This is a genomic window from Actinomyces sp. 432, from assembly GCF_009930875.1.
Lineage (GTDB): Bacteria > Actinomycetota > Actinomycetes > Actinomycetales > Actinomycetaceae > Actinomyces.
Window position 1 is genome coordinate 57,672 of sequence record NZ_CP025249.1, and the last position, 57,671, is coordinate 115,342.

At 68.0% G+C, this 57,671-nt stretch carries 45 protein-coding genes and 3 pseudogenes (1 of these 48 only partly in view); 18 read left to right on the plus strand and 30 right to left on the minus strand.

Going from position 1 to position 57,671, the window contains the following annotated elements; translation table 11 throughout:
- Both CWT12_RS00260 and CWT12_RS00265 read left to right on the plus strand, forming a co-directional pair.
- Positions 1-1,494: the 3' portion of a type IV secretory system conjugative DNA transfer family protein gene (locus CWT12_RS00260; RefSeq protein WP_161923235.1), read on the plus strand. Its footprint begins 306 nt before the window's first position; the window shows 1,494 of its 1,800 coding nt (coding positions 307-1,800); its start codon lies off the left edge, out of view; its stop codon occupies positions 1,492-1,494.
- Positions 1,491-1,910 carry a DUF4913 domain-containing protein gene (locus CWT12_RS00265; RefSeq protein ID WP_161923236.1) on the plus strand — a complete coding sequence of 140 codons (420 nt, stop codon included), beginning with the start codon at positions 1,491-1,493 and terminating at the stop codon, positions 1,908-1,910. Before CWT12_RS00260 ends, CWT12_RS00265 begins: the two co-directional genes overlap by 4 nt.
- A gap of 54 nt (positions 1,911-1,964) precedes the next feature.
- Here the strand turns inward: CWT12_RS00265 and CWT12_RS00270 are convergent, their stop codons facing one another.
- The 11 genes and pseudogenes from CWT12_RS00270 to CWT12_RS00320 form a co-directional block, all read right to left on the minus strand.
- Positions 1,965-2,699 carry a polymorphic toxin type 15 domain-containing protein gene (locus CWT12_RS00270; RefSeq protein ID WP_161923237.1) on the minus strand — a complete coding sequence of 245 codons (735 nt, stop codon included), beginning with the start codon at positions 2,697-2,699 and terminating at the stop codon, positions 1,965-1,967.
- Entirely contained in the window at positions 2,696-2,968 is a 273-nt protein-coding gene (locus tag CWT12_RS13580; protein ID WP_161923238.1) for a T6SS immunity protein Tdi1 domain-containing protein, read from the minus strand. The genes CWT12_RS00270 and CWT12_RS13580 overlap by 4 nt, the downstream gene beginning before the upstream one ends.
- 140 nt (positions 2,969-3,108) lie before the next feature.
- Positions 3,109-3,552: pseudogene (locus CWT12_RS14590) on the minus strand (GAD-like domain-containing protein); the annotation flags it as partial.
- Complete coding sequence (locus CWT12_RS00285) at positions 3,549-4,382, minus strand: GAD-like domain-containing protein (protein WP_161923240.1); 834 nt, start codon at positions 4,380-4,382, stop codon at positions 3,549-3,551. The gene CWT12_RS00285 and the pseudogene CWT12_RS14590, both read right to left, overlap by 4 nt.
- Before the next feature lie 52 nt (positions 4,383-4,434).
- The gene (locus CWT12_RS00290; protein ID WP_161923241.1) at positions 4,435-5,580 is read right to left on the minus strand and encodes a hypothetical protein; all 1,146 of its coding nucleotides are present in this window, start codon (positions 5,578-5,580) and stop codon (positions 4,435-4,437) included.
- A complete protein-coding gene (locus CWT12_RS00295) occupies positions 5,577-6,122 on the minus strand; it encodes a hypothetical protein (RefSeq protein WP_161923242.1) in 546 nt (181 codons plus the stop codon). Before CWT12_RS00295 ends, CWT12_RS00290 begins: the two co-directional genes overlap by 4 nt.
- 244 nt (positions 6,123-6,366) lie before the next feature.
- The gene (locus CWT12_RS00300; protein ID WP_237564217.1) at positions 6,367-7,335 is read right to left on the minus strand and encodes a siderophore-interacting protein; all 969 of its coding nucleotides are present in this window, start codon (positions 7,333-7,335) and stop codon (positions 6,367-6,369) included.
- Positions 7,332-8,153, minus strand: a complete 822-nt coding sequence (locus tag CWT12_RS00305; RefSeq protein WP_337247895.1) for an ABC transporter ATP-binding protein — start codon at positions 8,151-8,153, stop codon at positions 7,332-7,334. The genes CWT12_RS00300 and CWT12_RS00305 overlap by 4 nt, the downstream gene beginning before the upstream one ends.
- 143 nt (positions 8,154-8,296) lie before the next feature.
- Positions 8,297-9,424: a FecCD family ABC transporter permease gene (locus tag CWT12_RS00310; RefSeq protein WP_237564218.1), complete on the minus strand. Its 1,128-nt coding sequence runs from the start codon at positions 9,422-9,424 to the stop codon at positions 8,297-8,299.
- On the minus strand, positions 9,421-10,518 hold the full coding sequence (locus CWT12_RS00315) for a FecCD family ABC transporter permease (RefSeq protein ID WP_237564219.1): 1,098 nt from the start codon (positions 10,516-10,518) through the stop codon (positions 9,421-9,423). Before CWT12_RS00315 ends, CWT12_RS00310 begins: the two co-directional genes overlap by 4 nt.
- 10 nt (positions 10,519-10,528) lie before the next feature.
- Positions 10,529-11,602: an iron-siderophore ABC transporter substrate-binding protein gene (locus CWT12_RS00320; RefSeq protein WP_161923244.1), complete on the minus strand. Its 1,074-nt coding sequence runs from the start codon at positions 11,600-11,602 to the stop codon at positions 10,529-10,531.
- 314 nt (positions 11,603-11,916) lie between these two features.
- Between CWT12_RS00320 and CWT12_RS00325 the strand changes: the two genes are divergently transcribed.
- Entirely contained in the window at positions 11,917-12,615 is a 699-nt protein-coding gene (locus CWT12_RS00325) for a sugar O-acetyltransferase (RefSeq protein ID WP_161923245.1), read from the plus strand.
- A gap of 136 nt (positions 12,616-12,751) precedes the next feature.
- Here CWT12_RS00325 and CWT12_RS00330 read toward each other — a convergent pair whose 3' ends face one another.
- The 12 genes and pseudogenes from CWT12_RS00330 to CWT12_RS00380 form a co-directional block, all read right to left on the minus strand.
- Positions 12,752-13,696, minus strand: a complete 945-nt coding sequence (locus CWT12_RS00330) for an ROK family glucokinase (protein ID WP_161923246.1) — start codon at positions 13,694-13,696, stop codon at positions 12,752-12,754.
- A gap of 181 nt (positions 13,697-13,877) precedes the next feature.
- Positions 13,878-14,672, minus strand: coding sequence for a DsbA family protein (locus CWT12_RS00335; protein ID WP_161923247.1), 795 nt, complete (start codon positions 14,670-14,672; stop codon positions 13,878-13,880).
- Between the two features lie 170 nt (positions 14,673-14,842).
- A complete protein-coding gene (locus CWT12_RS00340; RefSeq protein ID WP_161923248.1) occupies positions 14,843-16,237 on the minus strand; it encodes a flotillin family protein in 1,395 nt (464 codons plus the stop codon).
- 102 nt (positions 16,238-16,339) lie between these two features.
- A complete protein-coding gene (locus tag CWT12_RS00345; RefSeq protein WP_237564220.1) occupies positions 16,340-16,894 on the minus strand; it encodes a nodulation protein NfeD in 555 nt (184 codons plus the stop codon).
- 147 nt (positions 16,895-17,041) lie between these two features.
- Entirely contained in the window at positions 17,042-17,905 is an 864-nt protein-coding gene (locus CWT12_RS14445; RefSeq protein ID WP_337247896.1) for a DUF2079 domain-containing protein, read from the minus strand.
- 23 nt (positions 17,906-17,928) lie between these two features.
- The gene (locus tag CWT12_RS14450; RefSeq protein WP_337247897.1) at positions 17,929-18,600 is read right to left on the minus strand and encodes a DUF2079 domain-containing protein; all 672 of its coding nucleotides are present in this window, start codon (positions 18,598-18,600) and stop codon (positions 17,929-17,931) included.
- A 93-nt stretch (positions 18,601-18,693) separates the two neighbouring features.
- Positions 18,694-19,437 (minus strand): SAM-dependent methyltransferase, encoded by a 744-nt coding sequence (locus CWT12_RS00355; protein ID WP_161923249.1) that lies wholly within the window; start codon positions 19,435-19,437, stop codon positions 18,694-18,696.
- A 572-nt stretch (positions 19,438-20,009) separates the two neighbouring features.
- Positions 20,010-20,707: pseudogene (locus CWT12_RS00360) on the minus strand (response regulator).
- Positions 20,704-21,942 (minus strand): sensor histidine kinase, encoded by a 1,239-nt coding sequence (locus CWT12_RS00365; protein WP_237564221.1) that lies wholly within the window; start codon positions 21,940-21,942, stop codon positions 20,704-20,706. The pseudogene CWT12_RS00360 and the gene CWT12_RS00365 overlap by 4 nt, the downstream one beginning before the upstream one ends.
- A gap of 297 nt (positions 21,943-22,239) precedes the next feature.
- Positions 22,240-22,674 (minus strand): hypothetical protein, encoded by a 435-nt coding sequence (locus CWT12_RS00370; protein WP_161923250.1) that lies wholly within the window; start codon positions 22,672-22,674, stop codon positions 22,240-22,242.
- Between the two features lie 838 nt (positions 22,675-23,512).
- Positions 23,513-26,281: a lysylphosphatidylglycerol synthase domain-containing protein gene (locus CWT12_RS00375; RefSeq protein ID WP_161923251.1), complete on the minus strand. Its 2,769-nt coding sequence runs from the start codon at positions 26,279-26,281 to the stop codon at positions 23,513-23,515.
- Between the two features lie 443 nt (positions 26,282-26,724).
- Positions 26,725-27,753, minus strand: a complete 1,029-nt coding sequence (locus tag CWT12_RS00380) for a hypothetical protein (protein WP_161923252.1) — start codon at positions 27,751-27,753, stop codon at positions 26,725-26,727.
- Between the two features lie 857 nt (positions 27,754-28,610).
- Between CWT12_RS00380 and CWT12_RS00385 the strand changes: the two genes are divergently transcribed.
- The 8 genes from CWT12_RS00385 (at position 28,611) to CWT12_RS00420 (ending at position 40,494) form a co-directional block, all read left to right on the plus strand.
- Complete coding sequence (locus CWT12_RS00385; protein WP_161923253.1) at positions 28,611-28,784, plus strand: plantaricin C family lantibiotic; 174 nt, start codon at positions 28,611-28,613, stop codon at positions 28,782-28,784.
- Positions 28,785-28,839: 55 nt separating this feature from the next.
- On the plus strand, positions 28,840-29,001 hold the full coding sequence (locus CWT12_RS00390) for a class II lanthipeptide, LchA2/BrtA2 family (RefSeq protein ID WP_161923254.1): 162 nt from the start codon (positions 28,840-28,842) through the stop codon (positions 28,999-29,001).
- 94 nt (positions 29,002-29,095) lie between these two features.
- Positions 29,096-32,011 (plus strand): type 2 lanthipeptide synthetase LanM, encoded by a 2,916-nt coding sequence (gene lanM / locus CWT12_RS00395; protein WP_161923255.1) that lies wholly within the window; start codon positions 29,096-29,098, stop codon positions 32,009-32,011.
- Positions 32,008-34,137 carry a peptidase domain-containing ABC transporter gene (locus CWT12_RS00400; RefSeq protein WP_161923256.1) on the plus strand — a complete coding sequence of 710 codons (2,130 nt, stop codon included), beginning with the start codon at positions 32,008-32,010 and terminating at the stop codon, positions 34,135-34,137. The genes lanM and CWT12_RS00400 overlap by 4 nt, the downstream gene beginning before the upstream one ends.
- A complete protein-coding gene (locus CWT12_RS00405) occupies positions 34,134-36,908 on the plus strand; it encodes a DUF4135 domain-containing protein (RefSeq protein WP_161923257.1) in 2,775 nt (924 codons plus the stop codon). The genes CWT12_RS00400 and CWT12_RS00405 overlap by 4 nt, the downstream gene beginning before the upstream one ends.
- Positions 36,909-36,980: 72 nt before the next feature.
- Positions 36,981-37,682 carry an ABC transporter ATP-binding protein gene (locus tag CWT12_RS00410; protein ID WP_161923258.1) on the plus strand — a complete coding sequence of 234 codons (702 nt, stop codon included), beginning with the start codon at positions 36,981-36,983 and terminating at the stop codon, positions 37,680-37,682.
- Positions 37,683-37,687: 5 nt separating this feature from the next.
- Positions 37,688-39,409, plus strand: a complete 1,722-nt coding sequence (locus CWT12_RS00415) for a hypothetical protein (RefSeq protein ID WP_161923259.1) — start codon at positions 37,688-37,690, stop codon at positions 39,407-39,409.
- 869 nt (positions 39,410-40,278) lie between these two features.
- The gene (locus tag CWT12_RS00420; protein ID WP_161923260.1) at positions 40,279-40,494 is read left to right on the plus strand and encodes a hypothetical protein; all 216 of its coding nucleotides are present in this window, start codon (positions 40,279-40,281) and stop codon (positions 40,492-40,494) included.
- Between the two features lie 532 nt (positions 40,495-41,026).
- Here CWT12_RS00420 and CWT12_RS00425 read toward each other — a convergent pair.
- Positions 41,027-41,695 (minus strand): response regulator transcription factor, encoded by a 669-nt coding sequence (locus tag CWT12_RS00425; protein ID WP_161923261.1) that lies wholly within the window; start codon positions 41,693-41,695, stop codon positions 41,027-41,029.
- Positions 41,692-44,010, minus strand: coding sequence for a sensor histidine kinase (locus CWT12_RS14220; RefSeq protein ID WP_161923262.1), 2,319 nt, complete (start codon positions 44,008-44,010; stop codon positions 41,692-41,694). Before CWT12_RS14220 ends, CWT12_RS00425 begins: the two co-directional genes overlap by 4 nt.
- Before the next feature lie 150 nt (positions 44,011-44,160).
- Between CWT12_RS14220 and CWT12_RS00435 the strand changes: the two genes are divergently transcribed.
- Together CWT12_RS00435 and CWT12_RS00440 are read left to right on the plus strand one after the other, a co-directional pair.
- Positions 44,161-45,063, plus strand: coding sequence for an ABC transporter ATP-binding protein (locus tag CWT12_RS00435; protein WP_161923263.1), 903 nt, complete (start codon positions 44,161-44,163; stop codon positions 45,061-45,063).
- Positions 45,060-45,803 (plus strand): ABC transporter permease, encoded by a 744-nt coding sequence (locus CWT12_RS00440; protein ID WP_161923264.1) that lies wholly within the window; start codon positions 45,060-45,062, stop codon positions 45,801-45,803. The genes CWT12_RS00435 and CWT12_RS00440 overlap by 4 nt, the downstream gene beginning before the upstream one ends.
- A gap of 53 nt (positions 45,804-45,856) precedes the next feature.
- On the opposite strand, the pseudogene CWT12_RS14465 reads toward CWT12_RS00440, so the two are convergent.
- From CWT12_RS14465 to CWT12_RS00460, 3 genes and pseudogenes are all read right to left on the minus strand, one after another.
- A pseudogene (locus CWT12_RS14465) lies at positions 45,857-48,572 on the minus strand (heavy metal translocating P-type ATPase).
- 25 nt (positions 48,573-48,597) lie between these two features.
- The gene (locus tag CWT12_RS00455; protein ID WP_161923266.1) at positions 48,598-48,861 is read right to left on the minus strand and encodes a heavy-metal-associated domain-containing protein; all 264 of its coding nucleotides are present in this window, start codon (positions 48,859-48,861) and stop codon (positions 48,598-48,600) included.
- An 87-nt stretch (positions 48,862-48,948) separates the two neighbouring features.
- Positions 48,949-49,230 (minus strand): metal-sensitive transcriptional regulator, encoded by a 282-nt coding sequence (locus CWT12_RS00460; protein WP_108965358.1) that lies wholly within the window; start codon positions 49,228-49,230, stop codon positions 48,949-48,951.
- A 585-nt stretch (positions 49,231-49,815) separates the two neighbouring features.
- Here CWT12_RS00460 and CWT12_RS00465 point away from each other — a divergent pair.
- A complete protein-coding gene (locus tag CWT12_RS00465) occupies positions 49,816-50,619 on the plus strand; it encodes a hypothetical protein (RefSeq protein WP_161923267.1) in 804 nt (267 codons plus the stop codon).
- A gap of 47 nt (positions 50,620-50,666) precedes the next feature.
- Here CWT12_RS00465 and purB read toward each other — a convergent pair whose 3' ends face one another.
- Entirely contained in the window at positions 50,667-52,091 is a 1,425-nt protein-coding gene (gene purB, locus CWT12_RS00470; RefSeq protein ID WP_161923268.1) for an adenylosuccinate lyase, read from the minus strand.
- A 425-nt stretch (positions 52,092-52,516) separates the two neighbouring features.
- Between purB and CWT12_RS00475 the strand changes: the two genes are divergently transcribed.
- The 3 genes from CWT12_RS00475 (at position 52,517) to CWT12_RS00485 (ending at position 55,971) form a co-directional block, all read left to right on the plus strand.
- Entirely contained in the window at positions 52,517-53,515 is a 999-nt protein-coding gene (locus CWT12_RS00475) for a hypothetical protein (RefSeq protein ID WP_161923269.1), read from the plus strand.
- A gap of 168 nt (positions 53,516-53,683) precedes the next feature.
- Positions 53,684-53,902 (plus strand): hypothetical protein, encoded by a 219-nt coding sequence (locus CWT12_RS00480; protein WP_203233960.1) that lies wholly within the window; start codon positions 53,684-53,686, stop codon positions 53,900-53,902.
- Between the two features lie 2 nt (positions 53,903-53,904).
- A complete protein-coding gene (locus tag CWT12_RS00485; protein ID WP_161923270.1) occupies positions 53,905-55,971 on the plus strand; it encodes a hypothetical protein in 2,067 nt (688 codons plus the stop codon).
- Between the two features lie 65 nt (positions 55,972-56,036).
- Here the strand turns inward: CWT12_RS00485 and CWT12_RS00490 are convergent, their stop codons facing one another.
- Positions 56,037-56,456, minus strand: a complete 420-nt coding sequence (locus CWT12_RS00490; protein WP_161923271.1) for a phage holin family protein — start codon at positions 56,454-56,456, stop codon at positions 56,037-56,039.
- A gap of 81 nt (positions 56,457-56,537) precedes the next feature.
- On the opposite strand from CWT12_RS00490, the gene hisC reads away from it, so the two are divergent.
- A complete protein-coding gene (gene hisC / locus CWT12_RS00495; protein ID WP_202616228.1) occupies positions 56,538-57,608 on the plus strand; it encodes a histidinol-phosphate transaminase in 1,071 nt (356 codons plus the stop codon).
- Positions 57,609-57,671 lie beyond the last annotated feature (63 nt).

Below are 57,671 nucleotides of genomic sequence, written 5' to 3' on the forward strand. Positions count from 1 at the left end.
CGTCACTCACGCGTGGACCGTGCCGCCAACTATATGGGGCGGGGGCGTGACGTCGACTCCCTGACTCGGAAGAGCGCTCAGGCGACGGCAAGGCGCCTGGGCGTCGCGGCTACCCCGGGCGTGCCGATCGGCCGTGCCCTCAACGGCGGCGACGTGCTCTACGGCTCATGGGAGGACATGCACATCGACATCTGGGGACCGCGCACCGGCAAGACCACCTCGCGGGCCGTCCCCGCGATCCTGGATGCGCCGGGAGCCGCGCTGGTTACCTCCAACAAGCGTGACATCGTCGACGCGACTCGGGACGTGCGTGAGGGCTCTGGCCAAGTTTGGGTGTTTGATCCCCAAGGCATCGCCCTGGAGGAACCCACTTGGTGGTGGAACCCGCTGAGCTACGTCACCGACGAGGTGCGCGCGGCGAAACTGGCTGAGCACTTCGCCTCCGGCTCACGCGACCCGGGCGCCCGTACCGACGCCTACTTCGACCCGGCCGGACAGGACCTCCTCGCAGGGCTGTTGCTGGCTGCTGCACTCGACCACCGCGCAATCACGGATGTCTACACCTGGCTCACCCGTCCCACGGATGAGACGGCCGTGGACATCCTGCGTGATCACGGATTCAATCTGACCGCTGACCAGGTGGCCGGGGTGGTCACCGCCCCCGACAAGCAGCGTGGGGGTGTGTTCGGCACCGCTCAGCAGATGGCCTCATGCCTGACCAACCGTCAGGTCGCGCGCTGGGTCACCCCACAGGGCGCGGTAGACCCCCGCCCGCAGTTCATTCCTGAGGACTTCGTGCGGGATGGCGACGGCACGCTCTACTCGTTATCGAAAGAAGGGCGAGGCACCGCCGGCCCCCTGGTGACGGCCCTGACCGTCGCCGTCGTCGAAGCGGCCGAAGAGATGGCGGCCAGGTCCCCCGGAGGACGCCTGACCACGCCACTGCTCGGTGTACTCGACGAGGCTGCGAACGTGTGCCGCTGGCGCGAACTCCCGAACCTGTACAGCCATTACGGCTCACGCGGAATCGTCTTGATGACGATCCTGCAGTCCTGGTCTCAGGGCGTGGAAGTGTGGGGCGAGGCAGGAATGAAGAAACTGTGGAGCGCGTCGAACATCAAGGTGTACGGAGGGGGTGTCGCCGAGGCGGCATTCCTGGAAGACCTCTCCCGGATGGTCGGCGACTACGACCGCGTATCGTCCTCAACCTCCTACTCTCGAGGAACGCAACGCACCGTCTCCCGCCAGCTGCAGCGAGAGCGCATCCTCGACGTCGCCGACCTTGCCGCCCTGCCGAAGGGACGTGCGGTCGTGTTCGCATCCGGTGCGCGACCCACGTTGATCCGCACCACCCCCTGGATGTCCGGTCCCCATGCAGACGCAGTGAGGGCATCAATCGCCGCTCATGACCCGCGGGCCGAGCGAACCATCCTGGAAGCGGACAGCGAATTGGCTGTTGTCGAAGCCAATGTCGAGGAGAAGGAGACGTCATGAGCGAAGGTGAATTGCTAACGGGCCAGGCGGCACTCGCTGAAACCGGTGGACCGGGCGGAGGCGCCGAGGAGTTTCAGCCCTACTTCGGTAATGTCGACGAGTTCGTGCGCGACTTCCTACGCAACATGTACCGGCGGCGGATCGACGGCAGACACCGCTGCTGGGCCGCAAGATGGTGGCAGTATGAAGAGGCCGTAGCCCGGCTGGAGGCGCTGTGGCGGGCCTGGGAGTACCTGCGACTCGATCCGACGACGGGCATGAGTACTTGGTGGCGCGATCACGCCGACTACCACATGGCCGTGCTGATGGATCCGGATGGGCCGTTCTCAACCGCTGCTTTGGGGGAGGAGAATCTGTCCAAGAAGGGCGATCCGCTTCCGTACGTGGCTCCGCCGCCCGGCATGTTCGACGACTGAATTAGCATGGTGGACTGGCTTGGGGCGGCTCGCTGAAGCGGTCTGCTAGTGGTGTCAGCGCTCCGGTCCGTTTGTGTTGGTGGTGTTGGGGTGGTTTCGGTGCGGGGGCGTGTATCTGGGAGTGTTAATACCCAGGGTTTGGCGGATGCGGGCGGCGGTGGTCGGGTTGGTGGCGGAAGGTCGCCCTTCCCGGCGGCTGCCTGGCGCTCGGCGGCGGCGTCTATTAGTGCCGCGTTGCTGAGGTTCTGCGCTCCTAGGGACTAGGGAGGAGTTCACGCCTCTGTCCCCGGGGATTGGCGTGCCGCCCGCGTCCCGGGAGGGCTTCAGGTTGCCTCCCAGGACCTGGTCGGGGTTGTGCAGGATCGCTACCTGCCGCATAGCCTCACGCGCCCAGCGTTCCGCATCATTAGGAGACATCCGAGCGAACCGCTGACCGTAATCAACGAGTCGCTTGTAGAGGTCTCTTCGTGCTTGTCGTGTGGCTTCGTTGCCTTGTCTGCCTTGTTGTTTGAATAGGTCGCGGGCGGCCAGGTAGTCTTTGGCGGGCATTTGCGCCAGGACCTGGTATTGGCCGTCGAGCTGGAACTCGAACTCGGCGCCCTTGGTCTGTAGGTCGCGGCTGCGGCCGTTGTGGTAGACGGTGCGCACCATGGTGCGGTTGTCGCGTGCTGGTGGGGGCTGGTACTGCTTGGCGACCGCTCCGGGGTCCTCGGCGCCCAGGGCGTGGCGGAAGCCGTGCTCGTCGGGCAGGGCCATAGGGCCGGGGGCCGTGTTGCCGCTGGCCGTCATGACTCGCTCGCCTGGCTGAGTGTGGAGGTGGCGGGGTCGGCGCGGATAATCGGGGCGATCTGGTCCCAGTTGGCGCCTACGGGGTCGCTGATGGTGATGTCGCTCTGCTGTGCTTGCAGGGTCAGGTAGGTGTGGGCGTCGGTGATGCGCAGGTTGTCCACACTGATCGGTCCACCCAGGACCGGAGGAAGCACAAACCCATACACCTGGTCGGCACGGACGGGGCCCAGGCGCGTAAGCGCCTGGGGCGGCAACGCCCGCTCAGACACATCCTCAGGCTCATGGGCGTAGTTGAAGGCCTTTCCCCGAACATGACGCGTCCAGCCCGCTCACGGGCCTCTGTCTGTCCCCTTGTGTGACGGGTTAGCCGGTTGAACTCGATCTTGTTGTAAATGGGGTCAATCTGGAGACAGTCCCCGGAATATTCCCCCCACAGGAACATGTATCCCATGGCGTTGCGGGCTAGGCAGTGGAAGGTGTCGGTGAAGGGGAGTTGGTCTTGTACTGGGTTTAGCCATTCGTGTACTACTGGTGCCCAGGCGATGGGGTCGGTGATCCAGAACAGGCCGTTGCCAAAGCCCTCGAAACCCAGGCGCCGCCAGGTATACAGAATCGAGCGTGGCAAGACATCCGCGAACCGCTCGAAGTACTCCTCCGGCACGGGTGCAGCAACACCCATCGGCGCCAGGTCCATATCCTCCGGAGCGATCAGGTCCTGCTGAATACGCGCTTCGGTCAGCGCGTCCTGCTCGGCCGGGTCGGTCGGCTCGGGCACCGGCGTGAAATCCCAAAAGTCCGCGGGACCGGTCCCGCCCTGCCCGGGAGCAGTGTGCGGAGTGTCGTCGTCCATCATGAGTTTCCTTTCCGCGCTATCGGAGTCGGGTCCGGGTCGGCGCGGATAATCGGGGCGATCTGGCCCCAGTTGGTGCCTACGGGGTCGCTGATGGTGATGTCGCTCTGCTGTGCTTGCAGGGTCAGGTAGGTGTGGGCGTCGGTGATGCGCAGGTTGTCCACACTGATCGGTCCACCCAGGACCGGAGGAAGCACAAACCCATACACCTGGTCTGAGCTGACCGGACCTAGGCGCGTAAGCGCCTGGGGCGGCAATGCCCGCTCGGAGGCATCCTCAGGACCCTCAACGCTACGATCCGCGGCACCAGTGAAAGCTGTTCGTCCTTGTCGCTGGCGCGCCGCTGGGTCGTTGAAAGACTGTATGGCGAGTTGGTCGATGATCACTTCACTGTAGGTGGGGTCGATCTCGATGCTGTGGCCGGTTTGTTCGCCCCACAGGAACAGGTTGCCCATGGCGGAGCGGGCTAGGCAGTGGAAGGTGTCGGTGAAGGGGAGTTGGTCTTGTACTGGGTTTAGCCATTCGTGTACTACTGGTGCCCAGGCGATGGGGTCGGTGATCCAGAACAGGCCGTTGCCGAAGCCCTCGAACCCGAACCTCCGCCAGATGTGCAGGACCGAGCGGGGCAGGATGCCCGTGAACCGGTCGAAGTACTCCTCCGGCACGGGTGTGGCTACGCCCATGGGTGCCAGGCCGGCTCCTGTGTCCGGATCGATCAGGTCCCGGTCGATGACCTTATCGGTCAGCGCGTCCTGCTCGGCCGGGTCGGTCGGCTCGGGCACCGGCGTGAAATCCCAAAGGTCCGCTGATAGCCCTTCGCCATTGTCATTCATGCCGACTCTCCTCCCGAGTGACTAGCAAACCGTGACCTTGGTGAGACTACCATCAGCGTTCGAGGCCGCGCCCTGGCCGGGGTGATTTTGGTGTGTAGGGGCGTGGGGTGTTGACGTTGCGTAGTACGCCCTCACGGGTGGGCGACTGTCTTGACACGGCGGAGGCGGTGGAGCTCTTAGCGGTGGCTGCTTGGAGTGTGTGTGGTGGTCTGATGGCGGCGAGTACGGGGTGTGGTGCGGAGTAGGTGTGGGTGTTTCCGTCGCGGTCGGTGTGGTCGATGACGGTGGGGCCGTATTCGGTGCGGTGGGTGACTAGTAGGTCGGTGTTGGTCAGGGTGGTGCTGGTGGTGGCGAGCCGGTGGGTCGCTTGGGCGTTCTCGATGCACCGGCAGGTGCGGTTGTGGCCGGGGCCTGTGGTGAAGGTGGCGGTGACGGCTGTGGGTGGGGTGTAGCGAGCGGTGGGGTCGCCCTGGGAGCGGGGCCCGGCCCACCGGTCCCGGGCGCCCTTGAGGCACATGTGCTCGGGGGTGTCTACCGCCACGATGGTCACCTGCGTGTAGTCGGCGGCTTCCAGTTCGCGGATCAGGCGGGAGCCCTTGTTCCTTCCGATCAGGGTGCCTTCGATCTTGACGTCGAATCTCCTGCTCAGCAGGTCGTTGCGGGCGAGGTCGGCGGTGTCGGTGGACAGGGGGTGGACGAGGGTGGCCAGCTCGCCGCGGGTTATGGGGTGGCCGTCGGCCAGGGGCTCGGCGGCGTGGGTGGCGATGAGGTTGTCCCAGTGGGTGCGGGCCTGGGCCAGCAGCGCGGGGCTCACGTCCAGGCCGGGCACGGGGTTGCCCAGGAGGAGCTGCTTGATGTCGTCGGCGTCGATGGTGGTGTAGCCGTCCTCCTCCACCCCTACCTGCTTGGAGCGGGCCGGTCCTAGGACTTTGCGGGTGGTGGCGACGGCCTGGGACTTGCCGGCCCCCGGGGAGCCGGCCATGATGATCGCCCGGCCCCCGCGCGAGCCGTGGTCCCTGGCCAGGGCCAGGTAGGCGTCGGAGATAGAGTCCTGCAGCTGGTGCCAGAACGTACCCTCGGCAGGTTCTTCGGGCAGGGTATGGTCGGGTTTCAGGCGGTCGATGATGGCCTGGACCTGGGTGGCTGTGGTATCCAGAACCTCCTGGGTGTTCCCGGTGTACCGGGTTGGGGGTGTCACTGTGGCTTCCAGCCCTCATCCCAGGGCATGGGGTCGTCGGGCGGCTTGGGCATCGGATCGGTGATCGCCTTAAGCTCGGCGTACTCCTGATCGGACAGCAGACCGTCTCGGCGCAGGTTTCGTATCTCGTCCCAGGAGCCGCGCTCGTAGTCGTCGTAGTCGCGGATGCGGCCGAAGGTGTAGGGCCAGGTGCGCAGCCGGTCCATCATCTCCCGGCTGCTGATCTGCCCCAGGAAGCGCCGGAAGCCCAGCTCCTCCGGGGTCTCGGGACGCACCGGCTCCCCCCGCTCCATCTGCTGGCCCACGTGGGCCACGAACCTGGGTTCGGAGCCGGTGCGTTCAATCACCTGTTGGGGGGTCAGTCCCTGCCGCAGCAGCCGCTGAATCTCCCGATCACGATCAAACCGTGCCAGAACCTCGGCAGCGGTCTCCCGCATGTCGATACGCAGAGGACGGCTCCAGGTGTGCTGCGGCTGCCCCGGTTGCGGAGCCGGTGGCCACTGCGGCATACCAGGCTGCTCCGGTGAGACCCGGCCGCTCATAAACAATCCTCCTGACCCGGACGCTAAGGAAATCGTTACTGTGACCTTATCGACACCACCCAGGCCAGTCAACCGGGCAAGCGGTCGATGATGGCCTGGACCTGGGCGGCGGTGGCGTCTACAACCTCAGGCGCCGGGGTGTTCCCGGCGGTGGTCTGGGGTGTCACTGGGGCTTCCAGCCCTCCTCCCACGGCAGGGGATCCCGCGGCGGCTAGTCGCGGACGGGACGGAAGGCTGCTCGACCTCAGCCCTCGGCCCGGCCTTGGCGCCAGTAGCCCATGAAGGCTACCGCCCGCCGGTTCAGGCCCCGCTCGGAGACCAGGTGGCGGCGCAGGGCGCACACGGCACTTGCTTCTCCGGCCAGCCATGCGTACACGTCCGCCCGCATGAGGGCGGCCCCGCCGCGCGCGGTGCGCGGAACCTCCCACAGCAGTTCCCGGTCGACGTCGATCGTCTTGACCTCCTGTGGCTGTCCCTCCGGGATGAGCTCGGCCGCCGCCCGTCTCACACCCGCTACGAGCCTTTCTCCATGCGGGCCCCCGTCACGGGCAAGCGCGCGCACCTCGATACCCGGATGCGTCGGCAGGTAGGCGACATCGGCCGCCGCAGGCAGCTCGACTACGGTGATGCCTCGCGCGGACGCGGGCAGCTGCTCCAGAATCCTGGCGATCGCCGGGGCCGCCGTCTCATCCCCGCCGATCAGGAACCTGCCGGTGACGGCCGGAGGCAAGAAGTCCACCCCGCCGGGAGGCGTGCCGGCCGGCTGCGCGCTCAGCCAGGCCCGCGAGGGCCCCAGCAGCACCGCCGACGCACCCGGGCGGGCGCTCCCCAGCCAGCGGGCCGCCGGGCCCAGCGGCGCGTGCACCACCATGTCGACGTCAACCTCGGCCCCGGTGGATGTACCGGAGAGGCTTGCGTCCCGGTCCCTCGCGAGTCGCACGCTGCGCGTGGTGTAGGTGCGCAGCGCCGGGCGCCGGTTGGTCGGCAGAGCCCGCCAGTGGTCGTACCAGTCCGCCCCCGTCGGCAGGTGCGCGTAACCCCCGTCCGCAGCTGGCAGCACCAGCTTGATCCGCTGGTCCCAGCCGGGATCGCCGAAGTCCTCCAGCTCGTCCCCGGTGAAGGTCACCCGCCGCAGGTGCGGGGTGACATCCATAATCCGCTCCACCCGCACCGGGAAGAACCGGAACGGGACCGGACTCGTCGCGGTGCTCACGACGCCGCCTCCGCGTCCGCTGCGCCGACCACGTGGTGGCGTCCCTTGGGCAGCACCAGCGGCGTGGCCGAGACCGGATCGGTGATCACCTCGGCGTCCAGGCCGAATACCTCCCGCATCAGAGCCGGACTCACAACCTGCTCCGGCGTCCCCGCGGCCACTACCCGTCCTTCCCGCATGGCGATCACGTGATCGGCGTAGCGGGCGGCCAGGTTGATGTCATGCAGCACCATGACGATGGTGGTGCCGCGCTCCCGGTTCAGGTCGGTGAGCAGGTCCAGCACCTCCACCTGGTGGGTCAGGTCCAGGAAGGTGGTGGGCTCGTCCAGCAGCAACACGTCGGTGCGCTGGGCCAGCGCCATGGCGATCCACACCCGCTGCCGCTGCCCGCCCGAGAGCTCATCCACGCTCCGGTCGGCCAGCTGCGCGGTGCGGGTGGCCGCCAGCGCCTCCTCCACGATGAGCCGGTCCGTAGCGGAGGCGGAGCGGAACAGCCCCTGGTGCGGGTGCCGGGCCCGCCCCACCAGGTCGGCGACCACGATCCCCTCCGGCGCGATCGGCTGCTGCGGCAGCAGCCCGAGCCGGGTGGCAAGGCGCTTGGTCGGAATCGTGGTGACATCCCGGCCGTCAAGCAGCACCGAACCGGACATCGGCGCCAGAATCCGCGCCATGGTCTTCAACAGGGTCGACTTGCCGCAGGCATTCGCCCCCACGATCACCGTGATCGCGCCGGTGGGGAGGTTCAGGTCCACGCCGTCGACGACGGTGCGGTGCCCGTACCCGGAGCGCAGCTCCCGCGTGGAAAGGGCGCGCGGCACGGCCCGACTCGGTTCGGCGGCGCCTAGAGGCGCTGTCGCCACCGAGCTGGCTGTTTCCGTGCCGACGACTGCCGCCGAATCGCCTTCAGCGGCTGCGCTCCCGGCGACGGCTGCATGCGCGAGAGCTTGAGCATCCGCTGCACTCATGCGGCTGCCCCCTCCTGATTGAGACGGACTACTTGAAGCAGCAGATACGGTGCCCCAACGATCCCGGTTACCACCCCGACCGGAAGCGCCGTCGGGAAAAAATACTGACCTGCCAGGTCCGCTCCCAGCACGATTGCCGCTCCCATAAGCGCCGACGGCGCCAGCAGTGCCCGATCAGTGCGGCCCACCAGGCGGGCGGTGACCGGTCCGGCCAGGAAAGCCACGAAGGCAATCGGGCCGGTGGCCGCCGTCGCGCAGGCCGCCAGCGCCACCATGGACAGCAGGAGCACCAGCCGGGTGCGGCCAACCGCTACCCCCAAGGCGGTGGCCATCTCCTCGCCCAGTGACAGGGTCGTCAGGTCCCTGCCCATCCACAGCAGCACCCCGCCCAGGATGACGACGGCGCCGGCCAGAAGCGGCACCTGCTCCCAGCTCGCACCGGCCAGCGACCCCGACAGCCAGCGCACGGCGTCGGCGACGTTGTAGATGGAGGCCTTAAGCTGCATGTAGGAAATCAGCGAGGAGAACATGGCCGAGACCCCGATGCCGATCAGGATCAGGCGCCCGCCCTGCGGGCTGCCCGCCCCTGACAGCAGGTAGATGACCAAGGCCGTGCCCAGGCCACAGCCCAGAGACAGCAGGTTCACGCGCATGCCGGACCAGCCCAGCACCAGGATCGCGAACACCGCCGCCGTCGACGCTCCGGAGGTGATGCCGATGATGTCCGGACTGGCCAGCTGATTGCGCAGCATCGTCTGCGAGGTGCGGCCGGCCATCCCGAAGGCCGCGCCCGCCAGCAGCCCCAGCAGGGCGCGCGGCAGCCGCAACTGGCCGACGGCGAAGGAAGCCCCCGGCACCTGGCGGCCCGCGATTACGGCGATCACGTCGGCGGGGGAGTACCAGGTGGGGCCGGACAGCACCGTCAGCCACCACAGTGCCGCCACCAGCAGCGCCAGTGCGGCCGTGACCGCCAGGTAGCGGCGGTGACGACGGCGTCGGCCAGGTGCGGTGAACCCGGGGGCCTGGGCGTCTGGGGGGAAGCCGGGTATGGGGCGGGCGGTAGCCGCTCCCGGAGCATCCCTCGCTGCGGAGGGCGCGGACGCCGTACCGGCGGGGGCACTCACAGCTCACGCACCTTTGCACTGCGGGCAATCGCGATGAGTACCGGGGCACCCACAAAGGCGGTCACCACGCCCACGCTCACCTCGCTCGGACGGGCGATCACCCGCCCCACTACGTCAGCGAAGGTCAGCAGCGCCGCCCCGCCCAGGGCCGACAGCGGCAGCAGCCAGCGGTTATCGGGACCGACGAGCATCCGCACGGTGTGCGGCACCATCAGCCCGACGAAGCTGATCGGGCCGACCAGCGCCGTCGTCGTCGCACAGGCGATCACGCCCGCGGCCGCGGCCAGCAGGCGGGTGCGCCCAACCTTCACCCCTAGGCCCACGGCCATCTCCTCACCCAGCGCCAGGGAGTTAAGCGGCCGGGCGACGACGGCAGCCAGGGCGGCGGCGAGCAGGAGCAGCGGCGCGACTGTTGCCAGCGCCGCCCACGTGCCCCGGCCCAGGGAGCCGACCTGCCAGAAGCGGAAGTCGGTCAGCCCCTCGGCCCGCGGCAGCAGGATCGCACTGATCAGGCAGGACAGGGCCGCGCTCGTGGCCACCCCGGCCAGGGCCAGCTTGACCGGCGTGGCACCGCCGGGGCCGAGCGACCCGATGGCGTAAACGAAGACGGCGGTCGCCCCCGCGCCGGCCATCGCCACCCACAGGTACTCCCACAGGGAGGAGATATGAGCGAAGGCGATGGCGACGACGATCGCCAGTGACGCCCCGGTATTGATGCCGAGGATGCCCGGATCGGCAATCGGGTTGCGGGTGACTGCCTGCATGAGCGCCCCTGAGGTCCCCAGCGCCGCGCCCGCGACCACGGCGGTGGCGGTGCGCGGCACCCGCTCGGCCACCGCCAGCGCACCGAGGGACTCACCGCGCCCGGCCAGACCGCTGAGGATCTCGTCAATGCCCACCACGCGCGCGCCGAAGGCGATCGAGCAGACGACCGCGAGCGCCAGCAGGATGAGGAGGAGGCCGAGGGCCGCGAGCGGCCGACGGGCGTGACCTCGTCGGGACGACCGGGCCTGCGCCGGCCCGGCGGGAGAGTCGGGTGCGGTAATCGGCGGTGGCCCAGGACGGGACGGGGCGAGCTGGCTATGGGCGGTCACTGGTGTTCGCTCAGGCTCGGGCGGCGTCTGCCTTGTCAGCGGCGGCGGCGATCAGAGCGACGTAGTCCTTGATGCCCCACGGGATGGACAGTGGGCCGGGGTTGGTGGATGCCGACAGCGGGGTGCCGTTGCCGACGAACGCGACCGCGCCGTTCTTGATCGCCGGGATGGTGCCCACCAGGGGGTCGGCCTGCAGTGCGGCCAGGTCGGACTCCTCCCCGTACATGATCATCACGTCCACGTCCGCCACCTGGTCCGCGTTCTCGCTGGAGACGTCAGTGTAGAAGATCTCCGGGTCGGCGTCGGAGACGGTTTGCACGGATGCTGGGATGGTCATGCCCAGGTCGGTCATGAAGGCGGTGCGCGGGTCGGCGGTGGTGTAGAAGCCGATCGTGGAGGTGTCGGACTCACTCAAGTAGAAGAAGGCCGCCGACTTGCCGGCGATCTGCGGGTGCTGGCCGACGGCGTCGGCGATTTGCTGCTCCAGGTCGGTGACCAGGGCCTCGCCCTGCTCACTCATGCCCATGGCCTGGGAGTCCAGGCGGATCATCTCCCGCCACTTGGTCCCCCAGGGCACTCCCGGGTAGGCGATGGTGGGGGCGATCTTCGTGAGGGTGTCGTACTCCTCCTGGCTGAGGCCGGAGTAGGCGGCCAGGATGACGTCGGGAGCGGTCTCGGCGATAGCCTCGAAGTCGTAGCCGTCGGTGTCGTCGAACAGGGCCGGCTCAGCGGCGCCCGCGGCCACCAGCTCGTCTACCTTCTGCTTAGTCCACTCCAGCATGCCGGAGCCGTCCGCTACGCCCCATTCCTGGCGCGACAGGCCGGCGGGCATGACGTCCAGGGCCAGGGCGACGTCGTGGTTGCCCCAGGCGATCGCGGTGAAGCGGGAGGCGCCGGCGGGGATGGTGGTGGTGCCGAAGGCGTGCTCGACGGTGATCTCCTGCGTCGTGGCTGTGGCGCCGTCGTTGGATGCAACATCGGCGGGCGCGGACGCGGGGGTTGAGTCGGAGCCGCAGGCGGCCAGGAACGCGGCGGCGGGAACGGCCAGGCCGCCCAGCAGGAAGGACTTACGGTTTATGGTCACAGCGGTTTGCTCTCAGTCGCGGGCAAGTGAACAGCTAGAACACTAGCTGAGGTGAGGCTGACCTCATAGACGGGTTGGCGTGCGATGCCCCACGCCGCTCGTCCAGGCCGGGCGAGACCGGCGGGAGGCAGGTACCAGCGCCGGGGACGACCAGCCCGCAGGCCGGGTAGGACTCGGTTGCCGGGAACGGCGGGACCCGTACCTGCGGTGCTCGCGAACCTGGCCCATCCACCGAGCCGATCGCCTACGTTTACTCGGGAGGATGCCACGCAGCCACGTAGGCCCGCATCCACCCGAGACGCGAAGGAGCGAATATGAGTCCGCAAGGCAACAATGGTCCGGGCGAGGACACCGCAATCGACCCCCGCGAGGCGGAGGTGCGGCGGCGTATGGCCGCCCAGGAGCTGTACCTTGACGAGGGCCCGGGACTGGAGGCGCTGACCGAGCAGCGCATCCACGGCAAGGAGCTGGCCGCCGCCTACAACGCCACCTCCCCGCGCGACGCAGCCGGGCGCCGTCGCCTCTTGGAGGAGATCTTCGGCGAGATCGGTGAATACGTGTGGGTGGAGCCGCCGCTGCACGTCGCCTATGGCATCCATACCCGTGTGGGCTCCCCCGTGTACGCCAACGCGGGCCTGCAGATAATCGACGACTCCCCGGTGACCATCGGCAACCGGGTGATGTTCGGGCCGCGCGTGATGATCGCTACGGCCGGTCATCCCATCCATCCGCAGGCGCGCGATCACGGTCAGCAGTTCTCCGCCCCGGTGGTGATTGAGGACGACGTGTGGATCGGCGGGAACGTGACGATCCTGCCGGGCGTGACCATTGGCAGTGGCTCGGTGGTCGCCGCAGGCGCCGTCGTGAACGCCAATGTGCCGCCCATGGTGGTGGCCGGCGGCGTGCCCGCTCGGGTGCTACGCGAAATCACCGACGCCGACCGTGACTGGTCCTACCGGGCGCCGCGTACGCTGCCGGTGCCCGGCAGGCAGTCAGGGGACGATCGCGCCTGAGGCGCCCGGCGCACGAAGTCCTGTCTCGCGCACCACTTCCGCTCTCACGTACGCGTTTCAGAGCTGGCCGACTGCCAGAACCGGGGCAACCTCCAAAACGCGTACGTGTGGCGGGAACGCGTACGTCAGAGGCGGATCAGTCCTGGCGGGCGAGGTCGGCGGCGCCGATGAGCCCAGCCTCCTGGCCCGAGGAGGAGATGACGATCGGAATCTCGGGGCGGTGGGCGCGCGCCGTCAGGTGCTCGGCGAAGCTCTTGCGGACCGGGTTCAGCAGGATGTCGCCGGCCTCGGTCAGGCCGCCGGCCAGCACAACGACCTCGGGGTCGAGCACGGCGCACAGGTCGGCCAGTCCCAGGCCGAGCGCGCTGCCCAGGTGGGCATAGCACTCCAGGGCGGCCGGGTCGCCCTCGCGGGCGGCGGCCGTGACGGCCTTGCCGGATATCCTGTTCTGGTCGCCGCCGGAGAGCTCAATGATGCGGGCGGCGTAGTCGGGGCGGAACTTGGCCAGCTCCCAGCCGTTGACGCCCAGCGCAGTGCCGGAGGCGTAGCGCTCCAGGCACCCGCGCTGGCCGCAGCCGCAGGGGCGCCCGTCCGGGACGACGTTGATGTGGCCGATCTCCGCGGCGAATCCAGCGGCGCCGCGCACGAGGTGGCCGTCGATGATGACGGCGCCGCCGACGCCCGTTCCCAGCGTCACCACCAGCACGTTCTTGGCGCCCTCGCCGCCACCGAAGCGGGCCTCGGCCCAGCCGGCCGCATTGGCGTCATTCTCAACGACTACCTTCTTGCCTGTGCGGGCGGAGATCTCATCGGCGATGCGAGCGCCGGTCCAGTCCAGGTTGGTGCCGTAGACCATGGTGTTGCGATCGGAGGAGGTGAAGCCCGCGGCTCCCACGCCGATGGCCTCGACGTCGTAGCGTGAGGCGAGCTCGTTGGCTACTTCCGCGATGGTGGTGAAAATGGCTTCGCGGCTGGTGGCGGGGGAGTCGCGCCGTACGGTCGCCAGTACAGTGCCGTCCTCGTCGACGACGCCTGCGGCGATCTTCGTTCCACCGACATCCACACCGATGCTCAGTGCCATGGCTGTTCTCCTTGTTTTTGCTGCGTTTTGGTGCCTAACCGCCGCGCGAGGGCGTCGGTGCCCCCAGTGGTTGCCGACTCGCGCCGACCTCGCGGGGATCTACGGCCCTATTGTTGCAGCTGTGATGGGGCAGGCCAACCTCCGGCGGCGCCGGCATCGGCACGCCCCGGGCGCAAGCCCCTCACTCGGCTGCAGCGGCCTGCTCGAGGATGGTGGCTCGGATATAGTCCGCGGGCACGTAGCCGGAGATAAAGGCGTCGTTGACGATGAAGAAGGGAGTGCCGGTGATGCCCAGGTCGTAGGCGTGCTGCTTGGCGTCGTCGACCGCCTGCACGGTCTGCGCGGCGGTCATGTCGGAGCGGAACTGCCCCAGGTCGGGCACGCCCGCCTGCTTGGCGAAGGCGACCAGGGAGTCCTCGGTGTACTCGGGGTGCTCAGTCGGGTCGGTGGCGGCGTATACGGCGTCGTGGAACTCCCAGAACTTTCCCTGCTTTCCGGCGGCGAGGCCGGCCTGCGCAGCCAGCGGGGACGTCGCAGTGATCTGGGCGAGGTCGCGCCACTCCACGCGCAGGGTACCGTCCTCAACCAGGTCCTCCAGCGCAGGGTCCACCTCTTGCGCGAACTGGGTGCAGTACGGGCAGGCGAAGTCGGAGTAGACCACCATCACCACTGGGGCGTCGACGTCGCCCTTGGCCTGGACGTCACCGGGGTCACGCCTGACTTCCCCGTGCAAGATCGCCAGCAGGTCGGGGTCGGTCTGCGAGGGCGCGGCGGCCTGGGCCGTCGTCGTCTGCGCCGTATCGGCTGCCGAAGCCTCCCCAGTCGCCGACGCGCCTGCGCCGGACCGGTCGGGCCGCATCGCCAGGATGATCGCAATCACTGCGAGCAGGATCGCAATCACGATGAGCAGGGAGACGATGACCGGATTGCTGCGGGTCCGCTGGCCGGATGCGGTACCGCCGGTGAGTGACGTCATGAGGGCAGTCTTTCAGAGCCGACGGCGACGCCGCTTGCCGCCGGGCCCTTCAAGAGCTCGCGTTAGGCGGCATCTCGGTAAAGGGCACGGCTGGCTGAGCGGCGTCGGCCGCCATATCGACCGACCGGCACGTAACGTCTACCGACCTCGGCGCAGGGGGTGGTGAGTGGTCAGGCCCCCGCGGAGTCGTCGCCGTCGGAGGAGGCGAAGCGCTGCATCATGTCGGTCAGGCTGGTGCCCGTCAGCGAGCGCATGACGGCATCGAGCTGCTCGACGTTGCCGGCCACCGCCTTGGGCAGCGCGGAGGCGCCCTCGGTGGAGATGATCGACATGTCCTTGACGCTGCCCAGCGGCTCGGCCAGGGCGCGGGCGATCTCCGGCGCCTTGTCCAGGATCATCTGCTGGGTGGCGGCCCGCCCGTACTTGGCCAGGGCGTCGGCCTTGTCGCTCATGGCCTTCGCCTCCGCCTCACCGGCGGCGCGCACGGCCTCGGCCTCGGCGCGACCGCGGGCGGCGATGGCCTCGGCCTCGGCCTGCGCCTGCGCGGCGGTGGCGCGGGCCTGCGCCTCTGCCCGGGCGACGGTGGCCTGCGCCTGCGCCTCGGCGTCCAGCCGGGTGCGCTCGGCCTCGGCCTCGGCACGGCGAATCGACTCCGCCTTGGCGGCCTCGGCCTCCTGCTCGCGCTGGTAGCGGGCGGCGTCGGCGGGCTTGCGCACGGTGGAGTCCAGCTCACGCTCGGTCAGGGCGGCCTTGGCCTCGGCGGCCTCCTGCTCGATGACGGCGATCTCCCGCTTCTTGGCGGCGCGGGCCAGCGGGCCGGCGGAGTCGGCCTCCGCCTGCGCCTTGTCGGTCTCCGCCTTGAGCTGGGCCTGGCGCAGCGCCAGGTCGCGCTCGCGCTCGGCGATCTGCTGGCGCGAGGACACCTCGGCGTCCTTGGCCTCCCGCTCGGCGTTGGCGCGCGCCACGCGGGCATCCTTAGCCACTCGCTGCTGCTCGGGCACGCCCAGGGAGTCGATGTAGCCGGAGGCGTCGGTGATCTCCGAGATCTGCAGCACATCGATCTCCAGGCCCATGTTGGCCATAACGGACTTGGCGTCGTCGAACACGTTCTGCTGAAGGGCGTCGCGGTCGGAGATCAGGTCGGTGACCGTCATGTGGCCGATGATGGAGCGCAGCGAGCCGATCAGGGCGTCACGGGAGGAGTCGGCGATCGCCTGGTCCGTGTTCGGCTTGCCCAGGAAGCGCTTGGCGGCGGCCCGCACCTGCTGGTCGGAGTCGCCGACCTTCACGGCGGCGACGGCGGAGACGGAGACGTTGATCTTGTTCTCGTCCTCGGCGGTTACCTGGAAGCCGATGGTGTTCTGGGTGAAGGGCAGGTACTGGATGGACTGGATGATCGGCAGGACGAAGTCGCGCCCACCGGGGCGGATGATCTTGACCTCGCCGTTGCGAGTGGATCCGGAGACCAGGCCCGTCAGGTTGGAGGGCACGACGACGACTCGGGAGAGCATGTAGGTTCCCAGCAGAATCGCCAGGACGATGACGGCAATGATGGCGTAGAGCATTCAGCCTGCTTTCGTTGATTCTTGTGGTTGCTTTGGCTTTGGAGGACGAGGCGTGGCGGTCGGGGCGGCGGACGGTTGCCCCACGGCGTCCGGCCGCTGCGGCTATCCGGCGGGAGCAGGCGGACGATTCACGGGACGTGAGGTCGGCTCGGTGGGGGCGGGTGGGTCTATCCGCCCGACGACGAGTGTGTCATCCGCGGTCGTGTCCACTACCCAGGCGACGGCGCCGGTCCGCAGGACGTCGTCGGAGCGCGCGGGCAGGGTCGCCTGATGCCCGCGGGAGGTGGCCATGACCTCGCCGCGGCCGTCCTTCCACCACACCACCTGCACTTCACTGCCAACCAGCTCTCCGACCGTCAGGGGGGTGGCGTTGCGCGGCATGGAGCGGCGCAGTCGCCGCCACACGGCGCGCGTGACCGCCCCGGCGACGACGGCGAGTCCCAGCGGGACGCCGATCAGCACCGGCGTGGACAACCGCTCGCCGGCCAGTGCCTGCACGCCCATGCCGACGGCGCCGAACACGCCCAGAGCACAGGCGAGCACCGGCAGGGAGCCGTCGAACAGCAGGTCGTCCAGGCCGTCGAAAAGGCCGTCGAGCAGTAGCGAGAGCGCCAGGGCACCGCAGCCGAGGACGGCGCACCACATGAACAGGGACATGTCCGCCTCTCCGGGCCGGTATGGCCGCTCGACTACCGCGTTGCTTACGCCCGGATTGTTACATAGCGGGAGGTTATGGGGAATGCCCGTCCCACGAGCCGGGCAGTGTGCCGATGGGGAGTTCTGCCCACCGCGCCCCGCCGGGTCTCAGGAAACCCGGCGTGCCAGCTGGTAACCGCCTTCGTCCAGCACCAACTCGTATACGGCCCCGTTTTGCGACTGGCCGGTGGCCCAGGCGGCGGCGTCCGTGGGCGGGTTGCCTCCCCAGGCGGAGGACAGGGAGTCCACGACCACGTAGTCGGTGTCGACCTCGGAGGTGCCCACCCAGTACACGGTGTGGTCGGGGACCAGGTAGGCCAGCAGGCCCAGGTCCGTCTCCACGCTGGCGCCGGCGGGTATCAGGTCCATGACCTGCGCAGCCGCCTGAGCACGGGGCGACGGGGCGCCATAGCCGGAGCGCGTTATGGACCACAGTGGCAGGTCACGGAGCGTGAGCAGGCCGGTCGCCAGTGGTAGGACGACGCCGAGGGCCGCCGCCCAGCGGGCCCACATCGGCACGGCCGACCAGCCCGGCGTCGCGTGTGGCGCCTCCGGGTCCGGTTGCTGCGTGCCCGGGGTCGGCGTGCCCGGCACTTCGGTGGCCGGTGCGTCGGGTGCTGCCTGGAGCCGGGCGACGGCGTCGAGCAGGGCACCCAGCGCAATCGGGATCAGGATCGCGTTGTAATGCCAGTTCTGCCAGCCCCAGTAGAACTCGTTGGAGGACAGGAAGCGCCAGGAGAGGGTGGGCAGCACCAGCGCCATCCAGGGGGAGGTGAGCCCAATGAGTCCCGCCGTGCCCACCAGTGCGCCGAGGGTCTGAAGCTTGACCTCGGAGGAGAGCAGCCGGGCGATGAGGCTCGTGTCCGCGCCTCCGCCCCCGGTCAGGCCGTACTCCCAGGTGCCTGAGGGACTCAGCGCCGGCAGGAGGACCAGCACTGTCACCAGGAAGGCCGCGGCGCCGAACAGGGCCACCAACACGCCCAGGCGGGCGGTGCTCAGGCGCCGCCACCAGGCCGGCCCGCGGTGCGCGGGCTGCTGCGCCGCCCCTGCCAGCCGCGCAGGGCGATGGCCAGACCCGCCATTAGCACCGTCAGCCCCAGGTCCTCCTTGATCAGGACCAGGGGGGCCAGCCACAGCGCACAGCTGCGCCAGCGCCCCTCGACGAATGCGACTGCGGCCCAGGCCAGCAGCGGCACCGCGAAGGCGATCTCGTGGAACTGGGAGGCCACTGCCCCCTGGAAGCCCCAGGAGAGCACATAGAACAGCCCCAGCACTGTTGCGGCCAGACGGCCCAGCAGGCGGGTCGCCAGTCGGGTCAGGGGCCAGGCGGAAATGGCGAGCAGCAGGTCCTGGACCACCAGGAGTGCCAGCGGGGTGGGAAACAGCCGCCACACCGGGCCCAGCAGTACCAGCAGCGGGTGGAAGTGGTCGCCCAACAGGTTGTAGCCCTCACCCTTGATCGGGACGACCGGCGCCTCCAGGCGTGAGTAGGCCTTGGCCAGCTCGGAGAAGATCGCCAGGTCCCAGCTGGGCACCTGCATGGCGCGCCACTGACCCACCGAGTAGACGATCATGGCGGCGGCCCCGACGACGACGGCCAGAGCGGCCGGAAGACCGTCAAGCAGCCGCGTGAGCGGTCGGTCAGGGCGGAGGCGGGCAGCGGTCATCAAAGCGAGCTTACCCAGGCGCCGTCGGGCGGGCGGGGATACCGGGTGATACCGGGCAGGTCGGGGTGCCCTCCGGCCGAGGGCGCGCAGCGCTCAGTGCAGCTTTACCGTGCCGAAGACGATGTTGGTGTGGTGGGGGCGCCGGGCGTCTGGGATGAAGTGGCGGTAGTCGACTGTGACGCCGGCCTCCGCGAAGTCCTGCAGGAGGTCATGCGGCGTGACCAGGAACAGGTCTGAGGTGCGGGTCTCCTTACCGCGGGCGAAGGTGACCTGCCGACGGCGGTGCGCGTGGTCGATCCGCTCGGTCAGGGTGATGCCGGGGCGGGCGGTGAAGGTGGCGTGGGCCGGTGCTTCCGGGCGCACGTGCTCGGCGGAGAGAATAAGGCGGCCACCGGGCGCCAGGTGGGCGGCGGCCAGGCGGATGGTTGCGCGGCGCTGATCCGGGCCCAGGGCGGTGATCGACCCGGCTGATATGCACACGGCCTTGAAAGGCTCGTCGAAGAGGAAGTCCGTCATGTCGGCCCGGCGCACTTCAACGCGTGAGGCCAGACTAGCGCGGGTGGGCTGTAGGTCATGCAGACGCGCGGACAGCAGGTCGAGTGCTTCCCGCTGGGAGTCCGTGGCCAGTACGCGGTGGCCGGCGGCGGCCATCGGCAAAGTGACAGGCCCGACGCCGCACGCCAGCTCCAGCACGCGCAGCTCGGCCAACTCCGGTTCTTGAATGAAGGAGAGCAGATCCAGAACGGATTGGATCTCCGTCTCGTCGCACAGGGAGAGCAGCGGCGTGCGGGCGTCGCTGTGACGGGTGCGGTCATCGGTGAGGGGCAGTGCGGTCATCGCGCCTCACCGGTCCCGCGGTGGCGGTTGCCGTCGCGGCCGCCAATGTGTGCGGAGGTTGAGCCCGTTAGGCCGCGTGTTGACCGGCTGGCGCTGTGATTCATGTGGTTGCTCCGGGGATCGGTTTGAGGATCGACGCGTTAGTGGTGCGCCGACGGTGAGTTCGGGCGTGATCGGGATGACCCTGGCCCGGGCGGTTGCTAGTGACGTCAGGTATTCCACTCCCGTCGGGAGCGAAGCCAATCGGCCGATTGGGGGGATCGATAGGCGGAGAGCGGGCGTTTGGGGGGAAGGTCGGGGCAGAAAACAGCGGCGGCGTGTGCCCGGAACCGTTCCGGGCACACGCCGCCGCCGTGATTCGCTCGGGTCACCCCCAGCCCCACTTTCGATAGCCGAGGAATACGATCCAGGGGTTGTATGCGGCGTAGACGCCTGCGGTGTCGATGAGGCCCATAATTCGGATCCAATCTGTTAACGGGCTGTAGTTGATGAGTCGCTAAGGACGGGTTCTATGCTTACCCATTTCATGGCGGACGGTATCGCCCAAATGGCTAGGCCGATTGGGGGAGTCTCTAGACCAGGCCCGCACGCAGGGCGTAGACGACGGCCCCGACGCGGTCCTGCACACCCAGCTTGGCGATCAGGGCGGAGACGTGCGTCTTGACGGTCGCATCGCTTACGCCCAGGGCGCGAGCGATCTGCTTATTGGTCTTGGCCTCCACCATAAGGGTCAGCACCTCGACCTCCCTGGGGGAGAGCGTGATCCCCGGGGCAGGGTCTTGGCCGTGGTCTGAGGCTGAGATGGTGCTGTGGAAGCCGATGCAGCTGCCGTGCTTCGTTCGGGCCTGCCGGTGATGATGGACGAGGAGCTTGGTGAGAGCACCATGTTGCCTGCGGCGACGTGCCGGATGGTGGCGGCCAGTGTCTCCACCGGGTCCTCCTTGGCGATGAAGCCGCGTACGCCGGCGGCGAGGGCCCGGTCCATCACCGAGTCGGCTACGAAGGTGGTCAGTACGAGTATGGCGATCTCGGGGCGCTCGCGGTGCACGATATTCGCTAGCGCGATGCCGTCCAGACGTGGCATCTGCACGTCCACCAACAGCACTTGCACCTGAGCATCGGGTGTGTCGGAGCGCAGGATGTCGAGGGCATCCTGTCCGTCTCCGGCCGCCCACCTGACGTGGATGTCGTCACTGGCCGCGTTGGTGAGCAGATCGGTGAGGGCGCGGCGCACGAGTGCGTCGTCGTCGACTATGCCGACGTGAATCATGAATTCCTCTCAGGGGCGGTGGGTATGGGGTGGAAGTCGGCGAGGGGAACGGTGGCGGTGACCATCCAGGAACCGTTGTCGGACAGCGTGGTCAGGGTGCCTCCGATGGCTGCGAGGCGCTCGCGCATGCCCAGGATTCCGGTGCCCGAACGCGGGAGGTGCGCACTGGTGTCGCGAACCCGGTTGGTGGATACCAGTCGGATCACCTCTGGGCCCAGTGAGAGCGTCATGGTGACGGGGGCGTGGGGATCGCCGTGGCGGATGATGTTGGCGCCCATCTCCCGAGCCACCCGGGACAGGGTGCTGGCTTGAATCCGGGTGGGGACGGCATCACCCAGGTGCCGGTAGGTAATGTCGAATCCGGCTGCGGACACGTCCGCGCTGATCGCGCCGACGGCGGTGCTCAAGTCGCTGACCGCATTCCCCAGGCCGGTGGTCGTAGAAATGGACTGCTCTTGCTCCGAGGCGGGGCTGCGCAGAGTACGCAGCAGCAGGCGCAGCTCGTGAAGCGCATCTGAGGCGGTTGCCTCAATGGCGGTGAACTCATGGCGGGCGTGGTCCGAGTAAGAGGCATCGGCGGCGGCCCGCTGGGCGCGCAGGGCGGTCTGGGACATGGAGTAGGCCACGAGGTCGTGCATCTCCCGGGCGATCTCCAGGCGCATCTCCTCCAGCTGGGCATCCGCCTGCTCGGCGTCGGCCAGGCGGGATGCCTCAATGAAACGCACCAGCGCGCCTAGCGGAACCAGCAGGGCGCCCATAAGCGCTGTGTACCACAGTGTTCCTAGGCTATTTCCCATTTGGTTTCCCGGCGCGCTCAGCGACATCAGTAGCACGGCCTCGCTGAGAAGCGTTGTGAGCAGCACCGAGAAGGCCGGCCATGGTGGGAAGAAGCGCCCCAGGAAGAACAGGAAGGCCAGGTTGCTGATGGTGATGTCGGAGAAGTTCGCGGAGGGTATCAGGAGCAACAGGAGCCAACACACCAGATACGCTAAAACGCCGGGAACGGGGTGTAGTGGGATGAGTGTTATGAGCACCATAGCGGCCACCATGAAGGCGACGTCAATGGGTTTTGGCGCCTCCCGAATGACAACCTGGTTGCCGATCAGGTTCGCCAGCCCGACGATCGCTCCAATGATGACGTACACGCGGCGGCGGGACATGGGCTCAGGGGGTTGTGCAAGCCCGCTGTACGCGCGTGCTGTCAGGGAGGCGATGGCATCGCCCAGCACCATCATGCACCCCCTCCGCCACGCAAGCTGTTATGTAGGTCACTCTAGCAATGGTTGCCGAGAGCGCCCCTGAGTCAGACATGACGGTTATGACATTAACTCTGGAGTGGGTGCGATACGGGTGAATCACGGCTGGGATCACAGTGGTATCGAGCACGTGGTTGGGCGGCGGCGTCCGTCGCCTCGGACGACTCAGCCGCGTTGGCGCGGGTGCGGTTCTTGGCGCAAGCGCCGAGTCCGCGAGCAGGGCGGCGTCCCCGCAGGCGCGAATGCCCGAGGAGGGATGGGTGACGGGAATGGTACTTAGTTGAGGGGAGACTGCGCGCGAGGAGCGGTAGGCCGGAAGCGTCCTTGGGCCAGGAACAACCCCCACGGTCCGTAGGGAAGTTCCAGGTGACGGATGTGGGCCAGCTCAGCAAGCACCGCGTACCTGCCGTAGATCCAGGCGAGCACGGCTGCCAGCAGCAGGATGACGGCGCAGGTAATGGTGACCTGGAGAGGGTTCAGCATCTGTCCTGCCGCCACCAGTAGTGCGGTGCCGACGGCTGCGCAGGCGCTGGCGGTCGTCATGGTCTGAATTATTGCCTTGAGCGTGCTGAGCAGGCCGGCGTCGGTAATGGTGCCGCCCATGGCTGCCATTGAGGTAAGAAAAGTGCGGTAGCGACGTCGGGAAACGAAGAAGATGATGACGGCGGTGGCGAGACTGCCGACTATCGCGCTGAGGATCTCGATGGTCATCAGGGGACTCCTTCAGGATGGCGTCGCTCCGATCCTCACCGCAGCGAGGACCGGGCGCATCCCCCGATTGGATGAGCCGATCGGGGGGCATGACCGGAGACACAGTAGTCTTTCGGGCGGTGTCAGGCGCTCTGGGGCAGCAACCGTGCCGACGCGACCTGACACGGGCGGCGCGCGCCGGCGTGGCGGTGCCTGTGCCCTGGTCGACGGTTCGTACGTTCACGCGACGGTTCGTGTGTTCTGTCCGGCGATTCGCGTGCCCTGGTCGACGGTTCGTACCTCGTGGTGACGGTTCGTACGTTCTGGTCGACGATTCGTACCTGGTGGTGACGGTTCGTACTGTAGGGGTACGTAGCGTCGTCGAAAGGTACGAAGCGTCGGTGTAAAGGTACGAACCGTCATGCGAAGTGCCGAAGCGTCGCGCGGGGCGCACGAGCCGTTCCGCCCCCCGACGTCGGCGCCCGCCGTACCGAAGATGTTCTCATCAGCCCCAGAACGTCCTCATCAGCCCGAGTACGACCTCCGCGCGGCGAAGACGACCTCGTGAGCCCAAAAACGTCCTCGGCGCGGCGAAAACGTCCTCGTCAGCCCGAGATCCTCCACGATGTGGAGGGTTTGGGGAGTATGAGGTCGTATTCGGTCGGTGTGGGGTGGTCGAGTACGACCTCATACGCCCGAAGACGTCCTCGTGAGCCCGAGAGCGTCCTCGGCGCGGCGAAACTTCCTCATCAGCCCGAGTACGACTACCCGAACGCGACCCTCACACCACACCGCAGTCCGGGCCCCGCCCCAGCACCCTAGAACACGAAGAGCCGGTTTACGGCCCTCATCGACTCGGCTATAGGTCCCCGTGCCGCTGCAGGCGGTGCAGGCTCAGCCAGCCGACTGGGATGGGAACCCAGAAGGTGACCAGGCGGTAGACGACTGCGGTTGACAGCGCCACGCCGTTGGGAACCCCTGCCGTTACCAGGCCCGCGGTCAGTGCCACCTCCACCGGGCCGATGCCGCCGGGTGAGGGCACCACGGACCCGACGGTGTTCGCAGCCAGGTAGGTGATGGCCAGCACCGAGAAGGACAGCGTGTGCCCGAACGCCCACAGGCTCGCCCCGAATGACAGGATGTAGCTCAGGCTCAGCAGCAGCGTGCCGCCTATGCCCAGCGCCAACCGGCCCGGGTTGGACATGACCCACACCAGCCGCGGCCACACCTGCCGGTAGGTCGGCTCGATCTTCTCCCACACCCAGCTGCGCACCTTCGGGATGAACAGAGCGGTGGCGACGACGGCGACCAGGGCGACGGCGATCACCAGTACCCACCCGCTGGGCAGGGTCAGGCTGGTCGACTGGCCGGTCGTGGCGGCGACGATAATGAGCAGGACAACGGTGACAACGAACTGAACCACCTGCACCAGGGCCACGGTGGCCACACCGATCGCGGTCGGCACGCCCTTGCGGGCCAGGAAGCGCAGGTTGATCGCGGCGCCGCCGACTCCCGCGGGCGCCACTAGTGAGACTACCGAGGAGGCCAGGTGCACCTCGGTGGACTTCCACAGCGGCAGCTTTACCGGGCTGAATGCCACTAGTGCCAGGCCGGCACCGACGTAGGTGGCCAGCGAGAAGATCAGCGCCCCGAGGATCCACCAGAGGTTCGCCCCGGCAACGGCGTCGGTGATCTGCTCGATGTTCATGCGGGCCAGCAGGGTCCACAGCGCCACCAGTCCCACGATCGCCATGATGACGGTGCGTGGGGAGAAGCGGGTCAGCTTGGCGGGCTCTGCGTGCGCCGTCGGCGTCAAGTCCACCAGGGCGTCGCGCAGTTCCTGGAGCACCTTGCCGCGCCTGCCCATGGCCTCACGGGTGGCTGCCGGCAGCACCACCTGCTGCAGCATGGGGGCGATGGAGGCCAGCTGCTGAGTGGTCAGGGAACGGGAGGCGGCGGTGATAGCGCGTTCCACGTCAGTCAGGGAGGCCGTCAGCGCCAGGACTTGGGCGAGGTCGACCCGGCGGGACAGCTCGGAGGAGATGGTCTCCCCGGAGTCCCACCCGAGCAGCCAGACAGCACCTGAGTCGTCGAGTACGACGGCGGCCGAGTCTAGTTCCCGGTGTGCCAGACCGGCCTTGTGGGCGCGGCTGACCTGGTCCCAAAGGTCGCTCAGCACGTCATCGCTGATCTCATCGAGGTCCGCCAGGGCACGGGCGCCGCGGACGTGGTCGGTTACCAGCACCACGGACTCATCGGCTTCGGCTATGCCGACCAGGGCGGGGGTGCGTACGCCGGCGCGACCCGCCTCCAAGATCATCAGGGCTGCATGCTCGGCCGCAGAGCGCACGGACAGATCCCGTTCCGGCGACAGCCCCTTCACCCGCACCCGGTCCCAGAGGGTAGCCAGGAAGCCGGCAACCTGCCGGTCGGCGTCAAGGACGGTGACGTCCCTGCGCACCCCCGCGCTGTCCCAGACGGCATACAGCCGGTGGGCTGAGAGCTGACCCTCAGTGAGTGCGGCGGAGGAGGCCTCTGCCAGAATGGCGGCCAGATCGACGTCGTGGGCGGGGACGATGGTGGAGGTGTCCTCCGGAGGTATCGGGGCGGTCGCTTCCGGCTGCGGTGATGCGGGTGGGTCCGTGCCCGCGTCTTGGGGGTCGGCGGGGCCGGCTTTGGCGTCTAGTACGGCGGGGCTGGTAAGCGGGGTCTCGCGGACGCGCTCGGTGTAGCCCAGCGGTGCCGCGGTCTCAACCGTCCAGGCGCGGGCGTCGGGGGCACGGTCCATGCGCACCACGCGGACGGCGTCGATTCCAGCGCGGCGCAGCGCGCGCACCAGGGCTATGCCGTGGGCACGCGTGTCATCGACGCCGAAGGCATAGCGTACGGCCAGCCCCGGCAGGCGGCCCAGCAGAATAGAGATGACGGCGCCCGGAAGCGTGATCGCGCTGCGGAGAACCGCTAGGCCTACCACGATCCAGACGGCGGTCCAGGTGTAGCGGATTACAGGGGAGGAGCGGCGGTCCCCGGCGCCTGTGAGCAGTCCCGCCAGGGTGGCGAATACCGTGGAGATCCCGACCCGGGCCGTGCCGGAGGCGGTCACGGTCAGGCCTGAGGCGAGGATGGCCGGGCCCCAGGCGTCCAGTGCGTGCAGGCTCAGCCAGGCTAGTGCGAAGCCGCCTGCTCCCGCCAGCAGCGCACCGCCCGCGGTGTGCCAGGCGCGGCGCAGCAGGCTGTGCATGATGACCACTACCGGCACGGTGAAAGTGAGCAGGCCCTCGACGGCCTGGAGGGGGAAGACGAGGATTCGGCGCAGCACGACGGCGAGGGCGTTCTGCACGTCTTGGGTGACGCCGGTGGTGGTGGCGTGGGCGTAAGCGGCCAGGATGACCATGAAGGTCAGGCCCAGCCCGGCGACAACCAGGTCGAGCAGGTCCTCTGCCCGCCGCAGGCGGCGCTCCGGAGCGTCCACCAGCAACGTCGTCGAGCGGGGGACCGCGGTGGCGGCGGGGCTCGGGTAGGCCTGGTCTGATTTGTCGACGACGGGGGTGACGCCGATGCGCGGGATTCCGACCGGTGACGTCGCCTGGACGCGGTCCGGGTCCTCCGGGGGCGGGGCATCAGTCATGTCGGTGTCAACCTGTTTGCCTACGGATAGTACTGCCCTGTTCGGGGCGCAATGAGCCTACCAGGCGGACCCTGGGATACCGCGGAACGAAGGGTGGAGGTCGGCCGGGAGAGCTGCCGGGAAGTGGGCATTCGCGAACCGGTGTGGTGGTGCCGGGGCGGCGTGGGGTGATGTGTGCACCGCAGCAGACGTGTCGGCCGAGTCGACCGGTGGACTCGGTGGGACTGTATCCGCCGATCGGGGGTCCGATCCGCTTAGCCGATCGGCCGATGCTGAGCACTTCGGTCGCTGGCAGACTTATGGGCGTCGGCACGGAAGAGAGCCGAGCTGGCTAGTCCCTGAACCTCCCTGGTTAGTTCGGGTCCGGGCCCCTCAGCGGGGCTCGGACCCGAACCGCTTTTTGGGCCGGGGCTCAGGCCGGGCTGGTCTGCCGCCCGGATGAGTTACAGGCGAGCGAGCAGGTCCGCCATCTCCTCCTCCGCCAAGTGCCAGGATGGGTCTGCGGTGAGGGTGCCGTCGGTCAGCAGGAACCGCATCTCGGCGTCCGGTAGTGAGGCGACCTGGAGCTTGATGGCGTGCGGGCCGTCTGCTCCGTCGAAGGCGCGCAGGATGGGCTCGGCCTCGTCCAGGGTCAGGTCCTGCTCGTAGATATTGATTGCGGGCAGCCCGTCGGCGTAGCCGGGGCCGACGGCGTCCAGGGTCACGATCGGTTCGCGGGCGGGGTCCTCGGCGCCGCCGGGAAGAGCGGCTAGCACCGCGTCGAGGGGAACTCCAGACAGGTCGACGTCGGAGGTGGCGCTGATCGTCAGGGATGTGCTGCCGACTTTGAGGCGATCCTCGTAGGTCAGGGTGGTGCCGTCGGCGGCTGCCGGTGGCGCCAGGACGGCGTCGGCGGGGAGGGTATCCGCGTCGATGTGGCTGATCGCGATTGCGTCATCGGTCTCCAGCGGGATGCCCACCGCGCCGATGGAGCCCTGGTTGAGTCCGGCGGCGATGCGGAGCCGCTCGCACTGGAAGTCGAGCTCTGAGTGCGGGCGCACGAGGTCTACGTCAATGGCCGTGTGCAGGTCCTCGCCGGCCGGTCCGGTGCCGTTCCAGCTGATGAGGAGGGTGGCGTGATCCAGTCCCTCAACATTTGCTGCCAGGTCGGTGTAGGCGGACTGGATCAGGGCGGTGGCGTCCTCGACGGGGGTGTTCTCCTCCAGTGTGAGGAAGGTGCGTACGCCCCAGGACTTGGTGGAGACATGCTCGGTGTCGACGGTCGGCTCGCTCATTACGGGTGCGCGGCCGGTGAAGTAATCGGCGAAAGGCGTCGTATCCGGCTCTTTCGTGGGTGTCCGCAGCCACCTGCGCACGCCGACTCCGGTCACGACTACGGCGGTGCCAAGACCGAGGATGATATCGCGGCGGGTATGGCCGCGTTGCTTGCTGGGGGCGGCGTTAGGGGAGGGAGGGGGCGTCTGTGAAGTCACCGTCGCAGAATATGGGTGGGGTCTGAACCGACTCAATGCGCTGGCATGGGCAGTGCTCCCCATATTCTCCGCACTCACATCGCCTGCCACTTCGACCGGTCCCGGTGGTTATTTCGACCGACTGGAGGAACTACCAGAGACTCGGGTCCAGCGGAGGGACGCGGTCCAAGTACGGGGCCGGGAAAGGAAGTGTGTCGATCACGGCGGACCTGCCCGCCGCCGGCTGGCGCCCGGGTGTTGCGCAGGGCCGTACTTCCCGGTTTGCGTATACCAGACCTTCCGACTCTCGGGGCGTGTTGGAATCCGGGGCGGCGTCGGGTGGGTGGGAGCCTGCCCGCCCACGGTCTACCGTTGGAGCCGATCCTGGGCTCTCCGTCCCACGGGGCGCCTGGGGAGCGGCACCCACCCCCGCCGGGGCGGCAACACCCACCGTGCCCCAAGCACACTCACAAACCGGGAGAGCCCCTTTGCGGTTGTTGATCGGGCACTGCACCTGTAGTCGCTGGAATGCCTGGCCGCGGCCCTGTGAACACGCAGAAACATCTAGGAAACTCCTACCCTGATGCCGACTTGCTGGACTCCTGGCCGCACGGGGCGGCACTCCGCCCGCATAGCTCACCCTCGGTGCTGCCTCCCGCGCGCTGGAACGGGCCCGGTCTCAGCGTTCCGGATCAACTAGACGATCGTCGGCTCTGGCTCCTCCTTAAGTCTCATAAGCCTGAGCCGTTCTGCTGATGGGAAGCACCACGGCCGGTGAGCACACTTATTCCTGTCAGCAACGACAACCGGTGCGGAGCCCACAGTATCCGCACCACTCAATCCGCACCACTCACACCCAATCTGAAAGGAATACCCGAATGGACGCCAAGTTCACCTCCACCCCCGCCGCCAAGAGCGACCTGCTCGACGAGATCACCGAGCAGGACTATGTCACCGCGAACGGCGGATTCTTCCCCTGGCTGTCGCGAAAGCTCGGGAACACCGGCTACGTCTGCACCCTTACCAAGGAGTGCCAGAGGATGTGCAACTAGTCGCCCTCGCACGGCGATTAACCCATCAGCAGTGACAGGCCGAGAGGACACGACTATGACGCATGAGAACCTGACCGGCACCTACACCGCCTCCGAGTTGGAGGAGCTGAATGACATCAGCGCCTACGGCGGAACAACCCCCAGCTCCTGGCCCTGTGGTATTGGCATCACGACCACCGTCTGCCCCACCGCGGCGTGCTCGAGCAAGTGCCGGTGACCAACTTCTGAGGGGAGGGAGGAAGTAGCGCTCCCTCCCTCCCCTCAGTGCTCCTGCTCAGCATCTCCTCCTTGACAGAAAGAGACCTCCGCATATGACGACGCTGGACGCCACCGACCTCTTCCCAGAGCTCGACGCCGCACGCCTGAGCGATTACCTCGAGCGCATGAGCGAGGTCTCGCTCCCACCCTCCAACCCCGGTGGCAACATCGGTCCGCTCATTCTTCCTCCCCATCAGGAATCCAAGCCCTTCCAGCATCTGTACGAGGCCATGGAGGCCGCCACCTACCACCCTGAAAAGGAGTATGCCCACCGAGGCGATCTCTTGACTGCCGCCAGGCGCGTCCGGCGCCGAATCGTCCTCGACTCCTTCGACGGCATCCTCACCCGCCCCCTTGTCGCCATCCTCAGAGAGGCGCGCGATCAGGGGGAGCTGCAGGCGGCTACTCCGCGCGGCCGCTACCGCGAGTTCACCGGGCGCCTGGCCGCCAACTCGTCCCTCATTCGCTCGAGGTTTCCCGTTGCATGGACCATGCTGACTACTGTCATGAGGAACACCGAGGACTTCCTTACCGAACTCATCCAACGCCTTGAGCAAGACTGGGACGCGATCACTAGCGGGCTCGGCATCCCGCCCACCGACACCGTGACCAACTTTGAGACGGGAGGCGATTGCCACCACCACGGCCGTCGCGTCACCACTATCACCACCTCCAGCGGGGCTCGATTCGTCTACAAGCCTCGCTCGGTGGACGGCGAATGGGCCTACGAGCAGATCGTCTCCCGCCTGGCACCTGTCATTGGCCACTACCCCTCTGCTCACGTCCTCCGCAGAAACGGCTACGGCTACGTCGAGTTCGTCGAGGCTGACGACGGCGGCAAGCTGGTAGAGGTGGCTGAGAAGGTTGGCGGTCTGTCCGCCCTGTTCTACGTCCTGGGCTGCAACGACCTGCACGCGGAGAACGTCCTGCTCACCGCGGACGGCCCTGTCCCCATAGACATGGAGACCATGCTTCACCCCTACGTCCCCAATCAGGACGGAGGCAGCGCCACAGCCCCCAACGAGGCCAATCGACTACTCGCCCAGTCAGTGTTCGGTACAGGTGTCCTGCCTATGGTTGTCGCGCGCCCTGAGGACCCCGACTCCTACTACGACGTCGGCCTCCTCGGCCCGCAGGAGCAGGTCAACGGCGGGGCGTTCCGCCGCCACGCCGTCACCAACCCCTTCACGGATCAGATGTCCGTCGTCCTCACGAAAGAGCAGGTGGGGCCGGAGCCGGAGCGTCATCGCAGCACCGACCTGGAAGAGGTACGCGACTGCTCAGACGCCTTCGCCTCCGCCTTCACCCGAACCTACCGCGCTCTTATGGGCAGCCGCGAAACGCTGATCAACGTCGTCGCTGACTGCTGCTCGGGCCTGCGCCTGCGTTACCTCCACAACCCGACCCAGTTTTACGCTCAGGTCCTGTCCACACTCACCTCCCCGCTCTCCGCGGGCTCGGCCGAGCTCGCACGGATGCTGGCTCTACGCGTCGGCCTGACGGGTACTTCACATACGCGACTCATCACCGAGGAGGTGAGCAGCCTCCTGGAACAGGACATTCCCTACTTCACTACCGACACGAGTAAGTTCCACGTCCTCGACGCCGCCGGTGAACGAGCCCTCCTACCACTGGACCAGGCACCGATTGACACCGCGCTGGAACGGATCCGGGCACTGGACGAGTCCGACCTGGCCCGTCAACTGCGCCTCATCCGCTCAGCCTTTTGCGGAATCGTCCCCGACGAGTCCATCGCCCCGACGGCTCGCCCGGCGCTCACCCCCCGCCCGGCGACGCGAGCACCGGGTGAGGACCGCTTGACGCTCACTGACCTCGCGGCGGACATAGGCGGGCAGATCGTCGGTCGTATGCTCACCGACACCGACCCTCGCCGTCCGATGACGTGGATCGGCCCCCTAGCCTCGGTGGAGACGGCCCGACCCTGGCCCCCCGGCGTGCTGGGATACGACCTCTACACTGGCCGCCTGGGCACCGCCCTCGCCCTCGCCCGGGCAGGTCGTGCGCTCAGCGACACGAACCTGACCCGCGCAGCCTCCCAGGTCTTTGAGGCCACCATCGACATGGTGAGCGATATTCCTGAGGCCGCCTCCCCAGTACGAGGGACTTACGCGGGCGCCGTCGGCGTGGCGTGGGCCCTATGGGCGGCAGGAAAGGTCCTGGAGCGCCCCGAATGGTGCCGATCCAGCGGTGATCTCCTGCGCCACTTGTGGAGTAGCGCCCGTCCCACCGACCCGGCAGACGAGCTTGACACGATTAGCGGGGTCATCGCCTCCTGGCGTGTGAGCCAGATGCTCGGCGTCACGGACCTCGCACTCGACCACGACCTCGATAAGGCCCTGGCCACCGTCATTGACGGCAGCTGGAAGGACACGGAGGTCTCCCGGCACTCCGGCTTCGCCCATGGTACAGCCGGAGTCCTCTACACCGTTGCCCAGCACCCTCAGGCGCAGCGCTACGTACCGACGCTCTTGGAGCACTTGGGCACCTTCTGGGACGAAGACAGCCGCAACTGGTACACAGCCTCGGACCACAGCCATGTCAACCACGGCTGGTGCCACGGGCGCGCCGGTGTGCTCCTCGGCCTCGCAGCCGCCCGGCTCACCCAGGGCCTCACTTACTCCCACCGGGCCGAGCTGACAGGGCTGGTGGCCGATATCGCCACCGACGGAGCAGCGTACAACCTCACCTACTGCCATGGCTCGCTAGGTGACTACGACGCCGCCCGCTGGCTAATCGACCGCGGCGCATGCGCCGATACCTCCGTCCTGACCCGGATGGAGGAGGTCCTCACCCCACAGGCCATCGCCCGGAAGAGTTGCGATCCGCACAGCCGCTACTCCCTCAGTGATGGCCTGATGGTCGGGATCGCCGGCTCGCTCCTCCACCTGGCGGAACGCATCGACCCCACCATCAAAGTCTCGCCGACGACGCTGGAGGTCTACTCATGAGGCACCGAGTCCCCGTGCGCATCCAGGTCTCTCAGACCGAGTGCGGCCTAGCCTGCTGCCTGGCCGTTCTGGAGCACCTGGGCTGCTACCGCTCCTTCACTGACGCTCGTCGCTGCCTGCGACCGGGCAGGTCCGGACTATCCATCATCGAGCTGCAGGACTACCTGCGTGACAACGGCTGCGAGGCTCGCTCCTACCGGGCCGGAACCGGACGGCTGACAGAGCTGCCGCTGCCGGCGATCGTCTTCTGGGAGAAGTCCCACTTCGTCGTCCTGGAGCACCTCGGCCGCCACCGGGTCGGGCTCATGGACCCCGGCCTGGGCCGCAGGACGGTCTCACGTGCCGCCTTCGAGGAGAGCTACTCCGGCGTGGTCCTCACAGCCACACGAGGCCCCGGTTTCCAGCCTCGACGGCGCCAGCCGCTGCACCAATGGCGGCTGCCGGGGCTCACCTGGGACCTCGACCTGGCTAGCACGGGAGTCATCGCCGCGACGACGGTGTTGACCTACCTCGTCACCCTCGTCATGCCGATGATCACAGCCCATCTCGTCGATCAGGTGACCGGCGCACCCGCAGGTGCCGGGATGTCAGCCCGTACCCTCCTGCTCGCCACGGCAGCCGCAGTGGTGCTCTACGTCGCCGTGGAATACGTGCGCACCCTGGCTACCTCACGCGTCGTTAGGCGCCTGGGAGCCGGGCTCATGCAAACCTCCTTCGGGCACCTCCTGCGTCTGCCCCTGTCCTATTTCGCCACCCGCGTGCCCGGCGAGCTGATGCAGCGCCTCGCCGGCGTCAACTACCTGCGCGACACCCTGTCCAGCCAACTGGTCTCCTCCCTGTTCGACCTGGGAACAACCGTGGTCGTCCTCGGCTACATCTGGGTCGTCTCACCCCAGCTCGGCTTGGCCGCAACGGCGATCCTCGTCCTCCTCCTCACGTTTCTCCTCCTCACCCGCCAGCCTCTCAGTCGGGCTATCGACGAGGAGATCACCGCGCTCATGGAGGCTCAGGGGGTGCAGTACGACGCGGTCTCCTCCATCGCCCAGATCAAGATCGGCGGCTACACGACGACGATGGAAAGCAAGTGGCGCAAGGAGTACGACCGCTCCCTCACCGCCCTCCACAGCAGGATGCGCTGGCAGAACGGGATCGTGGGTTCGGTCAGCGCCGCGTTCCAACTCTTCGGCCCCTTCACCCTCCTGCTCTACGGCACGACGCTTCCCACGACCTCCCTGGGGCAGGCTGTGGCCGTCTCCTCCTTGGCCGCCACAATGCTCGCCGGCGTCTCAGGGCTGTTGGGCGCCTACACCGACTTCATCACCTGCTCCAATCACCTTGACCGCCTCGAGGACATCATTGATACCGCGGCCGAGCCGACGGGCGGTGGGCGCAGCGTCATCAGTGACGGCCGCATTGAGCTGGAGAACCTGTCCTTCCGCTACGCCAACGAATCCGTACCGGTGCTGGACGGGGTCAGCCTGACGATCCGCGATGGCGAGATGACTGCATTGGTGGGCCAGTCCGGCTCCGGCAAGACCACTCTGGCAAAAGTCCTGTGCAGCCTCTACGCCCCCTCCTCGGGACAGGTCCGCATTGGAGGCCACCTGCTTGAGGACTACGACCGGGACGTGCTGCGCCGGCACATCGGCTACGTCCCGCAGGACGTTACCCTCCACAACGGCACCCTTATGGAGAACCTGGCCCTCGGCAGCGACATACCCGAGGAGGAGATCGTCCGGCGCTGCCGCTCCCTGGGCTTCCTCGACTTCATCGACAGCCTCCCGATGGGCTACTACACCCAGGTGTCCGACCTCGGCGCGAACTTCTCCGGCGGACAGCGCCAGCGCCTCGCTATCGCCCGGGCGCTCCTGCGTCACCCCCGAATCATGGTGTTGGACGAGGCGACCAGCGCCCTGGACCGACTGAACGAGCACCGCGTCAACAAGGTCCTCCGCGACCTGGGGTGCACACGAGTCGTGATCGCCCACCGCCTGGAGACAGTCCGCTCCGCCGACACCATCTACGTCATGGACTCAGGCCGAGTCGTCGAGCACGGCACCCACCAGAGCCTCATCCAGGCCAACTCCATTTACGCCGCCCTCTACAAGAAAGGTGCCGCAGCATGACCGCCCCCGCCCTACCAACCACACAGACCCTGACCTCCGCCTTCGACGCCTTCCACCCATTCCTCCAGACCGTCACGAGGCAGGCCCTCCAGCAGACCAGGGCCTCAGCACTGGCTGCCCACCTCATACGCAGCGTCCAGGACAAGGTCCTTGAGGAGGCTTCCCGAATCTGGTTCCGCGCCCTCCTTGAGGAGTTCCACGAGTTCCGTGACAACGCTGGGCTTCCCATGCAGGCTGGATCCCAGGAGGCCCTGCGGCGCTACGCCGCTCACCTGTGCAGGGAGGAGGTCGTCGCAGACCTCCGGCTGCGTTGGCCGACAGCCGACCAGCTCCTGCGCACCCGCGCCTCGATGCACGTCGCCAACGCCTCGCAGCTTGCCCAAGCCTGGGAGGAGGACCGCCAGCACCTGGTTTCCTGCGGGCTCCTCCCACGCGACTTCGAACCGGAAGCCGTCACCTTGGGCAAGGGGGACAGCCACAACGGTGGCCGGTCCGTCACTGTTCTGTCCAGCGCCGGCGGTGAGCGCATTCTGTTCAAACCGCACAGTGCTGACGGAGACCTTCTGCTTGCGGACCTTCTCGCGCTCGTGAGCCGATACTGCGGTGAGAACCTGACTGGCTGCGTCCCCCGTACCCTCGCCAGCTCCTGGGGCAGTTGGCAAGAGTTCGTCCCTGCCCTGGAGCCCACGACGCCCGGCGAGGTGAGTCAGTATTTCTACCGCTTCGGGCTCCTGGCCGCCCTCCTGACCGCCATCGGCGCAGGGGACCTGCACCACGAGAACGTCATCGTGCGTGGGCCCAGTCCGTGCGTCATTGACACCGAGGCGCTCCTTCAGCCCGGCACCGTGGAACCCTCCAGTCGTCTTGGGGACGTCCTCCTCGAGGCGGGCGAGAGGTCTCCAGGTTCCACGCTCATGCTTCCCATGCGAGTGAGGGAGGGAGCCTTCGACATCCTGCTGTGCGCATTGGGGGTTCCCTGGGAGCAGGTCTCCCGGAAGTCGACCTTCGCCCTCCTCGATGACGGCACGGACGCCGTGCGGATGGCCCGCTCCGAGGTGCAGATCGACCATGAGGCCAACGTCGTGCGCCTATACGGCGAGGTTGTCGACCCCGTCGACCACATCGACCGCATCACTGCCGGATACCTGAGGATGCATGCAGCCCTGAGGGAGTGCCAGGAGGAGGTCGTGTCGCTTTTGCAGCAGTCCGGCTCAGGGACGTTCCGTGTCGTGCTGCGCCCTACGGAGACCTACACGAAGCTCCTGGACGCCTCCGTCCAACTGAGCGCGCTCCGCGACGCCCGGCAGCGACAGGGGATTATCTCCGTCCTGCGCGACCAGGACTACCACGACGACGGGGCCGTCGGGGCGCGAGAGCGGGAGGACCTTGCCAATTTCGATGTCCCGGCCTTCCAGATACGGGCCGACGGAACACGACTGCTCCACCATGGCCAGCCGGTATCTCGCCCCTACTTCGCTGCGAGTCCCGTCGCAGCGGCGACCACCTCGCTCCGGCGCTTCTGCCAGCGCGACCCGCTCTTCCACCACCAGGTTCTCGAGACCTCGCTCGGCGAGCTCGCTGCGGGACAAGGACGTCCCTACCCCGCACCTCTCATCGAGGGAGTGCTGGAGGAAGACCCGAACCGCTGCGCGAACGGTATCCTGAGGCTCCTGGAGTGCACGGCGGTGCGGGGGCTGACCGATGATGGTATGGGTGCCTCCTGGCTGTCCCACCTCGGCCACGACGACCTGGAGACTTTTGAACTCGACCGGGTCATGTCGTTCCACGACCTCGGTGGTCTCATCGCTACGCTGGTCTCCAGGCACCCCGGCTCGCCCTTGGCACGGCAGGCACGAGCCGCACTGAGCACCCGGCTGGTGCCCCAGGACGAGTCGGCCGGCACCCCGGTCCTGTCGGTGTTCGCCGGGCCGATGCACGGCTGGCTTTCAGATGACGACACGGCTGCCGTCCCACCTGGCCCCCTCGCGCTCGCCCGCCTGTGCCCACGGCCGGAAGACATCGATCTCATCACGGGCCTGTCTGGCAGCATCCTCGCTGCGGCGAGCCAGCCCGACCAGGTAGATGACCGCCTCGTGGCCGCCCTCAGTCGGCTGGAGGAACTGCTGCCGGAGGTCTGCTGGGAACGGGACTGGTACAACCTCGCCCACGGGGAGGTAGGGGCCCTATGGGCCCAGGTCCGCGCACGCCACGCGCTCGGCCTTGCGGTTGACGAGCCGCTGACCAAGATTCTTCGCGGCCTGCAAGGCTGCCTGGAGGACCCCCGGCTGGGCGCGTCGTGGTGCGCAGGCGCCTCGGGCGGATTGATCGTTCTGTCCGACCTGCACCGGATGGGCCTTGAAGCGCCGCCCTCGACCGCCGGGGCCCTCGCCGCCCGGATCAGCAGCCAGGCTCTGGGAGAGGACCCCGTTGACCTGTCCGTGTGCCACGGGGTGAGCGGTTGCATACAGGCTCTTCTACTGGCCTCAGAGACGGGCCTCGTTCCCGAGGGCATCACCCGGGCCGGCTCACTGTGGGTCGAGGCCGTAAGCCGGGCCCGCTGCCGCGGCACCCAGACCGGCGCGGTCGGCCGCACGACCATCCAGGGCTACATGCTGGGGTGGGGCGGGCTCCTGGACACCATGCACCGGCTCACGCGGGGCCCCGGCACCTTTGACGCAGTGAGCCTGCGCCCCCGTCTGCCCGCCCCGCAGCATCATCTGATCGGAGGCCCCGTTAGCCCAATGTCGGCCGTCACCCCGAAAGCGGCCTGACAGACACACAACCACTGACTGTCCAAACAACACCCAGCATTCCAAACCATTCTCAACCAAGGGAGTATCACCATGTCCATTGTCCTGACTGACGTGTGCCAGGCCTATTCGGGCTTCGAGCTGCGCGACGTGTCCTTCGAGGTCTCTACCGGCGAGATCGTCGGTTTCCTGGGGCCAAACGGTGCGGGAAAGTCCACCACGTTGCGCATCCTGCTGGGTCTGGAGCGCCCGGCTCGGGGCACGGCTCTTATTGAGGGGACCCCTTACGCGAGGATGGCTCAGCCGATGCGCACCATCGGCTCCATCCTCGACGCCCAGTGGATCGCCGGGGGCCAGACGGTGACGCAGTACCTGACCTGGCTGGCGATCGCCGGGGGCCTGGACCGCTCCCGCATCCCCCTGCTGCTAGAGCAGGTCGACCTGGCTTACGCCGCCAAACGACGTGTCTCGCGCCTGTCCCTGGGCATGCGCCAGCGCCTGGGCCTGGCCGGAGCGCTGCTGGGCGACCCGCGCTACCTCGTTCTGGACGAGCCGCTCAACGGACTGGACCCCGAGGGCATCCGCTGGTTCCGCGACCTGCTACGGCAGCTACGAGACCAGGGCCGGGGCATCCTGTTGTCCTCCCACATCCTGACCGAGGTCTCCGCCGTGGCCGACCGCGTCGTCATGATCTCCGACGGGCGCGTCACCGGAAGTGGCAGCCTGAGCGACTTCGAGGCGGAAGGCAGCTTGGAAGACGCCTTCTTCAAGCACCTCGCCCCCAAGGAGCGGTGATAGCGATGCGACTGTTCATCAGCGAGATCTACAAGCTCTACACCTACCGGTGGCCCGCACTGCTGCTGGCCGGGGCGCTGGCCGTCGGTGCTCTCCTGGACATCTACCTCGCTCTGGCATACGCCTCCTCCTCCGGCTCATACGTGAGCACGGCACTGAGCTTCAACGAGCTCGTCTGCCGCCTGGCGTGGTTCACCCTGCCCATCCTGGTCCTGGCCGGTGACGCACGTGATGGCATGCTGGCCAGTGTCGTCCTGGTCCGCCCGCGCCCGCGCGCGATCCTGGCCGCCAAGCTCGTCTCGTCCCTCGTCGCCGCCCAGGTCAGCGCCCTGGGGTCCCTGGTCCTCATCGCGGCCTTCATGCCGCTGGGAGGGTGGCCCGACGCCGCCGCCGCCCTAGCTGCCTTCGCCCCGAAGGCCGCTCGTATGATGGTGCTGCCCCCGCTGGCAGTGTGCTTCGGCTTTGCCGTCGCCGTCCTGGCCAATTTGAGGTCACTGCCGTGGGTGGCGACGGGTCTGGTCCTCTGGAGCCAGGTGATCGAGAAGCTCCTCTTCACCGTCGTGGGTAACCTCGTCCCTCCGTCTGTCGGGGCGCTCCTTGCCCCGTATTCCGTCGCTGTCACGTGGTTCTACGGTGCCTGGGGCGAGATGGGCCTGCCTGCCTTTGACACCTGGGGCTTCTTGCCGCTCCTGGTCCTGGCCGCCCTCACCTGTGCGGCTGCCGCCGTCCTCCTCACCCGTACCGCCGACCCGGCCGGACGACCCTGGGGCCTACCCACCGTCGCCCTGACCACCGAGGCCGTGGCCACTACGACCGCATCCGCGCGTTCCACCTCAGCCGCAGCGGCCCCTATGCGCTCGGCGGCGGCTGACGGCGCCGCCCGCTCCCACCTGGCAGGACCACCCGCCCCCACCACCAGTGCCAGGGCCTCCCGCAGTGGTCTCCTGGGTGATGTCCTGGCCTGGCTCCGGGCCAGCATGAGCTCCCACGGCGCGCTGCGGCGCACACTTCTCCTGACTCTGCTTACCGGCGCCGCGAACGCCGCCATCACTGCCGGAGTGGTGGTCATCTTCGAGATCTCCCTGACCTCCTCCGGCGCCCTCAGTGATGCCGAGTCCGCGATCGGGGCCGTCGTCAGCGGCTGGGGCATGCTCTGCCTGCCGCTGACTCTCCTGACCGGCTCGTGGACCTACCTACGGCTCATCCAAACCCGCGAGCTGGCCCTGGTCTACACGGCTCTTCCGCGTCGCAGCGCCGTCATCACCGCCTGCGCGGTCCATGCCGGCCTCCAGGCCGCGGTAGTCACCCTGGTGTCCATCGCCGCGGGTCTTGCTGTCCTGGCCTTTGCTACCAGCGTCAGTGCTGTCCTGGCCACTGCCGGACTTACCAGGATGCTGGTCGCCGCCCCCCTGGGCGCCGTCCTCGCCCAGCTCAGCGTCATCGGGGCCGCCGTCCTCATCCGCCGGCCCATCCCCGCCCTGGCGGGCGTGGCCGGCTGGCTCCTGCTGGCCGAGCCTCTCCTCCAGAGCAGCAGCCCTGTCATGGAGCGGGTAGTGGGCAGGCGCACGATCACCGCCCTGGTCAACAACTTCGTCAGTCCCAGTTCCTTCGCCGACGATCCCCTGAGCACCTCCGCGGCCCTCATGTGGCTCATCGCGCTTGCCGCCGTGCTTGTCACCATGGCCGTCGTCGTCGAGCGACGGCGCCCCGGAGTCATCGGGAACTGAACTGGATGGAGCAGCACCCGCGCACCCTTTCAGGTGTGGCCTTGGCCGGCGACAGCCTCGCCGACCAAGGCCACACCTCTGTCCGCACGGTTGGCACGAGCGGTAGGCAGCGAGACCGCCCCGCGCTCTAGCCCTGCTCAGCTGCTCTCGCGGTCTGCAACTTTGAGAACGACATCCTGGAGGCCGGCGCGGCTGAGACCATGCGGCATGAGGGCCAGGGGCTTAAGGACCTCAAGGACTGGCAGGTTACGGTCCCTGAGGCGGCTGAGCTTCTTCCAGGCCGCCTACCTTTCTCCCGACCTCACCTTCCAATCGAGCACCAGTGGCGAGAGCAGCTCATCACGCAGGCTGTCCCCTTGCCTGCCCCGGGCGGCCGGGCTCTACCGATCCACCTCCCCAGAGTCTCCCGCACCCTCGGGGGAGTCTGCTTGCAGCTGTCCTACCGGCATGCTGAGGTGTACGCCTTGCTGCCGCACTACCGGGGCGCGCTCCTGCAAGTCGTCGGGACTGAGGCCTAGCGGTTGTAGGGCATGGGGTCGTCGTCGCCTGGGACGCGCAGAGAACAGCCCGGGGGTAACCCGCTCACGCAGCTCCTCAGGGTACTTCCCAGGTTCCACTCGTGACAGCGACCTCGACGCGCGCTCACTGCCTCCATCAAACCCGGGGCGCAACGTCCTAACTATCAGATTACGGGAATTGGAAGACATCCACCCAAGTCCAAACACAACCTTACAGTCCAGTGGTGCGGTAGTTGCCGGAGACCAGGCCCTGCACACTCTTCCAGTCCTAGGAGTCAGGTGGGGTCGAGGTCGTCTGTGGTGGGTACGGACTGACCGAGGGCGTTGGCGATCAGGGTGGTGTAGGTGCCGATGATTCGGCAGGTGGGGGTGCTGGGAGATGTCGAACAGCTCGGCCAGCAGGTCCTTGCTGGTGTTGTGCCGAAGTTCCATCACGGTCAGTATCACGCACTGATAGATGCCCAGGGCACGACAGCCCGCCTTTGGCGGGTCGCCGCGGCTGTTCAGGACGGCGCACATCATGGGGGGCTGGTGGTGGTCAAGCTTCGTGCTAACATTCATGGCTAGAGGTCCGTTCTGCGAGGATTTATTGATCCGTCAATAAATCCTCGCAGAACGGACCTCCCTATCGCTCACCTATAACGCGCGTGTTGCGGGTCCCCTGCACCCCCATGAATAACCCTCCCGGCACTCCATTCCTTCGGGATCCGTCCATCAATAGGACGCACTGGGGTGTGTCGGTATCACGTGTAGACGGTTAGCAGCACTTTGGAGTGATTGAGCAGAGCCATTTCGGGCCTGGGAGTGAAGTGGGCGAGATGAGCATCGGCGATGCGCTTAGAGAGATGGTGGATTGGGCAGGAAGAGTTGGCTCGGCAGGCGTGGCGACGGAAGGACTCGCCAGCCCCAGGAGCGATACAGACATGGCGATGGCAGAGAGGGTGCGAAGGGAACACATGTGCGGTGACTTCCTATCGGTTGTGGATCCGGTGGGATAGTCGCATCTTGTCCTACACAGCTGTGTGGCCTGCTCATCATTGAGTCCCCGTTCGATTCCTCCTTTTGAGGGAGCCCGACGAGACATAATGAGGAGGGGTGACTAGCCGCCGATGCCCCGCTTGTACGCCTCGGTGACGATCTCCAGTCGGCTACCCACCCCCATCTTGCGCATAAGCGAGGAAACGTGAGTTTTGACGGTGGTCTCCGCAACGTTCATCTGGCGTGCAATCTGGCGGTTGGTGCGTGCCTGACACAGAAGCCGAAGCACTTCCCGCTCTCGCCCCGATAGATCGAGTTCCGCGGTGGAACCGGTACTGGGGCGCTGGCCGCGCACGTAGCGTTCCAAGACGCGGCTGGTGGGTCCGGGCGAGAGGACCTTACCGCCCCCGTGGACGGTCCGAATTGCCGCCGCGATCTCGGCGGCAGGCGTGGTCTTGAGAAGGAAGCCCGAAGCGCCGGCGGCGATTCCTCCATCGAGGAAGGTATCGTCATCGAAGGTGGTCAGTAGGAGTACCCGAGTGCTGCCCCCGGCGGCGAGGATCCGCGAGGTTGCTCCAATGCCATCCAGAACCGGCATCTGGATATCCATGAGTACGACGTCCACCATGTGGTCGTGGACAAGATCAACCGCTTCGGCGCCATTGGCGGCGGTGGCCACTATTTCGATGCCGTTTTCCTGAGCGAGGAGCATGGATAGCGAGTCGAGCACGATGGCGTCGTCGTCCACGATGGCGACGCGGATCGGACTGGGCTGGATGTTTTGGTTCATGGTTTGCCCTTTTCGTTGTTGGGTGTGAGGGGGAGGGTGGTGTGGAGGATCCATTGGTGGTTGGTGTGTTTGGTGGTGGTGGTTCCTCCGAGGGCGTGGGTGCGTTCCTGGATGCCGAGGATGCCGAGTTTGGATGAGGTGGCGGGGGTTGTGTGTCGGGTGTCGGCCAGGGGGTTGATGGCGTGGAGCTCGGCGGTGGTGTCGGTGATGTTGAGTTGGATGGTGCATTGGGCGTCGGGGGCGGCGTGTTTGATCATGTTGGCGACGCATTCGTCCAGGATGCGGGTCAGGGTGGTGGTCAGGGTGGGGGTGAGTCGGGTGGTGTCTCCTTGGTGGGTGACGGTGGCGTGGAGGCCGGCTTGGTGGAGGTTGTGGCGGGCTTGGGTGAGGGTGGTGGTTAGGTCGGGTGTGGGGGGTGCGGGGTCTAGGGGGGTGTTGGTGTCTTGTCTCAGGAGGCGCAGCATGGTGCGCAGGTCGAGGACCGATTGGTGGCCGGTGGTGATGATGTCGTCTAGGGCGGTGTTGATCTGGTCGGTGTGGTTGGGGTTGTGGAGGTGGGCTTGTGCTTGTTGGGCGCGCAGGACGATTTGGGTGTTGGCGCGGGCGAGGGTGTCGTGGAGTTCGCGGGCGATGAGGGCGCGCTGCTCGCGCAGGGCTTGGGCGTGAGCGGCCTGGGCCCGGGACACGTTGGCGTCAGCAAGCCGCAGAGCCGAGGCAGCGCCAAGACAAAGGATGAGCCACAACACCTGTGACAGCAGAGCGTAGGACATGTCGTGGCCTGCTTGCCAGGCTAGGAGGTTTCCGGCCGCCATGGCCACCACAATCACAACGGCCTGCCAATAACCGCCCCGACGAACAAGGACACAAGTTGCGGCGGTCGTGGCTATAACAGTTCCAGTGAACTGGTCGCTGGCCGTTGCATGTGCGGCGCCTGCTGCCAGGATGATGGTGGCGGCCAAGGGGTTGCGGGGGATCAGCAGCAGCGCCCACGGCACCACCAAACCCACTACGGTGGTCAACCGTATGCCGGCGTCGACCATGTTGAATACGGCAATAACAACACTGGCGGCGGTCAGTAGACTCAGGCCCCAATGGGCGTGCAACCAGTCCCATGTGCGACCCCGCCGACGCCTGTTTCCGGGAGCGTCTGGCGCATGTTCCTGAACCGCGTTGGTTTGTGTGAGGGGGAGGGTGGTGTGGAGGATCCATTGGTGGTTGGTGTGTTTGGTGGTGGTGGTTCCTCCGAGGGCGTGGGTGCGTTCCTGGATGCCGAGGATGCCGAGTTTGGATGAGGTGGCGGGGGTTGTGTGTCGGGTGTCGGCCAGGGGGTTGATGGCGTGGAGCTCGGCGGTGGTGTCGGTGATGTTGAGTTGGATGGTGCATTGGGCGTCGGGGGCGGCGTGTTTGATCATGTTGGCGACGCATTCGTCCAGGATGCGGGTCAGGGTGGTGGTCAGGGTGGGGGTGAGTCGGGTGGTGTCTCCTTGGTGGGTGACGGTGGCGTGGAGGCCGGCTTGGTGGAGGTTGTGGCGGGCTTGGGTGAGGGTGGTGGTTAGGTCGGGTGTGGGGGGTGCGGGGTCTAGGGGGGTGTTGGTGTCTTGTCTCAGGAGGCGCAGCATGGTGCGCAGGTCGAGGACCGATTGGTGGCCGGTGGTGATGATGTCGTCTAGGGCGGTGTTGATCTGGTCGGTGTGGTTGGGGTTGTGGAGGTGGGCTTGTGCTTGTTGGGCGCGCAGGACGATTTGGGTGTTGGCGCGGGCGAGGGTGTCGTGGAGTTCGCGGGCGATGAGGGCGCGCTGCTCGCGCAGGGCTTGGGCGTGAGCGGCCTGGGCCCGGGACACGTTGGCGTCAGCAAGCCGCAGAGGAGCGGCGACACCCATACAGATGGCAATCCACAACACCTGGCTGATGAACAGGTCATTCATCATTGTTCCCGCCTGCCAGGCTAGGAGGTTTCCGGCCGCCATGGCCACCACAATCACAACGGCCTGCCAATAACCGCCCCGACGAACGAGGGCGTACACGGCGAACCATCCGGCCATGACCAATCCGGCTTCCCTAGCGTCTGCGAGCCCGTAAGCCGTACCCGCCGCCAGGATGGTGGTGGCGGTCCAGGGATTGCGGGGTATCAGCAGCAGCGCCCACGGCACCACCAAACCCACCGTATCGGTGAGAGTGAACCACTGGAACAGCACCGGCAACGCGGAGAAGGCCAGGCTGAAGGCCGTGAAGACGCTGAGTTCACGGTGGGCGCGCCACGCAGCACGAAGTCGACTCGGCGCGACGTTGAGTGCTGGGTGAGGCAGGGCGAACATGGGTGGCCTTTCAAGACTGCGCACAGACTAGCCCACATCATGAGCCTCCTACCAAGGTAGGAGAGGTTGTGGCGGGAAGCCGGAACAGCCGAGTCCCGCCGCTGTGTCATGGTCGAGCCATCGAAGGCTTGAACGTGAAAGGGGACTGTTGTGCAGCCGGTGGTTGTTCTCGGCGTGTGCCGTTCATATGCGGGACACCAGGTGCTGCGGGACGTGGATCTGGTGGTGGAGCGGGGGTCGTTCCATGGTGTGATCGGTCCCAATGGTGCTGGTAAGACGACGCTGGTTGAGATCATCCAGGGTGCGCGCCGTGCTCAGGCGGGCAGTGTGGAGCTGCTGGGTCGGGCACCGTTGCCGCGTGATCCGCGTCTGCTAGTGCGGGTGGGGATTCAGCCGCAGGCCACGGCCTTCTTTTCTCGTGCCACGGTGTGGGAGCACCTTTCCGCCATCGCCGCGATATTTGGCGCCTCACAAGCACGGGCTGAGCAACTCATTGAGGCCATGGATCTGGGACACGTGCGCAACTCGCGTGTGGAGCGGGCCTCTGGTAGTGAGCGGCAGAAATTGGCGGTGGCCTCGGCGATGGTGCATCGGCCGGAGGTGTTGTTCTTGGATGAGCCGACGGCGGCTCTGGATGCGACGGCTCGTCATGACCTGGTGGGCTTGCTGGCATCGGCGCGTGAGGAGGGCACGACGGTGGTGTATACGACTCACCATCTGGAGGAAGCCGAGCGCCTGTGCGATGTGGTCACCATTCTTGATGGTGGCCGGGTGGTGACGACGGCATCTCCGTCTGCTCTGGTTGCCGGTGCGGGTAGTGATGCCTCGGTGCTGCTGCCCGGGGCGGCGCCGTATTTGGATGTAGTGACCGGCCTGGATGTGGTGACAGCTGCGACCGTGAGTGCGGGCGGGTTGGTGATTCACGTGCGTGACGTGGGTGAGGTGTTTGCGGCCCTTGGCGCGGCGGATGTGCCGACCGCAGGCGCGCAGGTGCACAGCCCGACCCTCGAGGACGCGTTCATGGAGCTCACAGGGAAGAAGTACGAGTCATGAGCCCCTTCAAAGCCCTAACAGTTTCCCTGGCGCGCACCAGTCTGCGCGATCCGGCCACCATGCTCTTCTCATATGCATTCCCTCCGGCACTGCTGGTTGTCCTTGCGTTGAGCATGGGTGACCAACCAGGGGTGGACGGCCATGACACCGTTGACTTCATCAGTCCCAACGTCATGGGCTTTGGAGTGGCATTTGTTGGCATGTTCGCCGGCGCCACAACTATTGGCGAGTGGCGGGAGAAGGGAGTCGGACGTGTCCTGCGCAGTGCGCCAATGCCCGTGAGCTCAATCCTCGCCTCGGCGCTGGCCGTCGCCGTCGTCTCCGCACTCGTGCAGGCGGTGCTCATCGTGCTCACCGGGTTTGTGCCGACGGTCGGTGTCACGCTGTCGCCATGGGCAATCCTAACCGTGGTGCCAGTGTTCCTGGGGACTTTACTCTTCTACTCCCTGGGCATGCTCTTCGGCCTGGTGCTGCCCACCGTCACCGCAGTCTCCCTGGCGGTGATGATTGTGGTCCTGCCTATGGGTTTCGCCTCCGGCGCGCTGCTGCCGTTGGAGATTCTGCCGGGATGGATGCATACGCTCGCCAACTTCCTGCCGCTGACCTACCTGCTCGACGCGTTGCGCTGGCCGCTGACGGGCGTGGCCGAGCTGAGTGACGCGCTGATCGGGATCGGCGTCACTGGCGTCGTCGGGGCGGCGCTGTTTTGGGCCGCCACCAAGCTGATGCGCTGGACGTGAGATGCCGAAGCGAACCGACCTCGGCGCGTCCCGCGTCGACTGCTTCCCGGCAGCTACTTTCCGGCCCTGCGCAGGCGCAGGGAGTTGGTGACCACGATGACGCTGGAGGCGGCCATGGCGGCGCCGGCGATCATCGGGTTGAGCATTCCGGCCGCGGCCAGCGGAATCGCGGCCACGTTGTAGGCGAAGGCCCAGAACAGGTTCTGCTTGATGATTCGCAGCGTGTCCCGGCTGATGCGGATGGCCGTCACCACGGCATCCAGGTCAGCGCGCACCAGCGTGATGTCCGCGGCCTCAATGGCCACGTCCGTGCCCGACCCCATGGCGAAGCCCAGCCCGCGCGTACCCGCCTGAGCCAGGGCCGCGGCGTCATTGACGCCATCGCCGACCATGCCCACCACGTGGCCCTCGCCTTGCAGACCGGCGATCACGTCGCGCTTGTCGCCCGGCAGCACCTCGGCGCGCACGTCTGCGGCGTCGATGCCGACCTCCCGGGCCACCCGGTCCGCGGTCCGCCGATTGTCGCCGGTCAGCAGCACCGGGCGCACCCCCAGTTCGCGCAGTGCGGCAACCGCCTCCCGGGAGGAGGGGCGCACCGTGTCCCGCACCGCCAGCACGGCGCGGGCGACGCCGTCCACGGCGAGTACCACGGCGGTCGCCCCGGACTCCTGCGCGGCGGCGACGGCGCCGGTTGCCTGTGCGGGAAGGTCCACCCCTTGCTCCGCCAGCCAGGCCGGTCGGCCCACTCGGACCCGGTGGGCGGCGCCGTCCAGCGTCACCGTGCCGGACACTCCCCGCCCCTCGTGGTTGGAGAAGTCCCGCACCGCCGGCACCTGCTCGAGCCGTTCCTTGGCGGCCTCGGTGATTGCCCGGGCCACCGGGTGCTCGCTGGCCGCCTCCACACTCCCGGCCAGGGCGAGGGCCTGCAACCGCGTGCTTTCGGGGCCGGGGCGGTGAAGCCCCTCTCGGCTACCACCCGCGATCCTCGTACCTCGGATCGCTCCCGCCAGCCCCACCACGCCTTCGAGCGGCTCCCCCGCCCCGGCTGAGTCCGGTCCGACCCCTCGGCGCCGGGTGCTGGGGATGCGGAGTCCTCCGCTGCTTCCACCCCGCCGTCACCCTCGGCGTCCCAGGTGACGATCCCGTCGGCGTCCAGGCGCATGCGGCCCTCGGTGACGGTGCCGGTCTTGTCCAGCACGATCGTGTCCAGGGTGCGGGTGGACTCCAGCACCTCGGGCCCCTTGATGACCACGCCGAGCTGGGCGGCGCGCCCGGAGCCGACCAGCAGCGCCGTCGGCGTCGCCAGCCCCAGTGCGCAGGGGCACGCGATCACCAGCACGGATACGGCCGCCATGAACGCGGGCTGCGCCGGGTGCCCCAGCGCCAGCCACACCGCCGCCGTGGCCAGCGCCAGCACGATCACCGCCGGCACGAACACCCCGGAGATGCGGTCGGCCAGCCGCTGCACCGGTGCCTTGCCGGCCTGCGCCTCGGTGACCATGGCGCCGATGCGCGCCAGCGTGGTCCCCGCGCCGACCGCCGTCGCCCGCACCAGCAGCACGCCGGAGGTGTTAATGCAGCCTCCGGTGACGGCGTCGCCGGGGCCAGTCTCCACCGGCACCGACTCACCGGTGAGCATGGAGGCGTCCACCGCGGAGCGGCCCTCGATCACCACGCCGTCGGTGGCGATCTTCTCGCCCGGACGCACCACGAACAGGTCGCCGGCGGCCAGGGCGTCGATCGCCACCGTCTCCTCGGTGCGGGCGGCCTCGGGGAGGGGGGCGCCGTCGTCGTCAAGCACATCGACGGCATCTGTGGAGCCGGTGGGGGAGGTCAGCGTGACCCGGGTGGCCTGGGTGGCGCCGAGCTTCAACAGGGCGCGCAGGGCGTCTCCGGAGCGGTAGCGGGCGCGCGCCTCCGCGTAGCGGCCCGCCAACAGGAAGGTGGTCACCCAGGCGGCGGACTCGAAGTACATGTGCACCTGATGCCCCTGGGCGCGCGGGAGCAGCTCCATGCTCATATGCGCCCCCAGCTGGCCGGCGCCGCCGAAGATCAACGCCCACAGGCTCCAGCCGGTCGCGGCGATTACGCCCAGGGACACGAGCGTGTCCATGGTGGAGGCTCCGTGGCGCAGCGCCCGGAGAGCGGAGCGGTGGAAGGGCCAGGCACCCCAGGTGGCCACCGGCAGAGCCAGCGCCGCCACCACCCACTGCCACCCGGTGAACTGCAGCGCGGGAATCATCGAAAGCGCCATCACCGGGATCGACAGCACCAGGCAGACGACCAGGCGGGTGCGCAGGTAGGCGGCCCTTTCGGCCTGGGACTGGCCGAGCACCGGAGCCGGTGAGCTTGCGTCTGCCCCGGCCGGCGCCGGTGCGGACTCGGAGCCGGCGGACGCGCCGGATGAGACTGCGGTGGAAGAGTGTGTTTCCGCGTCGGTCGCCGCTGCCGCATCGGGTCGGGGCGCTGCGGAACCGGAATCGCCGTCGGTCGGCGCCAGGTCGGTGCGGCCGGTGACGGTGGCCGTGTAGCCGGCTCGCGCCACCGCATTGATCAGTTCCTCATTGCTCACCGGTGCGCTCAGCGTGACCCTGGCGGACTCGGTGGCGAGATTGACGGAGGCCTTGACACCGTCGAGCTTGCCCAGCTTCTTCTCCACGCGCGCCACGCAGGAGGCGCAGGTCATCCCCCGACCGCGAGGTCGACGGTGGCCACCGGCGTCGAGCTGGGGGCGGCGTCGGTGGTGGCGGTGTGAGTCGGCTCAGACATGTGTTGATCGGCCTCCAGTGTGAGCTCAGGCGGCGTCGCGTTCGATCGCGTCGAGGGTGTAGTCGCCGGCCTCGTCGATGGCCTCGGCCAGGGCGGCATCCGACAGGACCACATCGGAGACGACCGTGGCCACGGACTGCCCGCCCTTATTGAGGATGACGGAGACATTCTTGACGCCGTCGAGGGCCTCCAGCTCCTCGGTGACGTGGGCGACGCAGTGGTCGCAGGTCATCCCGGAGATCCTCAGGGTGGTGGTGCGGTCGACGCCGTCGGCGGTGAACTCGGACATGATGGGCTCCTTGATCTCGGTGTGTGGGTCTGGGTCTGGTTTGCGAGCGGCGAATGCCGGTGCCGGCGGGCGCCGCCCGCCGTGCGGTCAGGACTTGACCAGGCGGGCGATCGCGTCGGAGGCCTCGCGGATCTTGGCGCGGCCCTCCTCGTCGGAGGACTGTGCCGCGTGCAGCACGCAGTGGTTCATGTGATCCTCGAGCAGGCCGAGGCTGACGGCCTGGAGTGCCTTGGTGACGGCGGAAACCTGAGTGAGTACGTCGATGCAGTAGGCGTCCTCCTGGACCATGCGCGAGATGCCGCGCACCTGCCCCTCAATGCGACTGAGTCGCTTGAGGTAGTCCTCCTTGGTTCCCGTGTATCCGGCCATCGCTCCTCCTGCCCGTACATGGTGCACGTGGTGTCGGCCGATCTGAAGCGACCGACAACCGTCACAATACCCCTAGGGGGTAGGGGTTGCAATGCCGCAGGGCAGGAGCGGCAGGGCAGGGGACTCGGTGCGGCGGGCGGCGCGGGCTCGCCACCAACGCTTACTGCGTCCCCCTTCCTTCCCCCTTCGCGTCCTGGTGCACAGGAGTTTGCCGCACGCCGGAGGGAAAAGGCTCGGAACGGGGTGCAAAGCATCGGGGAAGGCGGCGGATTCGGCGGCTGGTACCCGATGTCTGAAATCTGGCTACCTGCGGCGATATTCAGTGGGGGAGGCGGCGAGACCCGGGGTTGCCTCTTGCGTGGTGTCACAAAATGCACCACTTTCATCCGCCTCGCAGCAGCGTCATCACTGCGATCCGCGTCATCACGCGATTCTCGCCGATGGGCTCGCGGGAGTGGCGGTGAAAGTGGTGCATTCAGTGACAGCGATGCGGGTGGTTCCCCGTATCGAGGCTCACGTCAGGAGGGGAATGCGGGCGGGAAGGGTAACTGGGCCTCGCTGCGCCAACTGTGGGATGCTGGTCACATGAGCGAGCAGCGTGCACCCGCGGAAATGAGCGCCGCCGACACCTCCGACACGTCCTGGGCCCCGATCGGCTGGGAGCCGGCTGACATCGGCTTCGATGACGCTCCCTTCGGCAGCGTCCTGGGCGACCCCCTCATGGGCTCGCCCATATTCGATGTTTCAGTGCTCGACGCCACGCCCTCCGCCGGCGCCGACGATGCCAGACCGCGCCCCGCCCAGGTGCCCCCCGCCTCGCATCCTGCTGCGGTCGCCCCACCCGGCAGCAGCGCACAGCAGCGGCCCGCACCGCAGCATCCCGGATACCCCCAGCCCGCTACCCGGCCGCCGGTGCAGCCCTCCTCGCGGAGTACTCCGGGCTACGGGCTGCGGCCAGCGGCGGCCGCAGGCGTACCGACTCCAGGCGGGGGACCGGTGCCGACCCCCGGAGCGCCATCACGATCCGCGGCCGGATACGGCGCAGCGCCGCGGATGCGGTCGGCCGCTGTGGTGGCCGGCGGCGCCCCCACCAGCCGGAGCGCCGGAATGGCCTCCACGCCCGTGCCCCGCCCTCCCGCCCCGAACCCCTATGCACCCGCGCAGGCGCAGCCGCTACAGCCAGTCGCGCAATCCGCCTCCGTCCACGGCCTGCCGCAGCCGCGTGTACCAGGGCAGGGCCCGTACGCGCAGGCTCCATCGCGGGGTGCCCCACCGACTTCCCGCCGGGAAGGCCAGACCGATGACACTGAGGGCATCAGCGGTTTCGTGCCCGCCGGGATCTGGTGGGCGATCGCCTTCCTGCTTCTGATCATCTTCTCCAACATGTGAGGCGTCGCGGGAGCGCGTCTCCCGGAGCGACGCGGGGGAGGCCGCGATCAGGCGTCCAGGTGCCGGACCAGGTGGGCGGCCAGGCCCGTGTAGGTGGCGGGCGTCAGCGCCAGCAGCCGCGCCTCGACCTCGGCGGGCATGCCCAGGCCCGCGATGAAGTCCCGCATGGAGGCGGCCGTGACCCGCTTGCCGCGCGTGAGCTCCTTGAGCCGCTCGTAGGGGTCGGCCATGCCGGTGGCCCCGGCCACCGACGCCGCGCGCATGGCCTGCTGTACCGGTTCGCCCAGGACCTCCCAGGTGGCGTCGAGGTCCTCCGCCAGGCGGGCGTGGTCGACGTCCAGCCCGGCCAGGCCGCGGCGAATGTTGTCGATCGCCAGCAGCGAGTGGCCGAAGGCCACGCCTACGTTGCGCTGCGTGGTGGAGTCTGTCAGGTCGCGCTGCAGCCGGGAGGTGACCAGGGTGGCGGCGAGCGTGTCCAGCAGGGAGCAGGAGATCTCCAGGTTCGCCTCCCCGTTCTCGAAGCGGATCGGGTTGACCTTGTGCGGCATCGTGGAGGAGCCGGTGGAGCCCTGCGCGCTCAGGCGCTGGTGGAAGTAGCCTAGCGAGATGTAGGTCCAGGCGTCGGTGGCGAGGTTGTGGGCGATCCGGTTGAAGCGGGCTACGTCGGCGTACAGTTCCGCCTGCCAGTCGTGGGACTCGATCTGGGTGGTGAGCGGGTTCCAGGTCAGGCCCAGGGACTCGACGAAGGCGCGTGCGACCTCCTCCCAGTGGGCGCCGGGCACCGCGACCACGTGCGCTCCGAAGGTGCCGGTGGCCCCGTTGATCTTGCCCAGGTACTCGGCGCCCTCCACCCGCTTGACCTGCCGGCGCAGCCGGTGGGCCAGCACCGCCAGCTCCTTGCCGAGGGTGGTAGGGGTGGCCGGCTGGCCGTGGGTGCGGGCGAGCATGGCCGCGTCGGCGTGCTCGCGGGCCATGGCGGCCAGGTCGTCCACGAGCCCGCGGGCCGCGGGCAGCCACACCTGTGCGACGGCATCGCGGATGGTCAGCGCGTAGGCGAGGTTGTTGATGTCCTCGCTGGTGCAGAAGATGTGGACGATCTCGTGCACCTCGGGCAGCACCGTGGTGCCCAGGGCCTCGGGGGCGGCGTCCAGGCGCCGCTTGAGCAGGTACTCCACGGCCTTGACGTCGTGGCGGGTGACCGCCTCGATCTCGGCCAGCTCGGCGATGTCCGCCGCGCCGAAGGCGTCCACGACGCCGCGCAGGTAGGTCTTCTCGGCGTCGGACAGCACGGGGGCGCCGGGCAGTGCCCGGAGGTCGGTGAGGTGGATGAGCCACTCCACCTCCACGCGCAGGCGCGCCCGGTTCAGGGCGGCCTCGGACAGGTAGTTGACCAGTGGTGCGGTGACGGCGCGGTAGCGGCCGTCGAGCGGGCCGAGGGCGATGGCGGGGGAGACGGTGGCGAGGTCGACCATGACGCCGATTCTGCCAGGCGTGGCCAGCGGCGGAGACAGGTGTCTCAACCGGGTCGACTCAAGCGCGAAAGTAGGATGCCTCTGCGGACCCCCTGAGCGTTCGGGGTGGTTTTGTCCGAGATCGGCAGTAACGCTGAATCCGACGTTCCGGAGTCACCTCATAACCGCATGATTTCAACGATCTTTGAGGCGCCTCATGGCGCTGTTAGCTCGTTCGTGCCGATCTGCGACATTCCGGGCCCCGCCTCGAGCCGGGGAAGAGCAGAGAAGAGCTCTGTAAGGTTCCCCTTGTCGACGACCATGTACAGGAGTGTACAAGAGGCGGGTGAGCTGCTCGCTGCCGGTTCCTACGCCGGACAGCGTTCGCCCGAGCCGGTTGTAGCCGCCAACGGGCTGGCCGGCCGCGGCGGCCTAGCATTGGGGTCATGTCCGAACAAGTACGGCGGCTGAACGCGGGCGACCTGGCAAGTAGCGAGATGCACGTATTGATGCGTGCGGCCGCCGGACTCCCCGGGACCGAGATCCGCCGGATTCTCGCGGAGACCGCCGACGACGCCGTCGAGCGCCTATGGTCCGGGCGGCCCAACGACTGCCTGCCCCTGGCCGCCGCGTGGCGCGGGTGCGAGCGGCCGGACGGCGGAGAGGATGACGTCATGAGCGAGACTGCGAGACGGCCTTCGCCCGAGCCGAGTTCAGACGACGTGCCCCAGTGGATCAACGACCTGGTGCCGATCGCCGCCCGGGCACGCGCCCTGCTGCGAGCGGGCGCGCCCGCGCTGCTCGTTGCCGTGGCCCTCGTCCTGGCGATCCCGCAGCTGGTGGCGCATCCCTTGCCGTGGGTGGCCGCGGCGTGCGTGGCGCTGGGCGGATACCTTGCGCTGCGGCACGGCGGACTTGCAGTGCCGACGGCGGGCGTATCGGCCATTGGCGGTAATGCCGCCGGGCCGCGGGCAGTATCCGGGGCGCCGGCCGCGGTCGGCGCTGGGCCACAGTCCTCGGCCGGGGGTTCGGCCGCGACCGCCTCCGGGGAGCTGCGCCCCGGCGGCCGCACGGGCGCACTGCTGGCGGTGCTCGACCTGGTGCTGTCAGCCGTAGGCCTCGCCCTGTGGGCCGGCCTGGCACTGGCCGGAACCGACCGGGCGCTGCTGCTAGCGGCTATCGCTGCTGCCGGAGGGCTTGTGGCGGGCGTCGGCCTGGTTACCGTCATGGAGCTGGTCGGGCGGCGCCGTACCGGCGTGGTCGCTGCGCTCGCGGCCGTCACACTGAGCGTTGCCGTCGCAGTTGCCTGCGGCCTCACCCCGGCCGCGCCCTCCTGGTGGTTGGTGCTGGGGCTGGCGGTGGGTGCGGACGCGGTCGGCGCAATCGCCCTGCGCGTGGCGGTCCGCAACGACCGCCGCTCTGCGCAATTGGTTGACGCCGCCTGAAGCAAGCGCCCGCACCTTTGCGTCCCGCCCCTGGAGCGTCCGACGGCCTAGTGCTGCCTCCCGCCCGGGCGGCCAGCAAAACCCACAGGTAGTGTTCGTACGCCCGTGCGTCTGCCGCGTTCACAGCCACCCTGCGGGCACCGCCTCGGTCGCTCTACCGTCGAGGCCATGTCCTCCTTCCTTCTTTCAATCGCAGCGGACAAGGCAGAGGTTGGCACCGCCTTGGTTCCCGCCACCGTTCCGACCGACTGGACCGGCTCCGCCGCCTCGGCCTGCCAGACCACCCTCGATGAAGTAGTCACCCTCGTAGGCGGGCTCGATGCCCTCATGACCGACGCCCAGAACGCCATGACCCTACTGGAAGCCGCCGAGAGCGAGGAGGGTTAATCATGACCGTAAACACCACCAGTGGTGTGTCCGCCGCGGACCAGTACGCGCTGAAGTCGTTGAATCTGCGCACCCCACTGGCGAGCTACGCAGACCCCAGCAGTGTTCCGGTCGGTTCCGGCCCCCTCGGGCAGGGCACCGGCGCCGGATCGGTTCCCTTCGGTGCCACCGCGTCGGGCGGGGACCAGGACGATATGGTGTGCCGCAGCGGCGACCCGGTCCTCGGCGGGGGAACCTCCCCCGGTTCGGGCCCTTACACCACGGACGCCGCCCTGCCCTACCCCCTGACCTGGTCCGGCATGCCCGCTGGCACCGGCGTCGTCGTCAGCGGCGGAACCTACGGGGTGAACACCAACGATCTCACCAGTTTCGCCACCACTCTCTGCACCGCGGCCGACTGGCTGGAGGATGCCCGTGACCTGGCACTGGCGTGCCTGACGGACCTGCGCTGTGACGGCTTCGGGGTCATGATGTACAGCCAGCCGAACATCGGCGCGAACGGCTCCTGGAACTTCGGCTTCAATTCGGCGCATGAGGCCATCACCTCGGGTGGTGCGCAGTGCTACTCCCCGGTGTCCGACTCGTGCGCCACAGAGCGCGCCAATGCCATCGCCGCCCTGCAGTCACTCACCAGCGGTGCCGGCTCCCTCGACGACGCCGCCGACAGCCTGCGTACGCTCGCCACTGCGGTCACCCTCAGCGCCGCCACCTACACGGACACCGAGTCGGGCATGAAGGGTCGGTGGCTCCTGATGCTGCAGACCGCCCGCCTGGGGATCAAGTTTGGAGGCGGGTCTCATGCAGTCATTGCGGCGGGAATCGTAGGCGCACTGGCGGTGCTGAGTGCGGACGGCGCCGCCCTGCCCGACGGCATGGATGATGCGCTCCAGGGCCTTGAAATGCTGCTGGGCGACCCAATGCTCGATGACTGGGTCAACACCGACCTCATGATCCTCCTGGCTCTGGCGATATGGGCGAAGCAGGCCAAGACCGGCCTCGAGGCCGCGTCCATCGAGACCTACATCGGTCAGGTAGCCGAGGAACTGGACCCCGCGATCTCTGCCATGCTGCCTGACCAGGTGCCCGTCGGCAGCCGCATGGTGGACACCGCTTCCCTGACACCCATGCAGCGCGTGGTCTACTACCTGGCCGTGCGTGCCGAGCAGTCGGGGGCGTACCGCTACGGGGAGCCCACTGGCGTGACCGTGACCCCGCACGGCGGACAGTCCGTCACGGTCCCTCCCGGCGTGCGCGACCCCTTCGGGCTCGGGACTGCCGTTCCCGCGGTAGCCGCAGCGCTGCCGCAGTCGGGCACCGGCCCGCAACCGGGGACGGTCGCTGAGGTCATCCGCTACTCCGACGACATGAAGGGCCGCGACGAGGACACCTCCTCCGGCGTGGTCTCCATCCTGCGCACCGACCACGCCGACGGAACCACCTCCTGGCTCGTCGTGGTGCCCGGCACCACCGACTGGGGCAGCGGCAACACCAACCCGCAGGACCTGCTGACCAACCTGCAGGCGGTATCCGGGCGGCCGACCGACATGGAGACCGCAGTGGTCACCGCCATGCGTGAGGCCGGTATAGCCCCTGGCGACAAGGTCGGCCTGTACGGGCACTCCCAGGGCGCGATAACCGCCTCCAACATCGCCGCCGACTCGGCAGTCGCCGAACAGTTCAACATCACCAACCTGCTCACCGCCGGGGGCCCGACCGCGGGCGCGAACCTGCCCGAAAGCGTCAACGCCATCCACCTAGAGAACACCGGCGACGCCGTGCCCGCGCTCGATGCGGCGCCCACCCCGCGCACCCCCACCCGCACCGTGGTAACCATCGACACCCACGCGGCCGGCGTGGACGGGTACCCTCACGCGCCGCAGATCTATGCTGACGCCGTCGACGGCATGCACGGAAACCCGCAGATAGACCAGTGGACCGAGGAGCTCGGAGGCATCACCGGAGCCGGGGAGGACGGGGCGAAGACCACCGAGATCATCTTCGACATCACGCGCGACAGCCCTGAGACCACCTGGGAGCAGGTGGCGCAGGGCGTCGGCAAGCAGGGGTGAGGTGCGGCGCGGCGAGGAGCAGGGCCCGGGCAGCGGTCGCCTCAGTGCTCACTTCAGTGCTTGCCTCAGTGGCCGTTTCGGTGGTCGCTCGGCCCCAGAACGCCGACGATTATCGCCGAGGCGACCGACACGATCAGAGAGCCCACGATCGCGGTGCCGAACGTGGCCACGTGCAGTCCCAGCGTCAGTTCCGCACCGGTGCTCACGCCGGCCAGTACGTCCGTTATCCGGCTGGTCAGCATGAGCATCGCCCCATTGACCACCAGTGCGAACAGCCCGAAGGTCATCACGTACAGGGGAAAGGCCAGCACGCGGGCCACGGGCTTTATCAGCGAGTTCACCAGCGCCAGTACCAGGCCCACCACCAGCAGGTTGACCACGGTCAGAGTCAGGCTCGGTGTGCCCGGCACGGCCATGCCTGGCAATAGCGCAACCGCCAGCCACAGGCCGCCCGCGTTTCCGAGCGTGCGAACAATCAAGTCCATGCGTCCATACTCCCAGACCCGGGTCCCGGCGGGAACGGGATGCGGGTCACTCAGGCCTGCGCTGCGTGCCAGGATGAGGGCATGACCCCCGTGCATCTCCGCTCCGCCGTCCAGACTCTGCCCGCATATGTTCCCGGCGCCCGTTCCACCGGGAAGGACGTAGCCAAGCTCTCCAGCAACGAGCTGCCCTACCCGCCGCATGCCAGTGTGCTGACCGCCCTGACGGCAGCCGCGGGTGGCGCCAACCGCTACCCGCAGATGGCGGGGGACGCGCTGGTGGAGGCGATTGCCAGGCGGCACGCGGTGGCGCCCGAGCAGGTGGTGGTGGGCAACGGGTCGGTCGCCCTCATCCAGCACGTCCTGGACACCGTCTGCGACGAGGGTGACGACGTGGTCCTGCCGTGGCGCTCCTTCGAGGCCTACCCCATCTGCATCGCAGTCGCCGGCGCGCGGGCCGTCAAGGTTCCGCTCACGGCCGACGGCCGACACGACGTACCCGGCATGATCGCCGCCATTACTCCCCGCACGCGCGCCCTGCTCGCCTGCACTCCCAATAACCCCACCGGTCCGGCACTGACCGCGGATGAACTCGCCGCGCTGGTGGAGGGCGTGCCTGAGCGAGTGCTAGTGATCGTGGATGAGGCCTACCTCGACTTCGTCACCGACTCCGCGGTTGGGGATGCGCTCACGCTGCTGGAGGAGCACCCGAACCTGCTGGTCAGCCGTACCTTCTCCAAGGCGCACGCTCTGGCCGGCCTGCGTGTGGGGTACCTCGTGGGCGAGGCCGGCATCATCTCCGCTATCCGGTCGGTAGCGACGCCCTTCGGCGTGAACCTGCCGGCGCAGGCAGCCGCGGTCGCCGCCCTGGAGCCAGAGGTGTTGGGCGAGACCGCCCGCCGCGCCGCAGCCGTTGCGGCCGAACGGGATCGGGTGCTGGCCGCGCTGCGCGAGCAGGGGTGGGACGTGCCCGACTCGCAGGGGAACTTCTTCTGGCTGGCTGTCGGGGAGGAGACGAGCGCGCTCGCGGAGCACTTCGGGGCTGCCGGGATCCTGGTGCGCCCCTTCGTCGGCGAAGGTGTGCGCGTATCCATCGGCACCCCTGCTGAGAACGACCGCGTGCTGGCCGCCACTGCCGCCTGGCGTGCGCGCTGAGGAGGGTGGGTTGTTCAGGTCCCGAACGTGCATGTAGGCGACTCGCCGGACCGATGGGGCAGC

Bases quoted from the DNA above. Each gene is read 5' to 3' on its own strand.
- CWT12_RS00490 (WP_161923271.1), bottom strand. From the start codon at position 56,456: ATGGACTTGATTGTTCGCACGCTCGGAAACGCGGGCGGCCTGTGGCTG.
- purB (WP_161923268.1), bottom strand. From the start codon at position 52,091: ATGGTCGACCTCGCCACCGTCTCCCCCGCCATCGCCCTCGGCCCGCTC.
- CWT12_RS00415 (WP_161923259.1), top strand. From the start codon at position 37,688: ATGCGACTGTTCATCAGCGAGATCTACAAGCTCTACACCTACCGGTGG.
- CWT12_RS00370 (WP_161923250.1), bottom strand. From the start codon at position 22,674: ATGACCATCGAGATCCTCAGCGCGATAGTCGGCAGTCTCGCCACCGCC.
- CWT12_RS00485 (WP_161923270.1), top strand. From the start codon at position 53,905: ATGACCGTAAACACCACCAGTGGTGTGTCCGCCGCGGACCAGTACGCG.
- CWT12_RS00420 (WP_161923260.1), top strand. From the start codon at position 40,279: ATGATTCGGCAGGTGGGGGTGCTGGGAGATGTCGAACAGCTCGGCCAG.
- CWT12_RS00480 (WP_203233960.1), top strand. From the start codon at position 53,684: ATGTCCTCCTTCCTTCTTTCAATCGCAGCGGACAAGGCAGAGGTTGGC.
- CWT12_RS00345 (WP_237564220.1), bottom strand. From the start codon at position 16,894: ATGTCCCTGTTCATGTGGTGCGCCGTCCTCGGCTGCGGTGCCCTGGCG.
- CWT12_RS00385 (WP_161923253.1), top strand. From the start codon at position 28,611: ATGGACGCCAAGTTCACCTCCACCCCCGCCGCCAAGAGCGACCTGCTC.
- hisC (WP_202616228.1), top strand. From the start codon at position 56,538: ATGACCCCCGTGCATCTCCGCTCCGCCGTCCAGACTCTGCCCGCATAT.
- CWT12_RS00465 (WP_161923267.1), top strand. From the start codon at position 49,816: ATGAGCGAGCAGCGTGCACCCGCGGAAATGAGCGCCGCCGACACCTCC.
- CWT12_RS00410 (WP_161923258.1), top strand. From the start codon at position 36,981: ATGTCCATTGTCCTGACTGACGTGTGCCAGGCCTATTCGGGCTTCGAG.
- CWT12_RS00285 (WP_161923240.1), bottom strand. From the start codon at position 4,382: ATGAATGACAATGGCGAAGGGCTATCAGCGGACCTTTGGGATTTCACG.
- CWT12_RS14450 (WP_337247897.1), bottom strand. From the start codon at position 18,600: ATGACCGCTGCCCGCCTCCGCCCTGACCGACCGCTCACGCGGCTGCTT.
- CWT12_RS00440 (WP_161923264.1), top strand. From the start codon at position 45,060: ATGAGCCCCTTCAAAGCCCTAACAGTTTCCCTGGCGCGCACCAGTCTG.
- CWT12_RS00355 (WP_161923249.1), bottom strand. From the start codon at position 19,437: ATGACCGCACTGCCCCTCACCGATGACCGCACCCGTCACAGCGACGCC.
- CWT12_RS14220 (WP_161923262.1), bottom strand. From the start codon at position 44,010: ATGTTCGCCCTGCCTCACCCAGCACTCAACGTCGCGCCGAGTCGACTT.
- CWT12_RS00425 (WP_161923261.1), bottom strand. From the start codon at position 41,695: ATGAACCAAAACATCCAGCCCAGTCCGATCCGCGTCGCCATCGTGGAC.
- CWT12_RS00475 (WP_161923269.1), top strand. From the start codon at position 52,517: ATGTCCGAACAAGTACGGCGGCTGAACGCGGGCGACCTGGCAAGTAGC.
- CWT12_RS00265 (WP_161923236.1), top strand. From the start codon at position 1,491: ATGAGCGAAGGTGAATTGCTAACGGGCCAGGCGGCACTCGCTGAAACC.
- CWT12_RS00405 (WP_161923257.1), top strand. From the start codon at position 34,134: ATGACCGCCCCCGCCCTACCAACCACACAGACCCTGACCTCCGCCTTC.
- CWT12_RS00335 (WP_161923247.1), bottom strand. From the start codon at position 14,672: ATGACGTCACTCACCGGCGGTACCGCATCCGGCCAGCGGACCCGCAGC.
- CWT12_RS00365 (WP_237564221.1), bottom strand. From the start codon at position 21,942: ATGATGGTGCTGGGCGATGCCATCGCCTCCCTGACAGCACGCGCGTAC.
- CWT12_RS00390 (WP_161923254.1), top strand. From the start codon at position 28,840: ATGACGCATGAGAACCTGACCGGCACCTACACCGCCTCCGAGTTGGAG.
- CWT12_RS00455 (WP_161923266.1), bottom strand. From the start codon at position 48,861: ATGTCCGAGTTCACCGCCGACGGCGTCGACCGCACCACCACCCTGAGG.
- lanM (WP_161923255.1), top strand. From the start codon at position 29,096: ATGACGACGCTGGACGCCACCGACCTCTTCCCAGAGCTCGACGCCGCA.
- CWT12_RS00295 (WP_161923242.1), bottom strand. From the start codon at position 6,122: ATGAGCGGCCGGGTCTCACCGGAGCAGCCTGGTATGCCGCAGTGGCCA.
- CWT12_RS00270 (WP_161923237.1), bottom strand. From the start codon at position 2,699: ATGACGGCCAGCGGCAACACGGCCCCCGGCCCTATGGCCCTGCCCGAC.
- CWT12_RS00375 (WP_161923251.1), bottom strand. From the start codon at position 26,281: ATGACTGATGCCCCGCCCCCGGAGGACCCGGACCGCGTCCAGGCGACG.
- CWT12_RS00460 (WP_108965358.1), bottom strand. From the start codon at position 49,230: ATGGCCGGATACACGGGAACCAAGGAGGACTACCTCAAGCGACTCAGT.
- CWT12_RS00400 (WP_161923256.1), top strand. From the start codon at position 32,008: ATGAGGCACCGAGTCCCCGTGCGCATCCAGGTCTCTCAGACCGAGTGC.
- CWT12_RS00330 (WP_161923246.1), bottom strand. From the start codon at position 13,696: ATGGCACTGAGCATCGGTGTGGATGTCGGTGGAACGAAGATCGCCGCA.
- CWT12_RS00325 (WP_161923245.1), top strand. From the start codon at position 11,917: ATGAGTCCGCAAGGCAACAATGGTCCGGGCGAGGACACCGCAATCGAC.
- CWT12_RS00340 (WP_161923248.1), bottom strand. From the start codon at position 16,237: ATGCTCTACGCCATCATTGCCGTCATCGTCCTGGCGATTCTGCTGGGA.